This is a genomic window from Pseudomonas sp. S07E 245 (genome assembly GCF_019599025.1).
GTDB lineage: Bacteria > Pseudomonadota > Gammaproteobacteria > Pseudomonadales > Pseudomonadaceae > Aquipseudomonas > Aquipseudomonas shirazensis.
The window spans coordinates 2,947,601-3,003,665 of record NZ_CP080625.1; the positions used below are offsets into that span (position 1 = coordinate 2,947,601).

The following is a 56,065-nucleotide window of genomic DNA, read 5'->3' on the forward strand; positions in this document are numbered from 1 at the left end:
GCACGGCGACCAGCGCCGCGACGCTGCAGATAAAACCGTCGACCAGAACTGCAACACCCTGCTGGGCACAGCCCAGATAAGCCCCCACCAGCGCGGCAATTTCAAAGCCACCGACACAGGCCAGCGCCCGCAGCGGGTCATCTGCCTGCAGGCCATGCAGCTTCAGCGCGCGCTCGATCACGGCGGCCTTGTGTTGCACACCGACACTGTCCAGGCCAGTGCCCGGGCCACTCAGTTCACGCGCTGGGCAAGCCAGCAGCACGCTGGCCAGGGCCGCCGCAGCGGTGGTGTTGCCGATGCCCATCTCACCGCCAATAAACAGTTGAGTACCCTGCTCGGCAGCACGCTGGGCGCTGTCGCGGCCGGCCTGCAGGGCAGCCTGCAATTGCGCGTCGGTCATCGCTGGCTGCTGAGCGAAGTTGGCGGTACCGGTCCCCAGTTGCAGGTGGCGTACACCTGGCAGCTGCAGGCTTGGCTCGATGGTACCGAGGTCGACCACCTCAAGGCTCGCACCCAATTGCCGCGCCAGCACGCTGATCGCCGCACCACCGCCGACAAAGTTACGCAGCATCTGCCCGGTCACGGCCTGCGGGTAGGCCGAGATGCCCTCCGCGACCACGCCATGGTCTCCGGCGAAAATGCTGATGGCGACCTGCTCCAGGCTTGGCCGCTCGCGGCCCTGCAGGCCGGCCAGGGTCAGCGTAAGGGTTTCCAGCTGACCGAGTGAGCCGGCCGGTTTGGTCAATTGCTGCTGACGCGCACAGGCCCGTTCGATGGCAGCGTGATCAACAGCTTGGCAGGCATCACGCCACCAGAAAGGGTTCATAGAGCAGGTCCTTTAAGCATGAGAGGGAGGCCGGCGACCGTCAGCACCACGCGCTGGCAGCGCTCGGCCACCGCCTGGTGCAACAGGCCGGCCAGGTCGACGTAGCGGCGGGTCAGTTCGCCCATGGGCACCACGCCCAGGCCGCTTTCGTTGCTGACCAGAATCAGCGTGCCCGGCAACCCCGGCAGGCACTCGAGCAGCGCATCGCGTTCAGTAGCGAGGCGCTCGGGGTCGTCGAGCATGAGCAGGTTGGTCAGCCACAGGGTCAGGCAGTCGACCAGCAGGCAGCGGCCTTCAGCGGCTTCGGCGCGCAGCACAGCGGCGAGCTGCACGGGCTCTTCGATCAGGCCCCAATGTGCCGGACGGCGCTGGCGATGCAACTGCACGCGCTCGTTCATTTCGCCATCGAGAGGCTGGCTGGTGGCGATGTAAGTCACCGGCAGTCCGCAGCTGTCTGCCAGTTGCTCGGCCAGGCGGCTCTTGCCCGAGCGGGCACCACCCAGAATCAGACTATGCATGGCCGGCGACTCCACACAGTTGGCGCAATTGGTCAGTGTCCAGGTGCTTTTCGATCAGGTCAGCCAGGCGCTCGATATCGCGCTCGCGCAGTGCTTCATAGTCGATGCTCTGCACGGCTTCCAGGCCCGCCCAGCGCAGCAGCGCCGCGCAGGACTGGCTGCCTTCTAACAGGCCGTGCAGATAGGTCGCGAGGATCTGCCCGTCAGCGCTGATCGCGCCGTCGCAGCGGCCGTCGGCCAAGACCACCGCAGGCCGCTCCAGCGCCGCGCCCTGGGTGACGCCAGCGTGGATCTCGTAGCCGGCCACCGGTGACTGCTCCAGCAGCAGGCTGCCGGCAACATTGCGCAGTTGTTTGTCGGCTGCAAGTTCGGTGACGTAGTCGAGCAGGCCCAGACCCGGGCTGGTGCCTGCGGGGCCCTCCAGCCCGAGCGGATCGCGCACTTCATGGCCGAGCATCTGCAAACCGCCACAAATGCCGATCAGCTTGCCGCCGTAGCGCAGGTGACGCTCGATGGCCGTGGCCCAGCCACGCTCGCGCAATTGCGCGAGGTCGGCGCGCACGCTCTTGGAGCCGGGCAGGATGATCAGGTCGGCCGGCGGGATCGGCTGGCCGGGCCCGATGAACTGCAGATCGACCTGCGGATGCAGGCGCAGCGGGTCGAAATCGGTGTGGTTGCTGATCCGCGGCAGCACCGGCACGATCACCTTGAGCACCCGCTCGGCCTTGGCCGGCTGGCGCGCATCGATGGCGTCCTCGGCCTCCAGGTGCAGATCGGTAACGTACGGCAGCACGCCCAGCACCGGTTTGCCGGTGCGCTGCTCCAGCCAGTCGAGGCCCGGCTGGAGCAAAGCGATGTCGCCACGAAAACGATTGATGACAAAACCCTTGACCCGCGCCTGCTCGCTGGCCGAGAGCAGCTCGAGGGTGCCGACCAGATGGGCGAACACGCCACCACGATTGATATCAGCCACCAGAATCACCGGGCAGTCGACCGCCTCGGCAAAGCCCATGTTGGCAATGTCGCCAGCACGCAGGTTGATCTCGGCCGGCGAGCCGGCGCCTTCGACCATCACCACCGGATATGCCGCTTGCAGGCGTTGGTGCGAGGCCAGCACGGCCTGCATGGCGATGGCCTTATAGTCGTGATAGGCGACCGCATTCATGCTGGTCACGGCGCGGCCATGGATGATCACCTGGGCACCGGTGTCACTGTTGGGCTTGAGCAGCACCGGGTTCATGTCGGTGTGCGGTGCCAGCCGGCACGCTTGCGCCTGCACAGCCTGGGCGCGACCGATTTCGCCGCCGTCGGCAGTGACGGCACTGTTGAGCGCCATGTTCTGCGGTTTGAATGGCACCACGGCAACGCCCTGGCGCAGCAGCCAACGGCACAAGGCAGTCACCAGGGTGCTCTTGCCGGCGTCGGAGGTGGTGCCTTGCACCATGAGCGTGGTCATGCCGATTCCTTTTCATAGTCAGCCAGCGCCTGGGCCAGGCGCTGCTCTTCTGCCGCGCAGGCGGGCAGGCCGAAGCGCAGCGCTGCGGGGTGCTCGAACAGGCGCACGAGGATGCCGCGGCGGGCGAGAAATGCATGCAGATGACGGGCTTGTTCAAAACGCAGGTACTGGAACAGCTCGCAGCCGCCGGTCGGCGCCAGGCCTGCGTCGTCCAGCAAAGCCGCCAGGCGCTGGCTGGCCTGCGCGCAGCGCACGGTCTGGGCCAATTGCGCAGCGCTGTCGTTGAGGCAGGCCTGACCCAGCACGCGGGTCGGCCCCGGCACGGCCCACGGCCCGAGCAGTTCGGCCAGGCGGGCCAACAGGCTTGGTTCGGCCATGGCAAACCCCAGCCGCACACCGGCCAGGCCAAAGAATTTGCCGAACGAACGCAGCACGATCAGCCCCGCTCGCTCGGCACAGTCGACCACGCTTTGGGCTGGGCTGGTATCGATGAACGCCTCATCGATCACCAGCCAAGCACCACGCCGAGCCAGCCGTGCATGCCAGGCAAGCAACTGCTCGCGCGTGAACAGCCGGCCGCTGGGGTTGTTGGGGTTGACCACAACAAGCACGTCGAGGCTATCCAGCACCTGCTCGACATCATCCTCGGCCAGCTCGATCAGTTGATGCCCGGCACGCTGCCAGGCGTAGGGATGTTCGGCATAGCACGGCGTCAGCACCCCTACCCGGCCCGCCGCGCGCAGGTGTGGCAAGGCTTGAATGGCGGCCTGCGAGCCTGCCACGGGCAGCAGCTGCGTGGCGCCGTAGTAGTGACGCGCAGCTTGCTCCAGACCATCTTCGCTCTCCGGCAAGCGCGCCCAGGCAGCCTGCGCAATCGCCGGGATTGCAAAGGGCCATGGGGCAATACCGCTGGACAGGTCCAGCCACTGCTCGCGGGCAATCCCGTACTCACGCACTGCGCGTTGCAGGCGGCCGCCATGTTCAAGCATTCAGATACGCTCCCAGACAGATCAGCAGCAGCCACAACCAGACGCCGCGTTGCACCAGGCTCCAGCCGCGCTCGATGGCGTCGGCATCGGCCGGTGGCCCCTCGCCCAGCTGCGGCCGCTCGTGCAGCTCGCCGTGATAAACCGCAGGCCCACCCAGCTCGACGCCGAGCGCACCGGCACCGCTGGCCATCACCGGGCCTGCGTTGGGGCTGTCCCACAGTGGCGCCTGACGCCGCCAGCAGGTCAGCGCCAGGCGGGTCTTGCCGAGCAGCGCGTAAGTCAGGGCGACCAGCCTTGCAGGAATGTAGTTGAGGACGTCGTCGATACGCGCCGCCGCCCAGCCGAAGCGCTCGAAGCGTTCGTTGCGATAGCCCCACATGGCATCGAGCGTATTGCTCAGCCGGTACAGCACCACCCCGGGCGCACCGGCGATGATGAACCAGAACAAAGCAGCAAACACTGCATCGCTGCCGTTCTCCAGGACTGATTCGCTGGCAGCGCGGGCGACGGCAGTTTCGTCCAGTTCAGCGGTCTCGCGGCTGACCAGGTAGCCGACCCGACGCCGGGCTTCGGCCAGATCACCGCGGCGCAGTGCGTCAGCCACCGGCATTACGTGCTCACCGAGGCTACGCAGCCCCAACGCACAGTACAGCGCCAGCACATCGACCAGCCAGCCGATCAGCGGCAGCCAGGACAGCAACAGTGCCAGCAAGGTCAACGGCACCACGGCCAGAAACCAGGCGCTGACGCCATGGCTGCGCCAGCCGCGACCACCCGCATTCAGGCGCTGCTCCAGGCGTGCGGCAAAATTGCCGAAAGCAACCAGCGGGTGGCGCCGTTTCGGCTCACCCAGCAGCGCGTCGAGGGCAACACCGGCGACGGTCAGCAAGGCCACGCTCATGCGCGTTCTCCCCATTGGTTTTCGTAGAGCATGGCGCTCAGTGGCTGTTGTTCGGCCCAGTTTTCCAGGGCCAGCATCGGTGCTGGGTAAAACGCCTCGACCGGGCCCAGGCAGAGCACCGCCACCGGCTTGGCATCGGCTGGCATGGCCAGCAGCTCGGCCAGTGCCTGCGGGTCGAACAACGATACCCAGCCCATGCCCAGGCCTTCGGCGCGCGCGGCCAGCCAGAGGTTCTGGATTGCGCAGGCGAGCGAGGCCAGGTCCATTTCCGGCAAGGTGCGGCGGCCGAAAATGTGCGCTTCGCGCTTGTCCATCAGCGCTGCCACCCAGAGCTCGGCGCAGTCGTTGATGCCTTCGACCTTGAGCTGCATGAATTCGTCGGAGCGCTCGCCAAGGGCTTCGGCGGTGCGCACCCGCTCCTGCTCGACCAGGGTCTGGATGCGTCCGCGCAAGTCGCGCTGGCTGATGCGGATGAACCGCCACGGTTGCATCAAGCCAACACTGGGGGCCTGATGCGCGGCCACCAGCAGGCGTGTGAGCACCTGCGGCGCTACTTCGCCACCGGCAAAGTGGCGCATGTCGCGGCGCTCGCCGATCGCTCGGTACACCGCAGCGCGTTCGGCATCGGAGAAGGCATGCTCGCTCATGGTCGCAACAGCGCCGCCGCCGCGTGGGGGTCAGAGGGGAAATAGAAGTGCACGTATGAGGCCGTCAGCCGGCCCAGGCGGTACACCGCCTCGTTGCCGCGGCCGCCGTTGGGGCTGAGGCCACGGGCGATTGGCTCCAGCTCGCTGGTGGTCAGCGAGTGGTGATAGGTGTGCCCGCGCAGAGTGCCTTCGGGCAGTTCCACCGCTTGCAGGGCCAGTGCTGCCAGGCGCTTCTGCATCACCGCCTCGCCAGTCAACAAACCAACCAGCGCGGCGCGCTCACCGGCAACATCGGTCAGGTTTTCAAGCAGGTAGAGCATGCCGCCGCACTCGGCCAAAAGCGGCTTGCCTGCACTGTGATGAGCGCGAATCGCGTCCAGCATCGGCGTATTGGCGGCCAGCGCATGGTGGTGCAATTCGGGGTAGCCGCCTGGCAGATAGAGGCTGTCGACCTGCGGCAGCTCGCTGTCGTGCAGCGGCGAGAAAAATTCCAGCTGCGCGCCCATGGCCCGCAGCAGGTCGAGGTTGGCGCCATAGATGAAGGCAAACGCTTCGTCGTGCGCTACGCCAATGCGCACCCCAGCCAGCGAGGGCAACGGTGCTGGCAAAGCGGGGCCATCGAAGCTCACCGCTGGCGGCAACGCGGCATCGCAGCTGCCAGCCAGGGCCTCGGCGGCGGCGTCGAGGCGCTGGTCAAGGTCGTTCAGTTCGCTGGCTTGCACCAGGCCCAGGTGGCGACTGGGCAGCTCGATGCCGCGCTCGCGCGACAGCCCGCCGTACCAGCGCAGGCCTTCGGTCAGGCTGCCTTCAAGTAGTTGCGCGTGGCGCAGGCTGCCAACCCGGTTGGCCAGCACCCCGGCGAACGGCAGATCGGCCTGGTAGCGTGCCAGGCCCAGGGCCAGCGCACCAAAGGTCTGGGCCATGGCGGTACCGTCGATCACCGCCAGTACCGGCACGCCGAAATGGCGCGCCAGATCAGCGCTGGACGGAGTGCCATCGAACAAGCCCATGACCCCTTCGATGAGGATCAGGTCGGCCTCGGCGGCAGCTTCCCAGAGCAGTCGCCGGCTCTCTTGCGCGCCGATCATCCACAGATCGAGCTGGTACACCGGCGCGCCGCTGGCCCGCTCCAGAATCATTGGGTCGAGAAAGTCCGGACCGCACTTGAACACCCGCACCTTGCGCCCGAGGTTGCGGTGCAGGCGCGCCAGGGCTGCGGTCACGGTGGTCTTGCCCTGCCCGGAAGCGGGCGCTGCGATCAGCACCGCCGGGCACTGGCGCGGGTCACTCATAGTTCCACGCCCTTCTGCGCGCGGATACCGGCCTGGAAGGCGTGCTTGAGCATGCCCATCTCGGTGACGGTGTCGGCCAGTTCGACCATTTCCGGTTTGGCGCCGCGGCCGGTGACGATCACGTGCTGCATTGGCGGACGAGCCTGAATGTCAGTGAGCACCTGGTCCAGGTCGAGATAACCATGCTTGAGGGCGATGTTCAGCTCATCCAGCACAACGAAATGAATCGACGGGTCCTGCAGCATTTGCCGCGATACCGCCCAGGCGGCTTCTGCCGCGGCGATGTCGCGCTGGCGGTCCTGGGTTTCCCAGGTAAAGCCCTCGCCCATCACGTGGTAGCGCACCTGCTCGGGGAAACGGCGGAAGAACAGCTCTTCGCCGGTGCTGTTGCGACCCTTGATGAACTGCACCACACCGCACTGCATGTCATGGCCCAGCGCGCGGGCGAGCATGCCGAAAGCCGAGCTGCTTTTGCCCTTGCCATTACCGGTCAGCACCAGCAGCAGGCCGCATTGATTGGGAGAGTTGGCGATGCGCTCGTCGATGATCGCCTTTTTGCGCTGCATGCGCGCCAGGTGGCGTTCGTCGCGTTCGGGGTTGTCGCTCATAAGGTTCTCCGCAAGTGCCTGCGCGCGCACCGGGCGGCGACAGATCGAAAGGCAGGCAAACGGAGAACGCGCAGGCGCCGTGGCGCAAACCACAGTGAACTGTGCATCACCCTCCGTGATGCCGTTGGCAGTAACAGGCCGGTCTCCGGGCTCGTGAGCGCTACGTACGCGGCTCACCTACCGTTGCGGGGGCAGCGCCGGACTGGTACCGGCTTCCCAGTTTCACCCCGCCAGACCGCAGTCCGCAGGGCACCTGAAACACGCCGCGAAGGTTAGAGGGTTGCACCGGGAGCGTCAATGAAACAAGGCCGGTTTGGCCTGGATCAATGGCCGATTCGACAGTACAGCGCAGACTGCTAGCATTGATATCATATCGCCATCACTGTAGCTGACCGCGATAATCACAATAAGGAGTGCGCAGCATGCAAGGTCTGATCATCAACAACCCGCGCCTGGAGTTTTTGCGTCCTGCCCTGGAGCGCTGGGTCGACTGCATCGATCGCTTCGCCGAACTCAACCATGCCAGCGACGCGCCTTACTGGCATGGCGCAGCGGCCAACGTCGGCCTGCTGGCTGCGGCTGCCTGGCAAGCCGAGCTGGTCGCCCTGACCCAGTTTGCCAGCAGCAAGCAACGCGAAGAAAGCGAGCGCGAAGGCCGTTGTGACCTGGCCATCAGCACCGCCGAGGAGTCGATCCACCTGCACGCCAGCCAGCGCTGGCCGCGCATCGCCCGGCTCGACCTGACCGCCGCCCTGCAAGAAACCACCAGCGCCGCCAAGCCGATTGCCTATGCCAGCCAGCTCAAAGCCGGGGCGCTGTTCGTCAGCCCGTGGAAAGCCGGCCAGCACGCCAGCCCGGAAGAACTCCAGGATCTGGTCGATGACCTGCAAAAGCACACCACCTGCGCCGTGGCCTGGTACTTCCCGTACGCCTATCGCAAGCTGCACAACGAGCACGGCCAGTATTTCCCAGGTGTTGCATTGCTGTTCAAGCAAGCGTGAAGCAGCCCTGCGCCGCGCCCGGTTGAACCTCGTCCGGCGCCTATGGTTCTGTATGCCATAGCCCTTGTCGAGAGCCCGCCCATGGACAGAATGCGCAGTGCCGTTGTGCTCGCCTTGCTCGCAGGCCTCGGCGGCTGCGGCGAGACCGCCAGCCTCAGAGTCAACGATGGCATCGGCCCCACACCGCAGTTACCGGCGCCAAACAAAACCCTGTTGCCAACCGTCAACGTCGCGCCGGCGGTCGGCTGGCCGCAGGGTGGCAAACCAGTTGCAGCGGCCGGCACTCAGGTTGCGCTATTTGCCGACCATCTCGACCATCCGCGCTGGCTGTATGTGCTGCCCAATGGCGACGTGCTGGTCGCCGAAACCAACGCACCGGCCAAGCCGGACGACGGCAAAGGCCTGCGCGGCTGGTTCATGAAACGAGCCATGTCCAAGGCCGGTGCCGGCGTCCCCACCGCCAACCGCATCACCCTGCTGCGCGACCGCGACCATGACGGCGTCGCCGAAACCCGCAGCCGCTTTATCGAAGGGCTCAACTCGCCCTTCGGCATGGTGCTGGTAGGCAAGGACCTGTACATCGCCGACACCGACAAGCTGCTGCGCTTCGATTACGTGACCGATGCGTTGCAGATCGACGGCCGCGGGCAGAAGGTCACCGACCTGCCGGGTGGCACCCTCAATCACCACTGGACCAAGAACGTGATCGCCAGCCCCGACGGGCGCAAGCTGTACGTCACGGTAGGCTCCAACAGCAACGTGGCAGAGAACGGCATGCAGCAAGAGCAAGGCCGCGCGGCGATCTGGGAAGTGGACCGCGCAACCGGCAGCCACCGCATCTTCGCCTCCGGGCTGCGCAACCCGAATGGATTGGCCTGGCAGCCGCAATCGGGGGCGCTATGGACGGCGGTCAATGAGCGCGACGAGATCGGCAGCGACCTGGTCCCGGACTACATCACCTCGGTCAAGGATGGCGGTTTCTACGGCTGGCCGTACAGCTACTACGGGCAGCACGTGGACGTGCGGGTACAACCACAAGACCCAGCCAAAGTCGCCCAGGCGCTGGTACCGGATTACGCCGTGGGGCCACATACCGCTTCGCTTGGCCTGGCGTTTATCGAGCCAGGTTTGTTGCCCGCACCGTTTGGCCGTGGCGCGCTGATTGGTCAACACGGCTCGTGGAACCGCAAGCCACACAGTGGTTACAAAGTGATCTTTGTGCCGTTCGATGCGGACGGCAAGCCAGCAGGCCAGGCGCTGGACCTACTGAGCGGTTTCTTGAGTGAACAAGGTGAGGCAATGGGCCGACCGGTTGGCGTGGTCAGCGATCAGCGCGAGGGCGTGCTGGTAGCGGATGATGTGGGCAATGTGATTTGGCGTGTGAGCGCAGCAAAGCAATGAGAGCGCTGAGCAGCCCCGGCTTTTGACTTTCGCTCTTGATCTGCGCCAGCGAAGCGAGGCGTGCTCTTGATCTGCTTTTGATCTTGATCCACCGGCGACTCAGGAGGCCGAGCGCAGGTCTTGCGAAGGGAGGTGCCGGCCATGGATGGCCGGCAAGCGCTGCGGGCCAGGATGGCCCGTACAGCGCGGCCCTCCCGGGAGCAAGACCGGAGCGAGGGAACCCCGCAGCGCAGCGAAGGGGCCGGATGTGGAGCCCAGCATTTTTTTGGTTACTTTTTTGGGGCGTTTGCCAAAAAAGTGACTCGCCGTAAGGGCGAAAGGGGCCCGCAAGGCCACCACAGAGAATGGATAAGCACGCAGCACCAGTGAACGACCAGAGATCACCGGGGCCGCTACGCAGCCCTTCGCGGCTAACGGCCGCTCCCACAGGGACCGCGTAGGTCGCTAATTCAGGGATTCTGCGCCAAATGCCCAGCCGGCAATACTCGCTTGGCCTGCAAATACGCTTTGGCCCAATAGCTATTACTCAGGTAATCCAACCGCACAGTCCCGCCAGTACGCGGCGCATGCACAAAGCGCCCTTCCCCGACATAGATCCCGGCATGGCTAACCTGCGAGCCGCCCCCGGTAGCAAAGAACACCAAATCCCCCGACTGCAGCGAATTGACATCAATGCTAGGCGCCCGCATCACAATCATCTCGCGAGTCGACCGCGGCAAGCTGATACCAGCAGCATCCCGGTACACATAGCCAATCAGCCCACTGCAATCAAACCCCGAATCCGGCGTATTGCCGCCCCAGCGATAAGGCGTGCCAACCAACCCGATAGCCCGGAACAACACATCCGCCGCAACCGGCGAAGAGCTGGGTTGTTGATTGAAGGTGATTTGTGGCTGAACCACAGGTGCCGGTGCCGGAGCACGGCTGGAGCAGGCAGCGAGCATCGCCACCAGCGAAAGAAATGCGAAGCGCGCCACTGTCACCATGGCTGAAACTTCCTGTAAGAGGCCGATCGACCGCAGTCGAAAAGAGTTGAGAAATTAGATTAGACGCTTTCTGTAAATGCGCACGGCGGCGAGCTTTTTAAGCATCGCCGCCGTGCGAATATAGCAACTGGCTATCAGTTACGCGAGATCATCGTTGGCGCCATGGCCAGGGCGCGCTTGGCCTCGATGAAGGTCTTGCTCCAGTAACGATCCTGGAGATTATCGATACGCACACCACCGCTGCGACGGCTGCTCGAGTGGATGAACTGATTGTCACCCAGGTAGATGCCGGCATGGCTTACGCGACCGCGGCCGTTAGTGCTGAAGAACAGCAGGTCGCCTGGCTTGAGCTTGTTGCGGGCTACTTTCGGTGCATCGACGTTGATCATCTCGCGGGTCGAGCGTGGCAGGTTCATGCCAGCCTCTTCGCGGAACAGATAACCGATGAAACCGCTGCAATCGAAACCGGACTTCTCCGAAGTGCCGCCAAAGCGATAGCGGGTGCCGATCAAGGCCATGCCGCGCTCCAGGATGCTGTCGGCAAGGACTGGCAACTGGTAAGGTTTGCTGCTGGAGAATGCCTCGAGGTCTTCGTCGGTAGCCATTGGCTCTTCGCCGAAGACCGAAGAAGCGGAAGGTTTGATCAGGTCCGCAGAATGTGCGGCAACCTGTGGGTGATCCTGGGGCTGGGAAACCGGGCTATGCGCCGCGCAGCCAAAAAGCAGGGTCACAAGTGCGAGTGGCACGAGGGGTGCGAAGTGCTTGAGCATGTGCACGACCGTGTCTTTAGTTCTAAAGGAGGCTGCGACTATGCCTTCTATCAGGGTCATTTGCAAATTTTATCGAAAAAAATGTGACTTTTCCGTTTTCCGCTGTAGCCCGCTGGTTTCAGAGGTTTACCAGCCCAGCGTTTCTTTCAGAAAAGGGATGGTCAGCTTGCGCTGAGCCTGCAGCGAGGCCTGATCAAGCCGCTCGAGCAGATCGAACAGCGCACTCATACTGCGCGCGCCGCGGGTGAGGATGAAATGGCCGACCTCGTCGGTCAGGTGCAAACCGCGGCGCGAGGCACGCAGTTGCAGGGCGCGCAGCTTGTCTTCATCGGACAGCCCGCGCATCTGGAAGATCAGCGCCAGGGTCAGGCGCGACTTGAGGTCGGGAAGCTTGATCGGCAATTCGCGCGGCGAACTGGATGCGGCCAGCAGCAAGCGTCGGCCGCTGTCGCGCAGGCGGTTGAACAGATGGAACATGGCCTCTTCCCAGTCGGCTTTACCAGCGATCACATGCAGATCGTCGATGCACACCAGCTCGTACTGTTCGAGGTGATCGAGCAGCTCGATACCGCGATCGAGCAACTGCGCCAGGGGCAGGTAGACCGCCAGCTCTCCGCGCTGCTGGAAACGCTGGGTGGCAGCCTGCAACAGGTGGGTGCGACCCACACCCTGCTTGCCCCATAGGTAGATGAGGCTCTCGGTCCAGCCGGCGTCGGCTTCGCACAAGCGCTCGACATAGCCCAGTGCTGCGGCATTGGCGCCCGGATAGTAGTTGATGAAGGTTGCGTCATCTCGCAGACGCACACCCAGGGGCAACTGGATCGGTTTCATGCTGGGCTGACGGTCACGAGGACCACGGGGCCTTGGAGGAAAGTCTGCAAAGTCTATACCTGCAGCGCGGGCGGCACAATCAGGGCCGGCGAGAGGGCAAGTAAAATCAAGGGCTTGCACCGAAGCGGGGCTGTACTCGCAGCCCCCTCCCCCGCGTTAAAGCTGAGGGTCTTCTTCGCCGCCGTACAGGTCCGACTCCTTGTACATCTCGTGGGCATGGCGCAGCAGCACCATGATCACCGCGGCTACCGGCAAGGCCAGCAGGACACCGGTGAAGCCAAACAGCTCACCGCCGGCGAGGATGGCAAAGATCACCGCCACCGGGTGCAGGCCAATCCGGTCGCCTACCAGCAGCGGAGTCAGGACCATGCCCTCAAGCGCTTGGCCGATCATGAACACCGCAACGATACCCAGCATCGGATAGAGATCACCGCCGAACTGGAACAGCCCGGCAATCAACGCCGCGCCAATGCCGATGATGAAGCCCATATAAGGCACGATCGCAGCAAGGCCGGCCAGCAGGCCGATCAACAAGCCAAGCTCCAGGCCGACCAGCATCAGTCCACTGGCATAGATCACCCCCAGCGCCAGCATCACCAGCAACTGCCCACGAACAAATGCACCAAGCACTTCGTGGCATTCACCTGCCAGCTCGACGATCTGTTCCTCGCGCTGACGCGGCAGCAGGCTGCGCACTTTGGCCATCATCAGGTCCCAGTCACGCAGCAGGTAAAAGCCCACTACCGGGATCAGCACCAGGTTCGCCAGCCATGCAAGAAGGGCCAGGCTCGACGCCGTGGCCTGACTCAATACCGCACTGACAATGTCGGTGGTCTGGCCCATATGCTCGCTGATGGCGGCCTTGATCTTGTCGAACTTCCAGAAACCATCGGCCAGGCCCAGGCGGCTTTGCACCCACGGCAGTGCCACATGCTGCAGCCAGTCGAGCATCTGCGGCGTCAGCTCGTACAGGCGTACCAGCTGCTTGGCCAGCATCGGGATCAGCACTAGCAGCAAGGCCATGAAGATCAGCGTGAACAAGGCGAAAACCACCACTACGCCCCAGGTGCGAGACAGACCCGCCCGCTCCAGGCGGTCGACCAACGGGTCAGCCAGATACGCCAGAAGGATGCCGACCAGAAACGGCGACAAGATGTTGTGCAGGCTATACAGCAGTACCGCCACTACCAGGGCCACGCCCAGCCATACCCAGCGACGCTGATCAGTCATCATGTTCATGTTTTCTCTTACCAGGCAAAGCGCAAGCCATCGAAAGGTTTCGCTGCCGGAGCTTGCGCAGCCCCGGCTGGTTCATTTGTAACAGGGGCTGCAGGTGCGGCGGCGGCCGGTTCGGCTGGCAGTTCACGGAGTTTGGCCAGGCCCAGCTGGGCGCGCAGTTGCTCGCGGTTGCCGCTGACCTGATAGGTCAGCTTGTCGCCATCGGCCAGTTGCAGGCGCGGACCGTAGGGTTCGAGCACGCGGCTGAGCTCTGCATAACGTTTGAGGTTCATGCCTTGTACCTGCACCAGCAGCTCGCTGCTGGCACCCGGTCGAGTGACATAGCGCGGCGCCAGACGAGTACTCACCGCCAGCATCACCGCGTCGGCCAAGGCAGCCTGATCAGCGCCTTCGGCATCGCCTTGCTCACGTTGGTCACCCAGCCACAGCTGCCATTTGCCCTGCCACTTGCCGTCGGCTTCACGAGCGTGCACGGCCAACAGCGCATCGGCAGCGTAACGCTCGGAAGCTTCGCGCAGCGCGCTCGGATCCTTGCCTTCCAGCTGCTTGGCATTGGCGACCAGTTGCTCCTGCAGGTCGGCCAACGGCAAGCGCAGCGGCAGGCCGCGATGTTGCGCAGCGCGGCGTAGCGGCTCAGCGGCGCTCTGGCCATCGCCGACCAGGCTGCTGCCGTCGACGCTGTCGTTCAACCACCAGCTGAGGATCGACGGCCGATTGCTGCCCCACAAGGCCAGGCCAGCCTGACGCAAGGCACGCTCGGTACTGCCTGCGTCAAACTCGACCAGCACGCTCTCGGGCGGGCCGGCCTCGTTGCCGACCTGATTGATGATCTGTTGCGGGTCCTTGCGCAGCGCGGCCAGGGCTGGCGACTGCGGCGCCTTCGGATCGCCGGTCAGACGCAGGATCAACGTGTCGAGCGCACGTGCTGTGGCCTGGGAGCGCGCCTCGGTGCCCTGGCCGTCGACCGTTTCACGTACTTGATAAAGCCCGGCAACACTTTCGGCTTGGGCCGCACTGGCCAGCAAGGCGAGGCAACCGGCAGCCAGGTAATTGAGAAGACGCATGGAGGATTCCTGTCCAGATGAACGAGGGCGCGGAGCCTGTACCTGCTGGCTGTGACCGCAGCGCCTGTCGATCGCTCCGTCCGCCGGCAATTTTGTCCCCGCGCCATACCTATACCTTATACAGCGACCGGTCAGGCAACCAGTCGCGGCCCATGAAAGGATGTTTTTAAACATTTACCGCCCTGCCCGTCGGCCTGAGGATGGCCGCTGCCCGGCAACCCTGATAAAATCGCGCGCCTTCGCAGACCAGTGACGAACAGGCAGCCGCCGCTGCAACAGCCGGCCTTGGCCGTCGCGGTCGTTTTTCCGTATCCCTACCTCTAAAGGCCTGGATCAATGAGCAAGCAACCCTCCCTGAGCTACAAAGACGCCGGTGTAGACATCGACGCCGGCGAAGCACTGGTCGAACGCATCAAGGGCGTGGCCAAGCGCACCGCACGCCCTGAGGTCATGGGTGGCCTGGGCGGCTTTGGCGCCCTCTGCGAGATCCCGGCCGGCTACAAACAGCCGGTGCTGGTCTCCGGCACCGACGGCGTCGGCACCAAGCTGCGCCTGGCACTGAACCTGAACCGCCACGACAGCATCGGCCAGGACCTGGTCGCCATGTGCGTCAACGACCTGATCGTCTGCGGCGCCGAGCCGCTGTTCTTCCTCGACTACTACGCCACCGGCAAGCTCAACGTTGACGTTGCAGCGACCGTGGTAACGGGTATTGGTGCCGGTTGCGAGCTGGCTGGCTGCTCGCTGGTCGGTGGTGAAACCGCCGAGATGCCTGGCATGTACGAAGGTGAAGACTACGATCTGGCCGGCTTCTGCGTCGGTGTGGTCGAAAAAGCCGAGATCATCGATGGCTCGAAAGTCGCCAGCGGTGACGCCTTGATCGCCCTGCCTTCGTCCGGCCCGCACTCCAACGGCTACTCGCTGATCCGCAAGATCCTCGAAGTCTCCGCGACCGACATCGAGAGCACCCAGCTCGACGGCAAGCCGCTGGCTGACCTGCTGATGGCGCCAACGCGCATCTACGTCAAGCCGCTGCTCAAGCTGATCAAGGACACTGGCGCCGTCAAGGCCATGGCCCACATCACCGGTGGTGGCCTGCTCGACAACATCCCGCGCGTCCTGCCGAAAAACGCCCAGGCGATCATCGACGTGGCCAGCTGGCAGCGTCCGGTAGTGTTCGATTTCCTCCAGGAAAAAGGCAACGTCGACGAGCACGAAATGCACCGCGTCCTGAACTGCGGCGTGGGCATGGTCATCTGCGTTGGCCAGGACCAGGTCGAAAACGCCCTCAACGTGTTGCGTGCAGCCGGTGAGCAGCCATGGGTGATCGGTCAGATCGCCGATGCCGCCGAAGGCGCACCTCAGGTCGACCTGCAGAACCTCAAGGCGCACTGATGCCGGGCAAGACCTGTAATGTTGTGGTGTTGCTGTCGGGTTCCGGCAGCAACCTGCAGGCGCTGCTCGACAGCTGTAAGCCAGACGGTCCGGTGCGCATCTGCGCAGTGATCTCCAACCGCGCCGATGCCTATGGCCTGGAACGGGCCAAAGCGGCCGGCATCGCGACTGCGGTGCTGGAGCATCAGGGTTTCACCGGTCGTGAGGCATTCGATACAGCGCTGATGGCGCTGATCGACGGCTTCACCCCGGACCTGGTGGTGCTCGCCGGTTTCATGCGCATCCTCAGCGGCGGTTTCGTGCGTCACTATCAAGGCCGCCTGCTGAATATCCACCCTTCGTTGCTGCCCAAGTACAAAGGCCTCCATACCCACCAGCGCGCCCTGGAAGCGGGTGATGGCGAGCACGGTTGCAGCGTGCACTTTGTCACCGAGGAACTCGATGGCGGGCCTCTGGTCGTACAGGCAGTGGTTGCGGTGGCAGCAGATGACACCGTGCAAAGCCTGGCAGCCCGGGTTCACCACCAGGAACACCAGATCTACCCGCTGGCGGTGCGCTGGTTCGCCGAAGGACGCTTGCGTCTGGGCGAGCACGGTGCGTTACTGGATGGCCAGCCGCTGGCGGCCAGCGGTCACTTGATTCGTCCCTAGGAGATTTTATGCGTCGCGCCCTGCTGATGGCTCTCGCCGTGCTTGCCCTGCCTCTTCAGGCAGCTGATCTGAAGCCCTTCTCGGCCAGCTACACCGCCGACTGGAAGCAGCTGCCCATGAGCGGCACCGCCGAGCGTAGCCTGGTGAAAAATGCCAACGGGACCTGGAGCCTGAACTTCAAGGCTTCGATGATGATTGCCAGCTTGACCGAGCAAAGCACCGTACGGGTGGACAAGGATGCGTTGTTGCCGCAGACCTACCACTTCGAACGCGGTGGCCTGGGCAAGGCAAAGAAAGTCGATCTGGACTTTGACTGGGCGAGCAAGAAAGTCACCGGTAGCGACCGTGGTGATGCGGTGAGTCTGCCGTTGAATCGTGGCGTGCTGGACAAGTCTTCGTATCAGCTGGCACTGCAGCATGACGTGGCGGCGGGCAAGAAGAGTGTGTCGTATCAGGTGGTCGATGGCGATGAGATCGATACCTATGACTTCCGGGTTTTGGGCACTGAGAAGGTGACTACCAAGACTGGGCAGGTCGATGCGATCAAGGTCGAGCGCGTGCGTGATCCTAGCCAGAGCAAGCGGATTACCGAGCTTTGGTTCGCCAAGGATTGGGATTATCTGCTGGTGCAGTTGCGTCAGGTTGAGACTGATGGCAAGGAATACGTGATCGTGCTGCAGGATGGTACGGTTGATGGGCGGTCGGTGAAAGGCAATTGATTCTGTCTTGAGCTGAATCCGCTGTGAAAGGACCCCACTTTGATGTGGGGTTTTTTATGGCTTGAATATGAGTGCGTTTGCGCTGGACCTGGGGGGCTCACCGAGAGTGTCCATCAGAACAATGGAGCTCATCGATGAAAGACTCCTCAGCTGTGATGCATCGGTTGTCGGCTTTCGCTGGCCTACGGGCAACGCGTGGTTTTCTCGCCGGCCGCTGGCCCGGGCGGATGGCCCAAAGATGGGCGTTCTCACGCAGGCGCTCCTGGATATGAGGCGGCCTGTCGGCCAAGGTGGTCAGCGGCGGGATGGGTTTTCCGGGTAGCCCTGCTTCGCGGATGATTTTTGGCCAGCGCGGTTTCCAGCACAGTAGCAGGCTTAGCCAGTGGCTTAGGCCGAGGATGAGGAAGGCGGGCGAGATAAGAACAAGGCCTAACTTGATGATCCGCGAAGAATGACGAAAGATTGCGGCAGGCGCTCGCGCAAGCCGGAGTTGCCGCCGACGGCGGCGTAGCGCAGCGGCAGAATGGTGAAGCTGCGGGTGCAGCTGACTGCAGGGCCTGCGGCTAACGGTACGCTGAGGGCCTCGCAGGCAGCCCGATTAATAGCGAAGAGCTTGTCCATGCTGATCATGGTGGCGTCCTTTTCAGCGTCTGCAAGCGTCGCCGATAGGGTCGATGAGTTGCCGACGGGGCGGGGGGCGGGCCGCGTTTTTTCACGGCTTTTGTTGCCTGCCAACCATACCGAGCTGACGCTTTTCAGGGGCCTGGACGGTTTCTGATAAGGGTGTAGGAAAGTTCGCTACCCAAGGCAAAGGGCTGCCCAGCCGGACGCCTGATCCCGCCGCACAAGAACCAAAGCCAGCGCTGCCCACAGCAACAGTGAGCAGTTCAGAAATAGCCAAGGGCGCTGCGTAGCCGCTTCCGTCCGGCCCTGCGCCCGGCAAGGCTGCTCAGAAAGCGCACGATCCTAGGTCGATGAAAAATCCTTCATGCCGAGTTTATTTACTTAGCCTGCTAATAAACCCTATAACTAAGTCCTGCGACACTCTGCCGCAGCCAACTCAAAGTGGAGTTTTCAACGATGACAGTCCAAGTAACCGAACGCGACGAATCGAAAATGTCCCATGAAGGCCTGGCCGCCGGTGTGCGGATCTGGGACGTCCACCAGCAAGGCGAACTGGTGGGCATGTTCCACCAGGAACACGAAGCCCAGCAATACCGCGCCGAACTCGAAACCCTCGAGAACCAGCGCCAGCAATAACCCCTGTCTCGATCAACGCGCCTGGCAGTTTCCCCACCAGGCGCCGCATGAAAAAGGGCTGCCAAGCAGCCCTTTGTAACTCAAGACACCACCCGCGGCGGGCGTTACCACATCAAATCATCAGGAATCTTGTAAGCCGCATACGGATCATCCTCATCGGCCTCCTCGACATGCGTGTTGAGCAACAGAATCCGCCCAGGATCACGCTCCTGAATCTTCACCGCCGCCTCCCGCGGAATCACCTCGTAACCCCCACCCAACGCCACTACAGCCAACGAGCCATTGCTCAGTTTGCTGCGCATCAGCGCGTTCACCGCAATCCGCTTGACCTTCTTGTCGTCAACGAAATTGTAGTAATCCTCGGTGGTCAACTTGGGCAGGCGGGTCGCCTCGATCAATTGTTTGACCTGCGCCGCCCGGGCCTTTTGCTCGGCCTTCTCCTGCTGCTGGCGATTCAGTTCCTGGTCACGCTTGGCTTTTTCCGCCATGGCCTCTTTGGCCAGACGCTGCTGGGTGTCGTCCACCTCGACCTGGCCTTTTTGTTCCAGGCGCTTCTGTTTCTTTTCTGCTTTGTTGGTCTGCTGGACCTGCTTCTGGTTAACCAGACCGGCCTTGAGCAATTGGTCGCGAAGGGAAAGGCTCATGGATGTTCACTCACTTATGCAACAGCTCAGCCGCAGCTGGGCAGGTTCTTTTCTTGGCGTTTGGCTTCACCCCAAAGGGCGTCCAATTCATCAAGGTTACAGGATTCGATAGGCTTGCCGCTGTCGCGCAAGGCCTGTTCGATGAAGCGAAAACGCCGCTCGAACTTGCGATTGGCGCGACGCAGGGCGTTTTCCGGGTCTTGCTTGAGATGGCGGGCGAGGTTGACCGTGGCAAACAGCAGGTCACCGATCTCGTCTTCCAATGCATCGGCGTCATTATCCGCCATGGCCTGCAACACTTCATCCAGCTCTTCACGGACCTTGTCCAGCACCGGCAGCGGGTCGGGCCAGTCGAAGCCGACCGTGGCCGTGCGCTTTTGCAGCTTGGCGGCGCGTGACAAGGCCGGCAAGGCTGCGGGAACGTCGTCAAGCAATGACAACTGCTCGGGCACGCTGTGTTCGGCGCGCTCCTGGGCCTTGATCTCTTCCCAGCGCGACTTGACCTGGGCTTCGCTCAGGCTCGGCGTGTCCAGCGGCGCGTACAGCTCGCCGGTGGGGAACACATGCGGGTGGCGGCGGATCAGCTTGCGGGTGATGCCGTCGACCACGCCGGCAAACTCGAAACGGCCTTCTTCGCGGGCCAGCTGGCTGTAGTAAACCACCTGGAACAGCAGGTCGCCGAGTTCACCTTGCAGGTGGGCGAAATCGCCCCGCTCGATGGTGTCGGCCACCTCGTAGGCTTCTTCGATGGTGTGTTGGACGATGCTTGCGTAGTCCTGCTTCAAGTCCCATGGGCAGCCATGCTGCGGGTCACGCAGACGGGCCATGAGGTGCAGCAGGTCTTCAAGGGTGTAAGTCATGGCAGGTCCTTCGGTTGCGCTCTTTTCGCGGCGGTCCGGCGTCCCGGTAAACCCACTCCCAGGGGCCCTGATCGACCTGTGGGAGCGGGATCACCGGGACGCCGGACCGCCGCGAAAGAGTCCCCGCGGTTCTAAGGAGTACGGTTACGCCGCGTCTCGATGATGTTGGGCAACTGCGAAATCCGCCCGAGCAGACGCCCGAGGGCATCCAGACCGGGGATTTCGATGGTCAGCGACATCAAGGCGGTGTTGTCTTCCTTGTTCGAGCGGGTGTTGACCGCCAGCACGTTGATCTTCTCGTTGAGCAGCACCTGCGACACATCACGCAGCAGGCCTGGGCGGTCGTAGGCGCGGATGATGATGTCGACCGGGTAGGTCAGCACCGGCACCGGGCCCCAACTGACCTGGATGATCCGCTCCGGCTCACGCCCGCTCAGTTGCAGCACCGAGGCGCAGTCCTGGCGGTGAATGGTCACGCCGCGGCCCTGGGTGATATAGCCAACGATCGCCTCGCCGGGCAGCGGCTGGCAGCAGCCGGCCATCTGCGTCAACAGGTTGCCGACACCCTGGATCTGGATATCGGCACGCTTGCCGTTACGCACGCCAGACGGCTTGCGCGGGGTCAGCTCGATCTGCTCGATCCGTTCCGGCTCAAGCAACTGCTGGGCTGCGTTGACCAGATGCGCCAGGCGCAAGTCGCCGGCACCCAGGGCAGCAAACAGGTCTTCGGCGGTTTTCACGTTGGCTTTTTCGGCCAACCGATCGAAATCGACCTGAGGCAGGCCAAGCCTGCTCAGTTCGCGCTCGATCAGGGTCTTGCCGGCGGCGACGTTCTGATCGCGCGCCTGCAGCTTGAACCAATGGACAATCTTCGCCCGTGCACGCGAGGTGGTGACGTAGCCAAGGTTCGAGTTCAGCCAGTCGCGGCTTGGGCTGCCGTGCTTGCTGGTGATGATCTCGACCTGCTCACCGGTCTGCAGGCTGTAGTTGAGCGGCACGATGCGGCCGTTGATCTTGGCGCCACGGCAGTTGTGGCCGATCTCGGTGTGCACGCGGTAGGCGAAGTCAAGCGGTGTCGAGCCCTTGGGCAGGTCGATAGCGTGGCCGTCGGGGGTAAAGATATACACCCGGTCAGGCTCGATATCGACACGCAGCTGCTCGGCCAGGCCGCCGATGTCGCCCAGCTCTTCGTGCCACTCCAGCACCTGGCGCAGCCAAGAGATCTTTTCTTCGTAGTGGTTGGAACTGGCCTTGACGTCGGTGCCCTTGTAACGCCAATGCGCGCAGACGCCGAGCTCGGCTTCTTCGTGCATGCCGTGGGTGCGGATCTGCACCTCGAGCACCTTGCCCTCCGGGCCGATCACTGCGGTGTGCAGGGAGCGGTAGCCGTTTTCCTTGGGGTTGGCGATGTAGTCGTCGAATTCCTTGGGAATGTGCCGCCAGAGGGTGTGGACGATGCCCAGGGCGGTGTAGCAGTCGCGGATCTCCGGGACCAGCACGCGCACGGCGCGCACGTCGTAGATCTGGCTGAACTCCAGGCCTTTGCGCTGCATCTTGCGCCAGATCGAATAGATATGTTTCGCCCGGCCACTGATATCGGCGTTGACGCCGGTGGCCAGCAACTCGTTCTGCAGCTGGTTCATCACATCGTTGATGAAGCGCTCGCGGTCCAGCCGGCGTTCGTGCAGGAGCTTGGCGATCTGTTTGTACTGGTCAGGCTCAAGATAGCGGAAGGACAGGTCCTCCAGCTCCCACTTGATATGCCCGATACCCAGCCGGTGCGCCAGTGGCGCATAGATGTCGAACACCTCGCGGGCCACGCGCAGGCGTTTTTCTTCATCGGCGGCTTTCACCGCACGAATCGCGCAGGTGCGCTCGGCCAGTTTGATCAGGGCGACGCGCACGTCGTCGACCATGGCCACGAGCATCTTGCGCAGGTTTTCGACCTGCGCCTGCGAGCCGAGCACCAGCGACTGGCGCGGGCTCAGGCTGGCACTGATGGCGGCCATGCGCAGCACGCCGTCGATCAGCTTCGACACTACCGGGCCAAAGCGTTGACCGACCTCGGCCAAGGTGACCTTGCCTTCACGTACTGCGCGGTAGATCACCGCCGCGACCAGCGAATCCTGGTCAAGTTTGAGATCGGCGAGGATCTCGGCGATCTCCAGGCCGGCCTGGAAACTGGACGTACCGTCCGCCCACGAATGCTTGGCCGGGTTGCCCTTCTTCTCGACTTCCTGGGCGAACTCGCAGGCTTCTTTCAGGTTCACCCGGTCCAGCGCCGAATCGACGCTCACCACATGATCCAGCCACGCTTCGAGATTGATACTGCCGTCGCTGTTGACCGGCTGGTGCACTCTCACCTGTACCATCTTTGCTTTACCTTTCCATACAGCGCAGCCCACGGCCGCACTGACAATCACCGTGCGCCTACCATTCCCTGGAAGCCGCACCAAGAGGGCCAGCTTTGGCTAGCCCACTTCGAATAACGCCATGGCTTCGACATGCGCCGTCTGAGGAAACATGTCGAGAATCCCGGCCCTTGTTAACCGGTACCCTTGGGCGACCAGCACCTGCGCGTCACGCGCCAGCGTCGCCGGGTTACACGAGACATACACCAGCCGCTTGGCCTTGAGGCGGGCGATGCCTTGCACCACCTCGTAAGCACCGTCGCGCGGTGGGTCCAAGAGTACCGCAGAAAAACCCTCGGCGGCCCATTCGGCACCTGCCAGAGGTTGAGATAAATCGGCCTGAAAAAACGCCGCGTTATGCACATTGTTGTCACGGGCATTGGCTGCCGCCCGCTCGACCATCACCTGCACACCTTCCACTGCCACCACTTCGCGGGCCTGCCTGGCCAGCGGCAGGGCAAAGTTGCCCAGGCCGCAGAACAGGTCCAGCACACGCTCGTCAGGCTGCGGTGCGAGCCAGGCCAGGGCCTGCTCGATCATGGCCGTATTGACCTGGGCGTTGACCTGAACAAAATCGCCCGGGCGCCACGCTAGCTGCATCTGCCACGGCTGCAAAGTGAAACCGAGGGTCTGCCCGGCCTCGACCGGCGCAGGCTCGCCCTCCCCTTGCAACCATAGCTGGGCGCCTGCCTCTTTGCAGAAGGCCTGCAGCCGTGCCAGGTCGTCCTCTGGCAGCGGCGCCACGTGGCGCAGCAGGACGGCCTCGGCGCTGCCGCTGAACAACTCGACATGGCCCAGCGCCTGCGGTTTGTTCAGGCTGCGCAACACCGTCGGCAAATGCCGCAGGATCGTTTGCAAGGGCTGTACCAGCACCGGACATTCGTCGATGGCGATGATCGCCTGGCTGGCCTCGGCACGGAAACCGACTTCCAGCTGACGGTTCTTGACGTCCCAGCGCACGGCAATCCGCGCGCGTCGGCGGTAGCCGAATTCAGGCCCGGACAACGGCGCTGCCCATTGCTCTGGCTGGATCCCGGCCACCCGCTGCAATTGCTCGGCGAGCATGCGCTGCTTGAGCGCCAGCTGCTCGGCGTGCGGCAGGTGCTGCAGGTTGCAACCGCCACACCGATCATAGTGCCGGCACGGCGCCGGGCGCCGCTCGGGGCTGGCTTGCAGGACCCGCTCTAGGCGCGCATCGACGATCTTGCCACGGGCACCAAGCACCCGCGCTTCCACCGCTTCGCCGGCCAGGGCGCCGCTGACGAACCAGGTCCGCCCTTCATGAAAACTGATGCCGCGGCCATCACCGGCCAGGCGCTCGATGTCCAGGCGCTGCTTCTTGCCTACGGGAACTTGCGCAGCACGATCGCCGCCGGCCGGCTGGAAACGCAGGCCGCCTTTACTTTTCTTGGTCATCAGGTCGCGTCGAACAGGCCAGTGGAAAGATAGCGATCACCGCGGTCGCAGACGATCGCAACCATCACGGCGTTCTCCACCTGCTGCGACAGGCGCAACATACCGGCCACCGCACCACCAGAGGACACACCGCAGAAAATGCCCTCTTCCCGGGCAAGGCGGCGGGTGACGTGTTCAGCTTCAGCCTGGGACATGTCGATCACCTGATCAACTCGAGTGGCGTCGAATATCTTTGGCAGATATTCCTCAGGCCAGCGCCGGATGCCGGGAATCGACGAGCCGTCCATGGGCTGCAGACCAACGATCTGCACCGCCGGGTTCTGCTCCTTGAGGTACTGCGAGCAGCCCATGATGGTGCCGGTAGTGCCCATCGAACTGATGAAATGAGTGACGCTGCCCTGGGTCTGCTGCCAGATCTCCGGGCCGGTGCTGGTGTAGTGGGCCAACGGGTTGTCGCCGTTGGCGAACTGATCGAGGATCAACCCGCGGCCTTCGGCCTGAAGCTTTTCGGCCAGATCGCGGGCGCCCTCCATGCCCTCTTCCTTGCTCACCAGGATCAACTCGGCGCCATAGGCGGTCATCGCTGCCTTGCGTTCGGCAGTGGAGTTGTCGGGCATGATCAGGATCATCTTGTAGCCCTTGATCGCCGCAGCCATGGCCAGGGCGATGCCGGTATTACCGGAGGTCGCTTCGATCAGGGTGTCGCCGGGCTTGATCTGGTTGCGCAGTTCGGCGCGGGTGATCATCGACAGTGCCGGGCGGTCCTTGACCGAGCCGGCCGGGTTGTTGCCTTCGAGCTTGAGCAACAAGGTATTGCTGGTCGCACCTGCGAGGCGCTGCAGGCGAACCAGAGGCGTATTGCCGACGCAATCGGCGATGGTTGGGTACTGCAGGGTCATGGTGTCTTTCGCAATCAAAACGACAGGGGCGCCTATCATACCGGCATTCCCTTGCCGGCCATATCACGCAATCTGTGGTCGATATAGCTGTCAGCTATATAGCAGCTGTGCCGGCGCCGATTCGCTCGCTTCGACGTGCGCTGGCAGGCGCATGCACAGGCGCAGGCCGCGTTTGCCGTTCTCGGCCCAAAGCGTCCCGCCCTGGCGTTGAATGGCGCCGCGGGCGATGCTCAGGCCGAGGCCAAAGCCGCCGTCGCCGGGGCGCGAACCGTCCAGCCGCGAAAACGGCGCGAAGATACGCTCCAGATCGTCCTCGGCCACACCGCCGCCCTGGTCTTCCAGCCAGATCCGCCAGTAACTACCCTCACGCCGACCGCCGAGGGTGATCACGCCGTCGCCAGGCGAATGACGAATGGCATTACGCAACAGGTTTTCCACGGCCTGGGCCAAATGGTTGAGGTTGCCCTGCACCCAGCAGGTGGCTGGCAATTCACAGCGCAGACGTGCAGGCTGCCAGGCGCTTTCGTAGCAGGCGTCCTCGGCGAGCATGTCCCACAGCGCCTGCAGCTGGATCGGTTCGAGGTTCATCGGCGCCCGTTCGGCGTCCTGCCAGGCCAGTTGCAGGGTGTCTTCGACCAATTGCTGCATGCAATCGACCTCCCGCGTGACGCGCTCGCGCAGGCGCCCAAGGTCAGCCTCGCCATCGCCGGCCACCCGCAAGCGGCTCAGCGGCGTGCGCATTTCGTGGGACAGGTCGCGCAGCAGTTGTTGCTGCAAGGCCACGGTGCCTTGAAGGCGCTCGGCCATCTGGTCGAAGGCACGCGCCAGCTCACCCAGCTCGTCATGCCGGCCCATGGTAGTCGCGTCCAGCCGCGCCGAGAGCTGATCGGCGCGCCAGGCATTGGCCTGCTCGCGCAGCTGGTTCAACGGCACAATCAGCATGCGGTACAGACCCACGCACAGCAGCAAGGTGAACAGGCCGGGAATCACCCCGTTGATCAGGATCCGCCACAGCCACAGGTACTGGCCCGGATTGAGCCGCGTGGGCAATTCGATGACCAGCATGGCCTGCGCGGCGGGGTCGGCGAACGGCAAGCGCAGCCACGGTTGATCGACACTGCGTCGGCTCATCGGCCAGTCGACCTGGCGCAGGCGGGTCAGGCGTTGGGTCTGCTCGGCCGTCAGCGGGGTACTGCTCAAGCTGTGCAGGTGGCTGTTGATGACGCCGACAAAGCCCTGCTCACGCGCCCGCATGCCTTGCAACCATTGATCGATGCCGGCCTGGCCGCCCTGGTGCCAGGCCTGCTCAGCCTCGACCGCGTAGGCCTGCAGCAGTTGCCGGGCGGGCTTGGAGAGAAATGCATTCTGGGTTTCCATGTAGCGACCCCAGCTGTAGCTCAGGCCAATCATCAACAGGCAAAAGCCCACCAGCAAAATCGCCAGGCGCCAGAACAACGAATGTCGATCGAGCATGGTTCAGCCCTCGCCGGCGCTGAGCACATAACCTTTGCCCCAAACGGTGACGATCTGCCGCTCGTGGTAACCGACCGCCTTGAGCTTGCGGCGGATCTGGCTGACGTGCATGTCCAGGCTGCGATCGTGGCGGGAGTAACCCCGCTGCAACACTTGCTGATACAGCAGGGGCTTGCTCAGCACCTCGTCCGGATTGCGGTAGAGGGTGTCCAGCAGGCGATATTCGCTGGGGGTCAGGCCGGCCCAGTTGGAGCCGAGGCAAACATCGCTGATAGCGTCATCAAAGCGCAGCTCGCCTGGCTCGACAGGTTGCGGTGCCTGGCGCCGGCGCTCCAGCTCAACCCGGCGCAGGATCGCCTCGATGCGCACCTGCAACTCGGCCATGCTGAAGGGCTTGGGCAGATAGTCATCGGCGCCGCGCTGAAAGCCGGTGATACGGTCCGCTTCAGCGCCCAGGGCCGACATCAGGATCACTGGCGTGGCGCTTTTGCGCCGCAGCTGCGCAAGTGCATCGAGGCCGTTCAGCCCCGGCAGGAGGATATCCATCAGGACCACATCGAACACCTGCCGGCCTGCTGTTTCCAGACCGTCAAGGCCGTTGCGGCACCAGGTCACCTGAAACCCACCGCGCTGCAATTCTTCGTGCAGGTAAGCGCCGAGGACCGGGTCGTCTTCGATGGCGAGAATGTTCGAGTGATGAATGGCTACGGGATTCATTGGCTTCTGGCATTGATTCTCAATTGCGCGATTATTGGCCAGTAACTCAAGGCTAGGCAACTGGATTACGACCAAACCATTAGCGCCTCCGGCTGCAAGCGCAGCCTGCCAGCCCGCCTGGGGCGCTGAAATGATCGCTTTACGCCCGCAGCCGGAGTAACGTTCGGCAACTATTCCGTCCCGCTCGGCGACGGCCATCAGGCACATCACAGGAGGCGAGTGTGCTCGATCGTTTGGGAATCAGAAGCCGGGTCATGCTGCTGGCGCTGCTGCCGGCTACCTTGATGGCACTGGTGCTGGGCATCTATTTCACCTGGCTGCAACAAAACGAGCTGCGTACCCAGTTGCTCCAGCGCGGCAAGATGATTGCCGAACAACTGGCGCCGCTGGCGGCGCCCGCCCTCGCCCGCCATGCCACTGACCAGCTGGAAAGGATTGCCGGCCAGGCGCTGGAGCAAAGCGACGTGCGCGCGGTGGTGTTCCTGACCCCACAGCGCACCCAGCTGGCCCATGCCGGGCCGAGCATGCTCAACCAGCCGCCCAGCGGCGGCAGCGGCACGCAATTGCTGCAACGCACTGGCAATGACGCCACCCGCTACCTGATGCCGGTGTTCGGCCATCACCGCGACCTGGCCGCTGACGCAGTGCCGGCCGAAGCCGAGCGCCTGCTCGGCTGGGTGGAAATCGAGCTGTCGCATGATGGCACCCTGCTGCGCGGTTACCGCAACCTGTTCACCAGCGTGCTGCTGATTCTCGCCTGCCTAACCGTGACCGCACTGGTCGCCCTGCGCATGAGCCGCACCATCAACGACCCGATCAGGCGGATCAAGGAGGCGGTCACTCAGCTCAAGGACGGCAACCTCGAAGCGCGCTTGCCGGCCATGGGCAGCCATGAGCTGGACGAGCTGGCGGCCGGCATCAACCGCATGGCCGAGACCCTGCACAGCGCCCATGAAGAACTGCAGCACAGCATCGATCAGGCCACCGAAGACGTGCGCCAGAATCTGGAAACCATCGAAATCCAGAACATCGAGCTGGACATGGCACGCAAGGAAGCCCTCGAGGCCAGCCGGATCAAGTCCGAGTTCCTCGCCAACATGAGCCACGAGATCCGCACCCCGCTCAACGGCATCCTCGGCTTTACCCATCTGCTGCAGAAGAGCGAACTGGCGCCGCGTCAGCTGGATTATCTCGGCACCATCGAACAGTCTGCCGACAACCTGCTGGGGATCATCAACGAGATCCTCGATTTCTCCAAGATCGAGGCCGGCAAGCTGGTGCTCGACAGCATCCCGTTCAACCTGCGCGACCTGATCCAGGACACCTTGACCATTCTCGCCCCAGCCGCCCACGCCAAACAGCTCGAGCTGCTCAGCCTGGTCTACCGGGATACGCCGCTGTCGCTGGTCGGTGACCCGCTGCGCTTGAAGCAGATCCTCACCAACCTGGTCAGCAACGCGATCAAGTTCACCCGCGAAGGCACGATCGTCGTGCGGGCGATGCTCGAAGACGAACAGGGTGACCATGTGCAGTTGCGCATCAGCGTGCAGGACAGCGGTATCGGCCTTACCCCGCAGGACGTGCGCACGCTGTTCCAGGCTTTCAGCCAGGCCGACAACTCCTTGTCGCGCCAGCCCGGCGGTACCGGCCTTGGGCTAGTCATCTCCAAGCGCCTGATCGAGCAGATGGGCGGCGAAATCGGCGTCGACAGCGCGCCCGGCGAGGGCTCGCAGTTCTGGATCAGTCTAAATCTGCCCAGGGCCCACGACGATGGCTCGGAACTGCCGCTACAAGCGCTGCTGGGTCGCCGTGCGGCCATCGTCGACGGCCATGAGCTGGCCCGCCAGGCGCTGGAGCACCAGCTGCAGGACTGCGGCTTGAGCGTCAGCGTGTTCGCCTCGTTCGAGCAACTGGTGCAAGGCGTGCAAGCCGCCCATCAGGCCGGGCAACCGTTTGAATTTGCTGTGCTCGGCGCCAACCTGAACAACCTCTCGCCCGAGCTGCTCGGCCAGTACAACCAGCAGCTGGAACGCCTGCAGTGCCTGTGCGTGGTGCTCTGCCCGACCACCGAGCAGGGCTTGTATCATCCCAGCTTGCCCAACCCGCACGGCCAGTTGCTGTCCAAGCCCACCTGCACGCGCAAGCTGCGCCGGCTGCTGCTTGAGCTGATCCAGCCGCGCCGGCAGCTGAGCGAAGTGCGTATGCCGGGCAGCCAGCGCATGCCGAAGATCCTCTGCGTCGACGACAACCCAGCCAACCTGCTGCTGGTACAGACCCTGCTCGAGGGCCTCGGCGCCGAAGTGCTGGCGGTCGACAACGGCTATGCGGCGGTCGAGGCGGTGCAGGACGAAGCGTTCGATCTGGTGCTGATGGACGTGCAGATGCCGGGCATGGACGGCCGTGCTTGCACCGAGCAGATCCGCCAGTGGGAAAGCGGCCAGACCGGCAACCCGCTGCCCATCGTCGCCCTTACCGCGCATGCCATGGCCAACGAAAAACGTGCCCTGCTGCACAGCGGCATGGATGACTACCTGACCAAGCCGATCAGCGAGCGCCAGCTGGCCCAGGTGGTGATGAAATGGACCGGCCTCAACCTGGCCCCACCGCAGCAGGAGCAGCCGCTGGAGCGGTTGCCGGAAAGCAGCGAGCTGAAGGTGCTCGACCCCGAAGAAGGCTTGCGCCTGGCAGCCGGCAAGGCTGATCTGGCAGCAGACATGCTGCGCATGTTGCTCGATTCGCTGGAGGCAGATCGCGTAGCCATTCAGGTGGCGCGGGTGGCGGGTGATCGCGAGGCGATGATCGAGCGCGTGCACCGCCTCAATGGCGCCTCGCGCTACTGCGGCGTGCCGCAGTTGCGTGCGGCCTGCCAGCGCAGTGAAACCCTGCTCAAGCAGGACAGCCCGCAGGCCATGCAGGCGCTGGATGAACTCGATCAGGCTATCGAACGGTTAGCCGAGCAGGCTCAGCTGAGCGTGTGACCCGCGCCAGCTACGCTGGCTTGGGTCAATACGCTCCACACCAGGCTGGCTACACTGCCCTGCTCAGCCGCAAAGGACCTCTGCCATGCGCATTCTCTTGTTCAGCAGCCAGCACTACGACCAGGAAAGCTTCAGCCAGGTATGCCGCGACAGCGACCTGGACCTGCACTATCAGTCTGCCCGGCTGACCGTCGACACCGCGCCCTTGGCCGATGGCTACGAGGTGGTCTGCGCGTTCATCAACGACGAGCTGCACAGCGACGTGCTGGAGCGCCTGGCAGCCGGCGGCACGCGTCTGATCGCGCTGCGTTCGGCCGGCTACAACCATGTCGACCTGGCCGCAGCCGCGCGCCTGGGCCTGGCTGTGGTGCGGGTCCCGGCTTACTCACCGCACGCGGTGGCCGAGCACGCCGTAGCGCTGATCATGGCCCTCAACCGGCGCCTGCACCGGGCCTACAACCGCACCCGCGAAGGCGACTTCACCCTGCATGGCCTGACCGGCTTCGACCTGCACGGCAAGACCGTCGGGGTGATCGGTACCGGCCAGATCGGCCTGGCCTTCGCCCGGATCATGGCCGGCTTCGGCTGCCAGTTGCTGGCGTATGACCCCTACCCCAACCCGGACATGCTCGCCCTTGGCGCGCGTTATCTGGATCTGCCCGAGCTGCTGGCCCAGGCGCGCATCGTCAGCCTGCACTGCCCGCTGACCGAGCACACCCGGCACCTGATCAATGCCCAGAGCCTGGCGGCGCTGCACCCAGGCGCCATGCTGATCAATACCGGCCGCGGCGCGCTGGTCGACACTCCGGCCCTGATCGATGCGCTCAAGAGTGGCCAGCTGGGTTATCTGGGCCTGGACGTCTACGAAGAAGAAGCCCAGCTGTTTTTCGAGGACCGCTCCGACCAGCCGCTGCAGGATGACGTACTGGCGCGGCTGCTGACCTTCCCCAATGTGATCATCACCGCCCACCAGGCTTTCCTCACCCATGAGGCGCTGCAGGCGATCGCCAAAACCACCCTGGACAACATCATCTGCTGGGCGGCAGGCAAGCCGCAGAATCTGCTCCCAAGTTGATGCTAGGATACGCGGCATTTCTGGAGGACCCATGGTCGAGCACGATTTCCGCTACACCCTATTCAACCCGCAACACACCCTGATCGAATGCCGCGCGCTGGTGCCGGGGCGCTACCAGGTGACCGGTAACGGTGGTTCGATCCAGAAGGACGATGTCCTGCTGGTGACGCTCAAGGGCAGCAAAGACCTGAGCATGCGCCTGACCGTCGAAAGCGTGCGCCACCTGATCAACCCGAGCGGCCAGTGGGTTGCCGTGGCCAGCGGCCCGGCGTTCAAGGAGCTGGCGATTCTCAACTGGCAGATCAAGTGCGACAGCTGTGAAGCCGTGCTCGACTTCGAATTCGCCGTGGACGCCAAGCTCGGCAGCAAAGGCCACAAGCCAGCCGCCAGCGAGCGCGTAGCGGCATTGGGCTGGGCCAGCAAGGGCGACAAGCATGTGTGCCCACGCTGCCAGGAGAGCGCCCAGTGAAAAACCTGCTGAGCGCGCTGTTGATCGCCGGCAGCTTGCTGGGCTGCGCCTCGCAGCCGTCAGCGCTGCGCCAGGACCAAGGCTATGTGCTGGAGTGGATCGGTGAGCGCCCGCTGATGGATTACAGCAACCTGACCCTGACCTTGGGTGAAGACGGCCGCGCTTATGGCAATGCCGGCTGCAACCACTGGTTTGCGCCGTACACCCTCAAGGGTGACCAGCTCAGCTTCGGCAAGGTCGGCAAGACCCGCAAGCTCTGCGCGCCCGCGCTGATGGAACAGGAGCAGCGCTTCCTGCAGGCGCTGGAGACGGTGCAGCGCTGGGACGTGTCGGCAATCGAGCAGATCCGTTTCTGGCCGGCTGAAGGCAAGCCGCTGCGCTTCTGGCCTGAAGAAAGCTGAGTGTGCTGGCTTGGGGCGGGACCGCGCTGGCGGTCCCGCCTGATCGTCAGGCGCCGCCTTTGAGTGCCTTGATCTTGGCCTGCAGCCCATCCAGGGTCTGCTCGCCGAGCAGCTGTTCACGCACCTTGCCCTTGTCGTCGATGATGTAGGTCACCGGCAAGGCTTCGCTGCGCGGCAGCTCGTAGCGCTCGGCCGGGTCCTGGGCGAGCACGGTGAAGTCGATGCCCAGGGTTTGCGAGGCTTGCTTGAGATCGTCGCCCTGCAACCCGTCGTAATTGACCCCGATCACTTTGATGCCATCAGCCTGCCACTGCTTGGCGGCGGCATTCAGTTCGGGGATTTCGGTACGGCATGGGCCACACCACTCTGCCCAGTAATTGAGCACCAGCCACTGCCCCTCGATCTGCTCGGCCTTTACCGTATTGCCGTGCTGGTCCACGCCATAATCGGCACCGCAACCGCCGAGCAACAGGCTTGCAGTGATGGCCAGTGCCGCCGCCAAACGCTTTGCCATGGGTCAATCCTTCTCGAAGTATTTCAAACCTGTAATTCAGCCGCAGCGGTTAGAATAGCCGCCACACCCAGCTGGATGCGACCCGTCATGACTGATCTGACTCTCTATCATAACCCGCGCTGCTCGAAATCCCGCGGCGCCCTCGAGCTGCTCGAAGCACGCGGCCTTGCTCCACACATCGTGCGCTACCTGGAGACGCCACCGGATGCCGCTACCCTGACGGCGCTGCTGGGCAAGCTCGGCATCAGCGCGCGGCAACTGCTGCGCAGCGGTGAAGACGAATACAAAGCCCTTGAGCTGGCCAATCCGGCATTGACCGAAGCACAGCTGATCGCGGCAATGGTTGCCCATCCCAAACTGATCGAACGGCCGATTCTTGTGGCCGGTGACAAGGCTGTGATTGGCCGCCCACCGGAAAAACTGCTGGAGATCCTGCCGTGAGCGAGCCCTATATCCTGGTGTTGTATTACAGCCGGCACGGCTCCACCAGCGAGATGGCCCGGCACATTGCCCGCGGCGTCGAGATGGCTGGCCTGGAAGCGCGCCTGCGGACCGTGCCGGCGATTTCCACCGAGTGCGAAGCAGTCGCCCCCGATATCCCTGCCAGCGGTGCGCTGTACGCCAGCCTGGATGACCTGCGCCACTGCGCCGGGATTGCCCTCGGCAGCCCGACCCGCTTCGGCAACATGGCGGCGCCGCTGAAGTACTTCCTCGACGGCACCAGCAGCCTGTGGCTGGGTGGTGAACTGGTCGGCAAGCCGGCTGGAGTATTCACTTCCACCGCCAGCCTGCACGGCGGTCAGGAAACTACCCTGCTGTCGATGATGCTGCCGCTGCTGCACCACGGCATGCTCATCACCGGCCTGCCCTACAGTGAGTCGGCACTGCTGGAAACCCGCGGTGGTGGTACCCCGTACGGCGCCAGTCATCATGCCGGCGCCGACGGCAAGCGCGAGCTGGACAGCCACGAAATAGCCCTGTGCCGAGCACTCGGGCAACGCCTGGCGAGCACGGCCAAGGCTTTGGGTGGCGCGCGTGGCTAAACGTGCCAAGCCACTGCCAGCGCTGGCCTGGCTGGCACCGCGGCTGCGCCTTACCCGCGCGCTGAGCCTGGCTTGCCTGGTCGGCCTGATCGCCCTGCTTCTGGTCAATAACCTGTGGTTTGCCAACCTGCATGGGGCGCGGGTCGAGGTGATCCTTGCGGTCGAGTTGATCCCGCTGCTGCTGGTGCTGCCAGGCATGCTGATGGGCAGCGCACGGGCCCATGCGTGGACCTGCTTCGTGGTCAATATCTACTTCATCAAAGGCGTGCTAGCGGCGTTCGACCCAGCACGGGCGCTGTTTGGCTGGATGGAGACCCTGGTGAGCCTGGGCCTGTTCGTCAGCGCACTGCTATACGTGCGCTGGAAGTTTCAGCACGAACGGCGCCTTGTCGGCGAATGCTGATCCGTTTTTTGTAGGAGCGGCCTTGCCGGGGCGCCGGACCGGTCGCGAAAGGCGTGCGCAGCGCGCCCGGCGATTTTGCGGTGCTGCACAAATCCCGGGGCCGCTACGCAGCCCTTTCGCGACCGGTCCGGCGCCCCGGCAAGGCCGCTCCTACAGGGACCGTGTAACGACTGGCTCAATGGTTGACGGTGTGCGCCAGCATCACCGAGAGCTGACAAAGTGGCCGGCCGCTTTCGGCATGCCACTGATTGAACACCTCCTGCACCAGCGCACGATCACGCTGGCTGGTCGGCGCCTTGTCGATCACGCCTTGGGCGATCAGCGCGGCTGACATGTCGTCGGTGGGGATAAAGGTATCCTTGCCGACCATGCGCAGAAAGCGCGGTGCCGACAGCCCGCCGAGCTGATTGCCATGCTTGGCCAGGTACTTCCACAGGCCGACGATATCGGTCACCGGCCAGTCGGCGATAAAGCTGGCAAAGCTGCCGTGCTGTTTTTCGATGTCGAGGATCATCTGTGCGTTGCGTGGCACGCTTTTGAGCTTGCCCAAGTGGCGGATGATGCGCGTGTCCTGCATCAGCCGCTCAAGGTGCTCGGCGCCCATCAGCACCACCTTTTCCGGCTCGAAGCCAAAGAACACCTGCTCGAAGGCCGGCCACTTGGCATCTACCAGGCTGTGCTTGAGGCCTGCGCGAAATACCCGCAGCGCCAGCGTCGACAGGTAGCGGTCGTCGCTGATGTCACGCAACTGCGCCGGGGTGCGCGGTTGCGGCAGGAACGCCTCGAGGGCCTTGGCCGAGCCGAAGCGATTCAGGCAGAACTCATGCAGCCACTGATAATCGCGCATGGGTCAGATGTTCACCACATCGAGGAAGCGCGGCGCCGCGGTTTCATCGATTTTCAGGCTGGTGAAATCGAACAGGTTGCGGTCGGCCAGTTGTGACGGCGCCACGTTCTGCATCGCGCGGAAGATGCTCTCGGTGCGGCCTGGGTGCTTGCGCTCCCAGTCGATGAGCATTTCCTTGACCACCTGACGTTGCAGGTTTTCCTGCGAGCCACACAGGTTGCACGGGATGATCGGGAATTCGCGCATGTCCGAGTAGGCCTGGATGTCCTTCTCGCTGCAGTAGGCCAGCGGCCGTATCACTACGTTGCGGCCATCATCGGCACGCAACTTGGGCGGCATGCCCTTGAGCGAGCCGTTGAAGAACATGTTCAGGAAGAAGGTTTCGACCATGTCGTCGCGGTGGTGACCAAGAGCCATCTTGGTCGCGCCGATTTCATCGGCAAAGGTGTACAGCGTGCCGCGGCGCAGGCGCGAGCACAGCGAGCAGGTGGTCTTGCCTTCCGGGATCAGTTCCTTGACCACCGAATAGGTGTCTTTCTCGACGATGTGGTACTCGACGCCCAGGGTCTTCAGGTAGGCCGGCAGAACATGCTCGGGGAAGCCTGGCTGCTTCTGGTCCATGTTCACCGCGACGATCTCGAACTGGATCGGCGCCACCTTCTGCAGGTGCAGCAGAACATCGAGCATGGTGTAGCTGTCCTTGCCGCCGGACAGGCAGACCATGACCTTGTCGCCATCTTCGATCATGTTGTAGTCGGTGATGGCTTCGCCGGCGAGACGACGCAGGCGTTTTTGCAGTTTGTTCTGGTTGACCGAGAGGGTGCCCATAGCGCTTGGAATCCGCGAGGTGTGACAAAAGCCGAACATTTTACGCATAAAGCCGGCGCGGGCGAAGGCTTTCGCGACAATTAACCGCGCCAGGCCGACCAAAGACTGCAACGGAATCAACAACTGCGGCGACAGCGCGATTTGCTCTAAAAAGCGCCTATTGCGCAGGGATGTGCTTCCTATACTGCGACTTAAGGCCATATTACCGCTTGCTTCGGTGCCTGGCCGCGGGCCGCATGTGCTCCATCTGGGGTGCGTCAGGCAACGACCATAGGAGTGACCGGTATGATCCATCACGTTCTTGGGCTGTTTACCCATCCCGACCAAGAGTGGCAGGAGATTCGTGGCGAGGAAGAATCGATCAGCCACATGTACTTGACCCATACCCTGATTCTGGCGGCCATCCCCGTCGTTTCAGCGTTTATCGGCACCACCCAGGTCGGCTGGGTGATCGGTGACCGACCGGCGGTCATGCTGACCGTTGAAAGCGCGTTCTGGATGAGCGTGATGTCGTACCTGGCGATGCTGATCGGGGTCGCGGTAATGGGCGCTTTCATCCACTGGATGGCGCGTACCTATGACGCCACGCCATCGATGGCACGCTGCATCGCGTTTGCCACCTACACCGCTACACCATTGTTCGTCGCCGGGCTGGCGGCGCTTTACCCACACCTGTGGCTGGGCATGGTGATCGGCACGGCGGCCATCAGTTACACGGTGTTCCTGCTGTATGTGGGCTTGCCGACCTTCATGAACATTCCGGCGGATGAAGGCTTTCTGTTCTCAAGCTCCGTGCTGGCGGTAGGCCTGGTGGTGCTGGTGGCGATCATGGCGGCCACGGTGGTCATCTGGGGCCTGGGCGTGGGGCCTGTGTATACCAACTAGATCCAAACCAACACTGGGGCATCAAGTCACCGGCCGCCGCAAGGCGGCCTTTGACTGTGTGCTGACCGATGGCTCGGCAGCCTCTGGGGGGTTGCGGCATAATGCGCGGCTGAGGAGAACCTAGATCGCCATGCCCGAGTTGCTCGAATCCCGCGTTGAAGCCTGCTATCAGCAAGCCGAAGCGTTCTTCAAACGGAGCTTCATCCGCCCACAGGTGAGCTTCAAGCTGCGCGGCCAGAAGGCCGGCGTTGCCCATCTGCATGAAAACCTGCTGCGCTTCAATCTGCAGTTGTACCGGGAAAACCACGAGGATTTTCTGCGCCAGACTGTGGCCCATGAAGTGGCGCATCTGGTCGCGCATCAGTTGTTCGGCGACAGTATCCAGGCCCATGGCGAAGAGTGGCAGTTGATCATGCGCGGGGTCTACGAGCTGCCGCCCAATCGCTGCCACAACTATGCGGTGCAACGGCGTACGGCGACGCGCTATATCTATCAGTGCCCGTGCCCGGAGAGTGACTTTGCCTTTACGGCGGTGCGGCACAAGCTGGTGCGCCAAGGGCGGCGGTATCTGTGCAAGCGCTGTCGGCAGGTGCTGGCGTATAGCGGGCAGACGCGGGTGGAGTGAAGCCGGAAGGGTTTTGCGGGATCTGGACGAACGTGGGGCCGCATATGCGGCCCCACGTTTGTTTCTGACTACTGGTTTCTGACTACTGAAGAGCGCGTTACGAGCGCGCTGGGCCTTCAGCTACACCGAGGTCGTCGGTTGGACGAGTGTCGGTCAGCGGCGAGCCGCCCGAAGCCAGTTCAGCGTGCAGCTTGTCTTCGTCCAGCTCCTTGACCCACTTGGCAACCACGATGGTCGCTACGCCGTTACCAATCAGGTTGGTCAGGGCGCGGGCTTCGGACATGAAGCGGTCGATACCAAGGATCAGCGCCAGGCCGGCGACCGGCAGGTGGCCGACAGCAGACAAGGTCGCGGCGAGGACGATGAAGCCCGAACCGGTGACGCCAGCAGCACCTTTGGAGGCAACCAGCAGCACCAGCAGCAAGGTGATCTGGTGGCTGATGTCCATCTGCGTGTCAGTCGCCTGGGCGATGAACACGGCAGCCATGGTCAGGTAGATCGAAGTACCGTCAAGGTTGAACGAGTAGCCAGTCGGGATTACCAGACCTACTACCGACTTCTTCGCGCCCAGACGCTCCATCTTGGCCAGCATGCGTGGCAGGGCCGATTCCGAGGACGAGGTGCCAAGTACGATCATCAGCTCTTCACGGATGTAGCGGATCAGCTTGAGTACGCTGAAGCCATGCGCGCGGCAGATACCACCGAGGACGATCAGGATGAACGCCAGGCAGGTGATGTAGAAGCAGGCCATCAGGTAGCCCAGCTGCACCAGCGAGCCGACGCCGTACTGGCCGATGGTGAAGGCCATGGCACCGAAGGCACCGATCGGGGCCAGCTTCATGATCATGTTGATGATGTTGAACATGACGTGAGCGAAGCGATCGATCATGTCCAGCAATGGCCGGCCGTAGCTACCCAGACGGTGCAAGGCGAAGCCGAAGATCACCGAGAACATCAGCACCTGGAGGATATCGCCGTTGGCGAAGGCACCGACCACGGTGTTCGGGATGATGTTGAGCAGGAAGCCGATAGTGGTCTGCTGCGCGCCGGCGGCGGCATAGGCAGCGACACTGCTGGCGTTCAAGGTGTTGACGTCAATGTGCATGCCAGCGCCTGGCTTGACCACGTTGACGACAACCAGGCCGATGATCAGCGCGATGGTCGAGACAATTTCAAAGTACAACAGCGCGTAGCCGCCGGTCTTGCCGACCGATTTCATGCTCTGCATGCCAGCGATACCGCTGACGACGGTACAGAAGATGATCGGGGCGATGACCATTTTGATCAGTTTGACGAAGCCGTCACCCAGGGGTTTGAGCGCAACGCCGGTTTCAGGGTAGAAGTGACCGAGCAGAATACCGATGGTGATGGCAACCAACACCTGGATATACAGCGATTTGTACAGCGGCTGACGAGTCGTCATGGCTTATTTCCTCGAGTGTGCCGGTTTCCACCCTTCCCAGGGCGGGGGCACCTAAAGCGCTAACCCTCCTGCACCCGGAGGGATTTGTCGTTGTGTTCGAGCTGCCTTTGCAGGCCTCTGCCAAGTGAATAGCAAGGGCGATGCCAAAGTGCTCGAATGAGGTGCAAAGCCTGATCTAGAGGGGGTGGCATGCCCAAGGACAGGGCAACCAGGTGGGCCTGAGCTGGCGGATTTCCGCCCGTTGGCGGGAAATGAACGGGCGGGTTGGCGGGAATCCGCCCGGGCGCGGGGTCAGCCGCGCGTGAACACAATCCTGAAGGCAGCACCGCCCAGCGGCGAATCGTCCAAGCTCAGGTGGGCGTCGTAGCTGTCGATGATGTCCTTGACCACGGCCAGGCCGATGCCCTGCCCCGGGTGCTGGCGGTCCAGCCGCTCGCCGCGCTGCAGGATGCGCTCGCGCTGATCGGTCGGCACGCCCGGGCCATCGTCTTCGATGCACAGGAGCAGGCTGTCCGGGGTTTCGCTCAAGCTCACCCGCACCTGACCCAAACATAGCCGGTAGGCGTTCTCCAGCAGGTTGCCCAGTAGCTCCAGCGCGGCGCCCTGCTCCATGGGTATTTCCGCCTGCGCAGGGACGACCAGGGTGATCGCCACGTGCTTGTCGCGGTAGACCTTGGCCAAGGTATTGCACAGGCTGTCGAGCAGCGGCGCGAGCTGGACACGGTCGCGAACCAGTCCGCTCTTGCGCAGGCTGGCGCGCTGCAACTGGTAGTCGATCTGCTGGCTCATGCGCTCGATCTGGCTCTGCAGCACTCGCGCCTGCTCGCGCTCGCCACTGCCGTGGCCCATGCTTTCGCCCACGCCCTGGAGCACCGCCAGCGGCGTTTTCAGGCTGTGCGCTAGATCGTCCAGCGAGTCACGATAGCGCTGACGCTGTTCGCGCTCACTGTGCAGCAGGCGGTTGAGCGAGCCGGTCAGGCGCAACAACTCGCGGGGATGTTCGCCGCTCAAGCCCTGGCGAGCACCGCTCTCGACCTGGTCCAGCTCCACACTCAGCCGACGCAGCGAGCGCAGCCCCCAGGTCAAGCCGGCCCAAAGCAGCACCAGCAAGGCCAGCAAGGCAGCGCCGAAGCCCAGGTAGAGTTTTTCCTGCAGGCCCTCGAGGGTGTCCTGATACTCGCGTACCGGTTGCAGGGCAACGATGCTGTAGGCGGCGCTCTTGCCGCCGAGCAGTTTTACTTCCACGTCGTAGACGAAGAACTCTTCACCGTTGTCCTGGCGAATGCGGGCAAACTCGTTGCCGCGGCCGTCATAACGCGGCTGGTAGTTGATGTCGCGGTCGGCGGTAGCCCGCGAACGCCAGACCAGCTTGCCGTCGCGGTCGAAGATGTAGCCGATCAACCCGGTGTAAGGCAGGTTGTAGCGCTCATCCGGGAGCTGATCAGGCATCTGCAGGCGGCCCTGCTCGATACGCGCGGCGGAGATCAGCGTGGTCGCATCGGATGCCAGGCGCTGTTCGATCGACTCCTGCAGGGCCAGGCTGAAGGCCTTCTGCAGGGCCGGTAGCAGCGCCAGCATGAACAACAGCGCCAGCAGCGCCGCCGCCAGCATCAGGCGCACGCGCAGCGAACGGATCATCGGCAGCGCTCGGTGAACAGGTAGCCCAGGCCGCGCACGGTATCGATCGGTTTGAAGCCGTGCTCGCCCTCGAGCTTGCGGCGCAGCCGGCCGACCAGCACTTCGATGACATTCGGGTCGCGCTCTTCATCGCCTGGGTACAGCTGTTCCATCAGGCGGTCCTTCGCCACCACCTGCTGGTGATGACGCATGAGATATTCAAGGATGCGGTATTCATACGCGGTCAGCGCCAGCGGCTGATCGTCGAGGCTGGCTTGCTTGCGATTGAGGTCGAGCACCAGTGGCCCGGCGGCAATGGTCGACTGGGTGAAGCCGCTGGAACGGCGCAGCAAGGCATTCAGGCGCGCTTCAAGCTCCTCGAACTGGAACGGCTTGACCACATAATCGTCGGCGCCGGCCGCCAGGCCCTCGACCTTGTCCTGCCAGTTGCCCCGTGCGGTGAGAATCAGGATCGGGAAGCTCTTGCCCTGGCTGCGCAGCTGGCGGATCAAGTCCAGGCCGCTCATGCCCGGCAGGCCGAGGTCAATGATGGCGAGGTCAAAGGCGAACTCCTCTGCCTGGTACAGGGCTTCTTCGCCGTTGCCGACCGCCTGGACCACATGGCCGGTTTCGCTCAGGCGTGTGTGCAGATGATGGCGCAGCAGCGCCTCGTCCTCGACCACCAGCAGTTTCATGCCTTTCTCCTTATAACCGTCACGACGCTGTCTTGCCTCTCTGGCGCAGGCACGGCGCAAGGCCGCTGGCGAGCCAGCAGCCTTGTGCGTTGCAAACGCCGATACAGAGTACCAGCACGCCTTAGAACTTGTAGTTTGCCGAGAGGTAGGTCTGGGCGCTGCTGGTCAGGCTCATGCTGCCGATTTTCGGCCCGCCGTGTTCGACCAGTTCGGTGCTGGCGTTGGTGCGCAGGTAGCGGTAGCCCAGTTCGACCGAGGCGTTGTCGGTGACTTCCTGGATAACGCCGGCTTGCAGGCCTGCAGCGTAGCCGTAATTGGTGTCGCGGCTGTAACCGGAGGATTCCTGGGTCAGCTTGGTCACGCCCAGGCTGGCGCCGCCAAATAGTTTGGTGGTGTCTCCCACGGGCAGGAACAGGTCGTAGCTACCGAGCAGGTTTTCCTGGCGCAGCTTGAGCCCGCTGTGGTCACCGGAGACGTTGTCATAGGTCATGTAGTAGCGACCTTCGTTGTTCATCTTGCCCAGACGCACACCCCAGGTGCCGTCCTTGGCGATCACGCCATCGGTGTTGAGGTTGTCGGTGCTGCGCGAGAGCAGCCCGGACTTGCGCACTTTGTCGCTGGTCTGGCCGTAGGTCAGGCTGGCGAAGGTGTCGTCGGCGTTGGCCTGAACGCTGAAGCCGGCGGCACATACGGCCATTGCTGCAAGCAGGGTATTGACTGTTTTCATGGGTTCTTACTCCAGTTGGATGCGCTGTTTCGGTCTGGAAGCTAGAGTAAGCAAGGCGCCCTGAACCGCGGCTGAACCCTGCCTGAACCGCCGCTGAACAGCCTGCGCTTCCCTCGCCTAAAGGAGTTGCGACCATGCGTTATCTGTTTGCCCTGGCTTTGTTGAGCTGCGCCAGCCTTACTCAAGCGGCGGTACAGACCCGCCAGATCGATTATCAGGATGACGACGGCAAGCGCCTGGTTGGCTATTACGCCTATGACGATGCTATCGACGGCAAACGGCCGGGCGTCGTGGTAGTGCACGAGTGGTGGGGGCTCAATGACTATGCCAAGCGCCGCGCCCGTGACCTGGCAGCGCTGGGTTACAGCGCGCTGGCGATCGACATGTATGGCGATGGCAAGCACACCGAGCACCCGGCCGATGCGATGGCGTTCATGAAGGCGGCGCTGGAGAACCCGGAAGCAGCTGCCAAGCGCTTCGATGCGGGCCTTGAGCTGCTAAAGATTCAACCAAAAACCGACCCCGACAAGCTCGCTGCGATTGGCTACTGCTTTGGCGGCAAGGTCGTGCTCGACGCGGCCCGGCGTGGCGAGGAGCTGGCCGGTGTGGTGAGTTTCCACGGCGCCTTGGTCACGCAGACTCCAGCCAGCCCCGGCAGCGTCAAGGCCAAGGTGCTGGTCGAGCACGGCGCGGCAGACAGCATGGTCACCCCGGAGCAGGTCGCGGCCTTCAAGGAAGAGATGGACAAGGCCAAGGCCGACTATCAGTTTGTCAGCATCGCCGGCGCCAAGCATGGTTTCAGCAACCCCGATGCCGACCGTCTCAGTCATGGCGAGCATGGCGGGCCTGATATCGGCTATGACCAAGCGGCCGACAAAAGCTCATGGGCAGACATGCAGGCGTTTCTGGACAAGCTGTTCAAGTGACCGCTGCGCTGGCAATGGCCAGCTCTGGCACAATAGCGCCATGAACCGACTGCCGACCTGCTGCGCCCCCTTGCAACACCACTGGCCACTACCGCGCCCGATCCCTGGCGCGGTGCTGGTCAGTTGTGCGTTCGACCCGACCAGGCTTGCTGCCGACGACTTCCAGCGCGCGGGCATCGAGCCCAGCGCCAGCCTCCAGCGCTCCGTAGCCAAGCGCCAGGCCGAGTACCTGGCCGGCCGAGTCTGCGCGCGCGCCGCTCTGCAGCAACTGGACGGTCGTGACTATGTGCCCGCGACCCATGCCGACCGCTCACCGATCTGGCCGGCAGGTATCCGCGGCTCGATCACCCACGGCAAAGGCTGGGCCGCCGCCGTGGTGGCCGATGCTGCCAGCTGCCGAGGCATCGGCCTGGATCAGGAAACACTGCTGGATGAAGCCCGCGCCGAACGCCTCGCCGAAGAGATCCTCACCCCGGCCGAGCTGCAACGGCTCGACCGCAGCCAGCTGGCACTTAGCGTGACGCTGACCTTTTCGCTCAAGGAAAGCCTGTTCAAGACGCTCTATCCACTGACCCTGCAGCGCTTTTACTTCGAGCATGCAGAGCTGCTGGAGTGGTCTGCAGACGGCCTGGCGCGGCTGCGCTTGCTGACTGACCTGTCGCCTGAATGGCGCCACGGCGCCGAGCTGAATGGCCAATTCTGCGTCAACCACGGGCAGCTGTTGAGCCTGGTCAGCGTCTAGTCTTCAGCTTCCTGCTGGCGCGGCCAGCTCAGGCTGAAGCACGCCCCACCCAAGCCTTCACTGCGCGCAACCACCGCCCGCCCGCCGTGCCAATAGATGATTCGACGCACGATCGACAAGCCCAGGCCGTGCCCACCCGAGGCCCGGGTGCGGCTGTCGTCCAGCCGGGTGAATGGGGTAAAGATACGCTCCCAGACGCTTTCCGGCACGCCCGGGCCGTCATCCTCGACATCGATGCGGCAGCGCTGCTGACCAAGGTGATAGCTAACGCGCACTTCGCCCTCGGCGTGGCGCATGGCGTTGGCGACCAGGTTCTGCAGCGCACGGTGCAGATAGCGTGGCTCGGCTTCGACCCAGGCGCCGTCCTCATCGGCGCCCTGGCACAGGCCACGCAGCACATTTATCTGCGGGCGCAGCGGCGCCAGCTCGGTGATGACCCGCGCCAGCAAGGCATCCAGGTCGACGGCCTGAAACTGCAAGGCCGGCGCGCCTTGTTCGAGACGCGCGTAGGTGAGCATTTCGTCGACTAGCTTGTCGAGGTCCTGGATATCGCCGTCCATCCCCGCCAGGTGCTTGGCCCGCGCCTGATCGGTGCTGGCGGTTTCGAGCATCTCCAGGCCAAAGCGCAGCCGTGCCACTGGCGTGCGCAGCTCGTGTGACACCGCCCGGACCAGCTCGCGCTGCATGTTCAGCGAGCGCTGCAAGTGCTCGGCCATACCATTGAATGCCGCCGCCAGACGCCCCACCGAATCGGCGCCGCCGGCCGGCACGCGGGTATCGAGGCTGCCCTGGGCAATCTGCGTGGCCGCCGCTTCCAGGCCGGACACGCGCCGCTCCAGCTGACGTACCAGCAGGTACACCACCAGGCCGATCAGGCACAAACCGAGAAACGCGATCAGAATCAGCAATTGCGGCGGGTAGGGATTGAGCTGGTACAGCGGGCCGATTTCCAGTACCCAGGGTGAGCCGGGCACGCCGGAGAACACCCGCACCGAATCACCGTCCTTGCCCAGCGCCATCACCGTATCGCCCTCCTCGACCCGGTGGCGCTGGTCGTCATCCAGTGCCGCCCGCTCCAACCGTTGCAGGCCGATATCGAAACCGAAGCCTTTGCTCTGGCGCAGTTGCGCCAGGCGCTGCGGTTGTTCGCTGACCGGATAACGCACCAGCTCATCAGCCAGCAGGTACACCGTGGCCCGCGCCAGCTGCTCGCTGATCTGCTTGACCTCGGCCACCAGCAGCTGGTCTTCGCGGCCGATCCGGCGCAATACCCGTGCGGCATGCGGGCCGGTCTTGTCGACCACCACCAGGTCGCGGTACAGCCGCGCGCGCTGGCCGCCGTCGAGGGTCAGCGCGGCCATTGGCCGGACATCCAGCGGCACGCCGAGCAGGCGCTCCCACATCAACAGCGAGCGCTGGCGCTCGACCGGGTTCTGCGGCGCGAGGTTGTCGGCCATCAGGCTGAACGTGCCTTGCGCCAGGCGCTCGCGGTGCTGCTCGGCGCGCACCAGGTTGACCAGGTGCAGGCTGACCACGCCGAGCACCGCCACCAGCACCAATACCGCCAGCATGCCGCCATAAATACGCAGGAAAATCGACTTCATCAGGCCGGCGCCGCCTCAGCCACGAACAGATAGCCCTTGCTGCGCAAGGTCTTGATCAGCCGCGGATGAATGGGATCGTCACCGATCTTGGGGCGAATCCTGGAGATACGCACATCAATCGAACGGTCCTGGCCGTCGTAGCCGACGCCGCGCAGGGCGGTAAATATCTGCTCGCGCGACAGCACCCGGCCGGCATGGCTGGCCAGCAGCCAGAGCAGGTCGAATTCGGCGCCGGTGAGGTCGATCGGCTGCTCATCGAGCCAGGCCTCGCGCAAGCTGTTGTTGATCTGCAGCGGGCCAAAGCGCAGCGCCTGCACTTTGCTGTCGGGGCTGTCGCTGCGCCGCAGCAAGGCATTGATACGCGCCAGCAGCAGCCGCGGCCGCACCGGCTTGCAGACATAGTCGTCGGCGCCCAGGTCAAGGCCCTGAACCTGATCGAGCTCATCGCTGCGCGCAGTCAGCATGAGAATCACGCCTTGGTACTGGCCACGTACCCGCCGACAGATGCTCAGGCCGTCTTCACCGGGCAGCATCAGGTCCAGCACCACCAGGTCCGGCTGGCTGTCGAGAATGCGCCGCACCGCGCGCGCGCCGTCTGCCTCGACCGCAACCTCGAAGCCATTGGCCTGCAGGTACTCGGCGGTCAGTTCGGCGAGACGCTGATCGTCCTCGACGATGAGGATGCGGTTGCTGGGTTGGTCCATGCCTGGCCTCTGTTGTTATGGATGGGCTGCCGCTGGTCACCTGAATGTAGCCTTGTTCGCGGATACTACGTCGCACATCTGCGCCTGCCAATCGGCTCTGTCGGCACCGCTGGTCCGAGACAGGCCAGGACGAATTAGCGTGATGCGCCGCACAGCAGTAACATTCTGCAACGGGTCATTACGGTGCGGAAAAAAAGTGAAAAGCCGTGAGGACAAGGCCTACAGCCGATACCCACGAATCACACACAATCTGTACACACGTTATCCACAGGCGGTCGCCTTGCAAACACCCTCAGACCGCATTATCTTGTATCCCCATCGCGGCGAACCACTAGATGTTGGGGTTGGGCCGAAATCGAGAACACAAGTCAGCGGCGAAATTCAAGCGTTTTTTCGACCTGAACTTATGGCAATACAAGCAGCCAAAGCGCTCCTGCGCAGGCAGACCGAGGCAAGCCTTGCACAGGGCTTGTTCGGGTACGGGTGTTGCAGGCACAGCCTGGCGACCCCGACAGCAACAGATTTTGCGTTGTAACGCAGAACCTTTGACTTCGGCCAGGGAGCGGCAAGCTATTGCCCCTTATTCCTGAGTCTGTCCCGAAGTCGGCACGCCCGAGCTGGCGGATCCACGTGCGCGTGGGCTCCCCGCTCGGGCAAGCCAACTGGCGGATGGAACGGTGGGCGTGGATGACACGCCCGAACACTATTGAAACTGTGGAGACACCCACCGATGCAAACCGACACAACTCGCGAGAACCCGCAGGCCCAAGCGCCGCAGGCCGCTGATTCGAACCAGGATCTGGCTGCCACTGCGCCTGGCCAACTGCGTGTGATCAAGCGTAACGGCACTGTCGTCGCCTATACCGACGACAAGATCACCGTGGCCATCACCAAGGCGTTCCTTGCAGTTGAGGGCGGCACTGCCGCCGCTTCGTCGCGCATCCACGACACCGTTGCGCGCCTGACCGAGCAGGTCACTGCAACCTTCAAGCGTCGCATGCCGTCGGGTGGCACCATCCACATCGAAGAAATCCAGGACCAGGTCGAACTGGCCCTGATGCGCGCCGGCGAGCAGAAAGTGGCTCGTGACTACGTGATCTACCGCGACCAGCGCGCCAAAGAGCGTGCTACCCGCGCCAACAACGATGCCGTGGTCGAGCCGCACCCGTCGATCCGCATCAGCCTGGCCGACGGCAGCAAGGCGCCGCTGGACATGGCCCGCCTCAACACCATCATCAGCGAAGCCTGCGAAGGCCTGGCTGAAGTCGACGGCGAGCTGATCCAGCGCGAAACCCTGAAGAACCTGTACGACGGCGTTGCCCTGAAGGACGTCAACACCGCCCTGGTGATGACCGCCCGTACTCTGGTCGAGCGTGAGCCGAACTACTCGTTCGTCACCGCCCGCCTGCTGATGGACACCCTGCGTGCCGAAGGCCTGAGCTTCCTCAACGTAGCCGACAGCGCCACCCACCACGAGATGGCCGAGCTGTACGCCAAGGCCCTGCCTGCCTACGTTGCCAAAGGCATCGAGTTCGAGCTGCTGAACCCGGCCCTGGCCGACTTCGACCTCGAGCGTCTGGGCCAGGCGATCAACCACGAGCGCGACCAGCAGTTCACCTACCTCGGCCTGCAGACCCTGTACGACCGCTACTTCATCCACAAGGATGGCGTGCGCTTCGAGCTGCCGCAGGTGTTCTTCATGCGCGTGGCCATGGGCCTGGCGCTGGAAGAGAAAGACAAGGAAGCCCGTGCGATCGAGTTCTACAACCTGTTGTCGTCGTTCGACTACATGGCCTCGACCCCGACTCTGTTCAACGCCGGTACCCTGCGTCCACAGCTGTCGAGCTGCTACCTGACCACCGTGCCGGATGACCTCTCGGGCATCTACCACGCGATCCACGACAACGCCATGCTGTCGAAATTTGCCGGCGGCCTGGGCAACGACTGGACGCCAGTGCGCGCGCTGGGCTCGTACATCAAGGGCACCAACGGCAAATCCCAGGGCGTCGTGCCGTTCCTCAAAGTGGTCAACGACACCGCCGTTGCGGTCAACCAGGGCGGCAAGCGCAAGGGCGCGGTCTGCGCCTACCTGGAAACCTGGCACCTGGACATCGAAGAATTCATCGAACTGCGCAAGAACACCGGTGATGATCGTCGTCGTACCCACGACATGAACACCGCCAACTGGATCCCTGACCTGTTCATGAAGCGTGTCTTCGACGACGGCCAGTGGACTCTGTTCTCGCCGAACGAAGTACCTGATCTGCACGATTTGACCGGCAAGGCCTTCGAAGAGCGTTACGAGTACTACGAAGCCATGACCGAGTACAACAAGATCAAGGTATTCAAGACCATTCAGGCCAAAGACCTGTGGCGCAAGATGCTGTCGATGCTGTTCGAGACCGGCCACCCATGGTTGACCTTCAAGGACCCATGCAACCTGCGCTCGCCGCAGCAACACGTCGGCGTGGTCCACAGCTCGAACCTGTGCACCGAGATCACCTTGAACACCAACAAGGACGAGATCGCAGTCTGCAACCTGGGCTCGATCAACCTGCCGAACCACATCGTTGACGGCAAGCTCGAGACCGCCAAGCTGCAACGCACCGTCAACACTGCCGTGCGCATGCTCGATAACGTGATCGACATCAACTACTACTCGGTACCGCAGGCACGTAACTCGAACCTCAAGCACCGTCCAGTCGGCCTGGGCATCATGGGCTTCCAGGACGCACTGTACCTGCAGCACATCGCCTACGGCTCCGACGCTGCCGTCGAGTTCGCCGACAAGTCGATGGAAGCGGTCAGCTACTTCGCCATCCAGGCCTCGTGTGACCTGGCTGACGAGCGCGGCGCCTACGAGACCTTCCAGGGTTCGCTGTGGTCCAAAGGCATCCTGCCACTGGACTCGCAACAGATCCTGATCGAAGCCCGTGGCCAGAAGTACATCGACGTCGACCTCAACGAGAGCCTCGACTGGGCACCGGTACGTGCTCGCGTACAGAAAGGTATTCGTAACTCGAACATCATGGCCATCGCGCCAACCGCGACCATCGCCAACATCACTGGCGTATCGCAGTCGATCGAGCCGACCTACCAGAACCTGTACGTGAAATCGAACCTGTCCGGCGAGTTCACCGTGATCAACCCGTACCTGGTGCGCGACCTCAAGGCCCGCGGCCTGTGGGACTCGGTCATGATCAACGACCTGAAGTACTACGATGGTTCGGTGCAGCAGATCGAGCGTATCCCGCAAGAGCTGAAAGACCTCTACGCCACCGCGTTCGAAGTCGACACCAAGTGGATCGTCGATGCCGCCAGCCGTCGCCAGAAGTGGATCGACCAGGCGCAGTCGCTGAACCTGTACATTGCCGGCGCTTCGGGCAAAAAGCTCGACGTGACCTACCGCATGGCTTGGTACCGTGGCCTGAAAACCACCTACTACCTCCGTGCCCTGGCCGCGACCAGCACCGAGAAGTCGACCATCAACACCGGCAAGCTCAACGCCGTTTCCAGCGGCGGCGACAGCGCCCCGGTCCAGGCCGCAGGTCCAGCACCTGTGCCGAAGGCCTGCGCGATCGACGAGCCGGATTGCGAAGCTTGCCAATAAGGCCGGCGCAGCGCTGAGCTGACACCACCGCAGCCATTGCCCACACGGTAATGGCTGCGGTTTTTTTTGCCTGGACGGCAGCGCTTGAGTCAGGCTTGGCGAGGCCCTTGCGACACCCGCTCGCGCCCTGTCGTCAGGCGCTTACAGGCAATCCTTCTGTTTGACCCTGATCAAGATAAAACACCATATGCAGTGTGCGGCAAAATAAAGCAGCACAAGATGTAGGAACAAATCGTATTTAGCGCTAGACTCACATCCCGTAACAAGCAGCTGGAATCGAGTGAACACAGGCGTGCTCTGCGGGTCAAAAAATTACCATCCGTAGCGGCCGAGGGGCCCCCGATCCAGCCTCGTTTCCGGTATACTTCGCGCCCCCCGAAAGGGCGAGCTGACGACAAGATTTCCAGCGCCCTGGCCCCTCGTTCGAGGACAGGCCAGGCGCTGAGCCAGACACCTTTAAATGTGACGAGAGCACGCTCTCAGCGCCCGCCGTAACGCCTTGTGGGCATTGCGCTGTACAGGCATCACTTGAAAATCCAACCGGTTGCCGCGCGCAACCCTCTAGCAGGAGCCATGACATGCTGAGCTGGGACGAATTCGACAAAGAAGACGACGAACTTGCCGTAAAAAGCAGCACCCCGGCGCAGGCCAAAGCCGCCGCCACCCTCGACAAGCTCGACAGCGCCGGTGGCGCCGCCGCCCTTGAAGCGCGTGCTGCCACGGCTGCCGACTCGGACGCGGTCAAGCGTGCCAAGGCTGCCCTGGACGACCTCGACATCGCCGAAGGCCTGGCTGAACTGGAAGGCTCTGCGGCCCGCGTTGCGGTCGACGAGAAGCGCATGATCAACTGCCGTGCCGACCTCAACCAGCTGGTACCGTTCAAGTACGACTGGGCCTGGCAGAAGTACCTCGACGGCTGCGCCAACCACTGGATGCCGCAAGAGGTCAACATGACCGCCGACATCGCCCTGTGGAAAGACCAGGACGGCCTGACCGAAGACGAACGCCGTATCGTCATGCGCAACCTAGGCTTCTTCTCCACTGCCGACTCGCTGGTTGCCAACAACCTGGCCTTGGCCGTGTACCGCCTGATCACCAACCCCGAGTGCCGCCAGTACATCCTGCGCCAGGCCTTCGAAGAGGCGATCCACACCCACGCCTATCAGTACTGCATCGAGTCGCTGGGCATGGATGAAGGCGAGATCTTCAACATGTACCACGAGATCCCGTCGGTCGCGAAGAAGGCTGCCTGGGGCTTGAAGTACACTCGCGCCATCTCCGACCCGGAATTCAACACCGGCACCCCAGAGACCGACAAAGAACTGCTGCGCAACCTGATCGCCTACTACTGCGTTCTGGAAGGCATCTTCTTCTACTGCGGCTTCACCCAGATCCTGTCGATGGGCCGTCGCAACAAGATGACCGGCGTTGCCGAGCAGTTCCAGTACATCCTGCGTGACGAGTCGATGCACCTGAACTTCGGTATCGACGTGATCAACCAGATCAAGATCGAGAACCCGCACCTGTGGGATGCGGCGATGAAGGAAGAAGCCACCCAGATGATCCTGCAAGGGACCCAGCTGGAGATCGAATACGCTCGCGACACCATGCCGCGCGGCGTGCTGGGCATGAACGCAGCGATGATGGAGGACTACCTCAAGTTCATCGCCAACCGTCGTTTGACTCAGATCGGCTTGAAGGAAGAGTACCCAGGCACCACCAACCCGTTCCCGTGGATGAGCGAGATCATGGACTTGAAGAAAGAGAAGAACTTCTTTGAGACGCGGGTGATCGAGTATCAGACCGGTGGGGCGTTGAGCTGGGATTGATCTTGGTGAAGCCCTGAAACGGGCTGTCAGCTGGATTATTGGGGCCGCTTTGCGGCCCCTTTGCTTAATCTGTCATACGATGTCTTTAGCAACCCCAAACACCCCGCACCAGAGCCCTCGGGCGCGTATCATCCCCTACCCCGCCGCTGAATCCCGCCTAACACCCCATTGACAAGCTTTTTCCCCGCCGTTAATAATCCGCAAAGTCGTACGACAACACACAACAAAAACAACAATTCAGTGAAGCCCCTATGACGATCTCAGCCCTCCTCCACGCTGTTCGCCTCCGCCGTCCTCTTCAGCCCAGCACTGCCCGCGGCAGCTAGCCTTCGCGCGCAGGCTCGAAACCGTTTGGCCTGACCGGCCTCGCCTACACCCCGCCACTGCCGCTGGCCACTTGCACGCGCCTGGCATACGGAAAGCTTTACCCTCAGGGAGCACAACAATAATGAAAATCCGCCAACATCTTCCCCTCGCGCTGTTCAGCGCAACCGCCCTCGGTGCATTGCCGCAGGTGAGCTTTGCCGCAGGTTTCATGGAGGACGCCAAGGCCACGCTGGGCCTGCGCAACTTCTACATCAACCGCAACTTCGTCGACCCGGCCAACCCGCAGAGCAAGGCCGAGGAATGGACCCAGAGCTTTATCCTCGATGCGCGCTCGGGCTTCACCGAGGGGCCGATTGGCTTTGGTGTGGATGTGCTGGGGATGTGGTCGGTCAAGCTCGATGGCGGTGGCGGTACCTACGGCACCGGGCTGCTGCCGCGGCATGATGATGGCCGGCCGGCAGATGACTATGGCCGCCTTGCAGTGGCGGGCAAGGCGCGGATCTCCAAGACTGAGTTGAAGATCGGCGAGTGGATGCCGGTGCTGCCGATCCTGCGCTCGGACGACGGTCGTTCGCTGCCGCAGACGTTCCGCGGCGGTCAGGTGACGTCCAACGAGATCGCCGGGCTGACCCTGTACGGCGGTCAGTTCCGGGGCAACAGCCCGCGTAACGACGCGAGCATGGACGACATGATCTACGGCGGCGCTGCCTCGGACCGCTTCAACTTCGTTGGTGGTGAGTACAAGTTCAACCAGGACCGCACCTTGTTCGGGCTGTGGAACGCGGTACTCAAGGACGTCTATCAGCAGCAATACCTGCAGGTCAGCCACAGCCAGCCGGTCGGCAGCTGGACTCTGGGCGCCAACCTCGGTTACTTCCAGGGTGAAGACGACGGCGCCAAGCGCGCGGGCGAGCTGGACAACAAGACCTACTCAGGGATGTTCTCGGCCAAGGTCGGCGGCAACATCTTCTATGTCGGCCTGCAGAAGGTCAGCGGCGATACCTGGATGCGGGTCAACGGCACCAGTGGCGGCACACTGGCCAACGATAGCTACAACGCCAGCTTCGATAACGCCAACGAGCGTTCGTGGCAGGCGCGGCATGACTTCAACTTCACCACTGTCGGCGTCCCTGGGCTGACCCTGATGAACCGCTACATCAGTGGCCGCGAGGTGCACAGTGGCGCAGTCACCGATGGCAAGGAGTGGGTGCGTGAGTCGGAGCTGGCCTATGTGATCCAGAGCGGTACGTTCAAGGACTTGAGCATCAAGTGGCGCAACTCGACCATTCGCCGCGACTTCAGCAGCAACGAGTTCGACGAGAACCGGTTGATCTTCAACTATCCGTTGTCTCTGCTGTAACAGCGGTTTATGGGGTGTCAGTGCTGGCCTCTTCGCGGGTGAACCCGCTCCCACAGGGGTCGCTGGGAGCCTGTGGCAGTGACAAAAACAGACACGGCAAGCATTGACAACCTTGCGAATCACTACCGATAATCCAGCACAGTCATACGACAACCTACAACAACTCAAAACAAACGAGCTTGCCATGACTATCACACCGTTCAAGCGCCTGCTGCTCACCGGAGCCGCAGGCGGCCTCGGCCAAGTGCTTCGCGAGCGCCTCAAGGGCTACGCCGAAGTACTGCGCCTCTCCGACATTGCAGCAATGGCGCCCGCCACCAGTGCTCAGGAAGAAATCGTCGAATGCGACCTGGCCGATAAGGCCGCCGTGCACCAGTTGGTCGAAGGCGTCGATGCCATCTGCCACTTTGGCGGTGTTTCGGTCGAGCGGCCTTTCGAAGAAATCCTCGGCCCAAATATCTGCGGCGTGTTCCACCTCTACGAGGCGGCGCGCAAGCATGGGGTCAAGCGGATCATCTTCGCCAGCTCCAACCACACCATTGGCTTCTACCAGCAGGACCAGCAGATCGACGCCCACGCTCTGCGCCGCCCGGACGGCTACTACGGGTTGTCCAAGTGCTACGGCGAGGACGTTGCCAGCTTCTATTTCGATCGCTACGGCATCGAGACCGTCAGCATCCGCATCGGCTCGTCGTTCCCCGAGCCGCAGAACCGGCGGATGCTCAGCACCTGGCTGAGCTATGACGACCTGACCCAACTGATCGAGCGCGGCCTGTTTACCGAGAAAGTCGGCCACACCGTGGTCTACGGCGCCTCGGCCAACCGTGACGTGTGGTGGGACAACCGCCATGCCGCGCACCTGGGCTACCAGCCGAAGGACTCCTCCGAGGTGTTCCGCGCCAAGGTCGAAGCGCAACCAGCGCCAGCCGCCGATGACCCGGCGATGGTGTATCAAGGTGGCGCGTTTGTCGCTGCCGGGCCATTCGACTGATTCACCACGCGCAAGGAGGCTGTCTACCGTGAACTACGAACTGATCGTGGATGCGCGCAATGCCACCGGCGAAAGCCCGGTGTGGGATGTTGCCGAGCAGGCGCTGTACTGGGTCGATATCCCTGCCGGCCAGCTGCACCGCTGGACGGCCGCAGATGGCGCTCATCAAAGCTGGCAAGCGCCGCAGATGCTCGCCTGCATCGCTCGCTCGGCCAACGGCAGCTGGATTGCCGGCATGGAGGATGGCGTTTATGCGCTGACTGCCAATGCCCAGGGCAAGCTCGACAGCCGCCTGCTGAGCGCGGTTGAACATGGCGCCGAAGGCATGCGCTTCAATGATGGCCGCTGCGACCGCCAGGGTCGCTTCTGGGCCGGCAGCATGCTGATGAACATGCAGCAGGCGGCGCCGCTGGGTGCCCTGTATCGGTACGACGGCGAGGGCCGGCCGCTGCACCTGCAGCTGGACCAGATGATCGTGCCCAACGGCCTGGCGTTCAGCCCGGACGGCACGCGCATGTACCTGTCCGACTCCCACCCCGACGTGCAGCGCATCTGGCAGTTCGACTACGACATCGACACCGGTACCCCGCACAACCAGCGCCTGTTCGTTGATATGCGCGGCTTCCCGGGCCGGCCTGACGGCGCTGCCGTGGATGCCGACGGCTGCTACTGGATCTGCGGCAACGATGCAGGCCAGGTGCACCGCTTCACTCCCGATGGACGACTGGACCGCTCACTCAATGTGCCGGTGAAAAAGCCGGCGATGTGCGCCTTTGGCGGGCGCAACCTGGACACCTTGTTCGTGACCTCGATCCGCCCCGGCGGCGACCTGCACGATCAGCCGTTGGCCGGTGGCGTGTTCGCCCTGGACGCGGGCGTGCAGGGCCTGCCAGAAACAGCCTGGCGCGGCTGAACCGAATCCCGCTGCACCCGTGCGATACCCAAATAATAACAACACTGGAGCGTCACCATGGTCTTCAAACGCAAGCTGCTTCTGGCCGTACTCCCGTTGGCGATCAGCCTCTCCGGCACCGCCTCGGCGCTGGATATCAAGTTCGCCGAGATCCATCCGGCCGGCTACCCGACCGTAGTTGCCGAGCAGAACATGGGTAAAAAACTCGAAGCCGCCAGCAATGGCGAGATCACCTTCAAGATGTTCGCCGGTGGCGTGCTCGGCTCGGAGAAGGAAGTCATCGAACAGGCGCAGATCGGCGCGGTGCAGATGACCCGGGTCAGCCTCGGTATCGTCGGCCCGGTGGTGCCGGATGTAAACGTGTTCAACATGCCGTTCGTGTTCCGCGATCACGAGCACATGCGCAAGATCATCGATGGCGAGATCGGCCAGGAGATCCTCGACAAGATCACCAATTCCGAATTCAACCTGGTCGCACTGGCCTGGATGGATGGCGGCACGCGCAGCATCTACACGAAAAAACCAGTGCGCAAGATCGAAGACCTCAAGGGCATGAAGATCCGTGTGCAGGGTAACCCGCTGTTCATCGACATGATGAACGCAATGGGCGGCAACGGCATTGCCATGGACACCGGCGAGATCTTCAGCGCCTTGCAGACCGGGGTGATCGACGGCGCGGAAAACAACCCGCCGACCCTGCTCGAGCACAACCACTACCAGAGCGCCAAGTACTTCACCCTGACCGGCCACCTGATCCTGCCTGAGCCGGTGGTGATGTCCAAGACCACCTGGGAAAAGCTCACCCCTGAGCAGCAGACCCTGGTGAAGAAAGTCGCCCGCGAAGCGCAGATGGAAGAGCGTGCGTTGTGGGACGCCAAGTCGGCCGCCAGTGAAGAGAAGCTCAAGGCTGCCGGGGTGGAGTTCATCGTGGTCGACAAGAAGCCGTTCTTCGACGCCACTGCGCCAGTGCGGGAAAAGTACGGCGCGCAATACGCCGATCTGATGAAGCGTATCGCCGAAGTCCAGTAACCTGCGGCTCCCTCCCCAGCTAGATGCGGCTGCACGGCTACGTGCAGCCTCGGTGGTGCTTTATGAAAACACTTGTGTTGCGTGTCAACGATACCTTGTACAGCGGTTGCATCTGGGTGGCGGGGCTATCGATCCTGACCATGACGCTGATCATTCCTTGGGGCATTTTCGCCCGTTACGTGCTCGGCAGCGGCTCGAGCTGGCCGGAGCCGGTGGCGATCCTGCTGATGGTGGTGTTCGCCTTCATCGGCGCGGCCGCCAGCTATCGGGCCGGTGCGCACATGGCGGTGACCACGGTTACCGACCGCCTGCCACCGGCACGCCGCAAGGCTGTAGCACTGCTGGTGCAGGTGTTGATGCTGCTGGTCTGCGCGTTCATGACCTTCTATGGCATCAAGCTGTGCGTGACTACCTGGAACCAGTTTCTCGCCACCCTGCCGTCGATTCGTGTGGGCATGACCTACGCGCCGATCCCGGTCGGCGGGGCGATCACCCTGCTGTTCGTGCTGGAAAAACTCTTCTATGGC

54 protein-coding genes and 1 riboswitch (2 of these 55 cut by a window edge) are annotated in these 56,065 nt (G+C 63.1%); of the genes, 24 read left to right on the forward strand and 30 right to left on the reverse strand.

From position 1 onward, the window contains the following. The 8 genes in view from cobT to cobO are tightly spaced (each overlapping or abutting the next) and all read right to left on the reverse strand, a layout consistent with a single transcriptional unit that may run on beyond the window. A protein-coding gene (gene cobT / locus K3F44_RS13585) for a nicotinate-nucleotide--dimethylbenzimidazole phosphoribosyltransferase (protein WP_220632420.1) crosses the window boundary here: on the reverse strand, positions 1–826 show its 5' portion. Its footprint begins 230 nt before the window's first position; only the first 826 of its 1,056 coding nucleotides appear in the window; its start codon is at positions 824–826; its stop codon lies beyond the left edge, outside the window. After that, positions 823–1,344: a bifunctional adenosylcobinamide kinase/adenosylcobinamide-phosphate guanylyltransferase gene (gene cobU, locus K3F44_RS13590; protein WP_150570932.1), complete on the reverse strand. Its 522-nt coding sequence runs from the start codon at positions 1,342–1,344 to the stop codon at positions 823–825. The genes cobT and cobU overlap by 4 nt, the downstream gene beginning before the upstream one ends. Next, the gene (locus K3F44_RS13595; RefSeq protein WP_220632421.1) at positions 1,337–2,800 is read right to left on the reverse strand and encodes a cobyric acid synthase; all 1,464 of its coding nucleotides are present in this window, start codon (positions 2,798–2,800) and stop codon (positions 1,337–1,339) included. Before K3F44_RS13595 ends, cobU begins: the two co-directional genes overlap by 8 nt. After that, a complete protein-coding gene (cobD, locus tag K3F44_RS13600) occupies positions 2,797–3,789 on the reverse strand; it encodes a threonine-phosphate decarboxylase CobD (RefSeq protein ID WP_220632422.1) in 993 nt (330 codons plus the stop codon). The genes K3F44_RS13595 and cobD overlap by 4 nt, the downstream gene beginning before the upstream one ends. Further along, entirely contained in the window at positions 3,782–4,690 is a 909-nt protein-coding gene (gene cbiB, locus K3F44_RS13605; RefSeq protein WP_101321732.1) for an adenosylcobinamide-phosphate synthase CbiB, read from the reverse strand. Before cbiB ends, cobD begins: the two co-directional genes overlap by 8 nt. Beyond that, positions 4,687–5,337 carry a 5,6-dimethylbenzimidazole synthase gene (gene bluB / locus K3F44_RS13610; protein ID WP_220632423.1) on the reverse strand — a complete coding sequence of 217 codons (651 nt, stop codon included), beginning with the start codon at positions 5,335–5,337 and terminating at the stop codon, positions 4,687–4,689. The genes cbiB and bluB overlap by 4 nt, the downstream gene beginning before the upstream one ends. After that, on the reverse strand, positions 5,334–6,629 hold the full coding sequence (locus K3F44_RS13615; RefSeq protein ID WP_220632424.1) for a cobyrinate a,c-diamide synthase: 1,296 nt from the start codon (positions 6,627–6,629) through the stop codon (positions 5,334–5,336). The genes bluB and K3F44_RS13615 overlap by 4 nt, the downstream gene beginning before the upstream one ends. Then, positions 6,626–7,237, reverse strand: a complete 612-nt coding sequence (gene cobO, locus K3F44_RS13620; RefSeq protein WP_150572521.1) for a cob(I)yrinic acid a,c-diamide adenosyltransferase — start codon at positions 7,235–7,237, stop codon at positions 6,626–6,628. Before cobO ends, K3F44_RS13615 begins: the two co-directional genes overlap by 4 nt. Positions 7,238–7,355: 118 nt before the next feature. Continuing rightward, positions 7,356–7,509: riboswitch (cobalamin riboswitch) on the reverse strand. 150 nt (positions 7,510–7,659) lie between these two features. Here cobO and K3F44_RS13625 point away from each other — a divergent pair. Next, positions 7,660–8,238 (forward strand): hypothetical protein, encoded by a 579-nt coding sequence (locus tag K3F44_RS13625; protein WP_220632425.1) that lies wholly within the window; start codon positions 7,660–7,662, stop codon positions 8,236–8,238. A gap of 81 nt (positions 8,239–8,319) precedes the next feature. After that, a complete protein-coding gene (locus K3F44_RS13630; protein WP_101321737.1) occupies positions 8,320–9,639 on the forward strand; it encodes a sorbosone dehydrogenase family protein in 1,320 nt (439 codons plus the stop codon). A gap of 449 nt (positions 9,640–10,088) precedes the next feature. On the opposite strand, the gene K3F44_RS13635 is transcribed toward K3F44_RS13630, so the two are convergent. From K3F44_RS13635 to K3F44_RS13655, 5 genes are all read right to left on the reverse strand, one after another. Then, a complete protein-coding gene (locus K3F44_RS13635) occupies positions 10,089–10,625 on the reverse strand; it encodes a C40 family peptidase (RefSeq protein WP_181108265.1) in 537 nt (178 codons plus the stop codon). 134 nt (positions 10,626–10,759) lie between these two features. Next, the gene (locus tag K3F44_RS13640; protein WP_101321739.1) at positions 10,760–11,395 is read right to left on the reverse strand and encodes a C40 family peptidase; all 636 of its coding nucleotides are present in this window, start codon (positions 11,393–11,395) and stop codon (positions 10,760–10,762) included. A 126-nt stretch (positions 11,396–11,521) separates the two neighbouring features. Continuing rightward, positions 11,522–12,226, reverse strand: coding sequence for a DnaA regulatory inactivator Hda (gene hda / locus K3F44_RS13645; protein WP_220632426.1), 705 nt, complete (start codon positions 12,224–12,226; stop codon positions 11,522–11,524). Between the two features lie 156 nt (positions 12,227–12,382). After that, positions 12,383–13,456: an AI-2E family transporter gene (locus K3F44_RS13650; protein WP_150570963.1), complete on the reverse strand. Its 1,074-nt coding sequence runs from the start codon at positions 13,454–13,456 to the stop codon at positions 12,383–12,385. 17 nt (positions 13,457–13,473) lie between these two features. Further along, positions 13,474–14,529 (reverse strand): DUF2066 domain-containing protein, encoded by a 1,056-nt coding sequence (locus tag K3F44_RS13655; RefSeq protein ID WP_220632427.1) that lies wholly within the window; start codon positions 14,527–14,529, stop codon positions 13,474–13,476. 336 nt (positions 14,530–14,865) lie between these two features. On the opposite strand from K3F44_RS13655, the gene purM reads away from it, so the two are divergent. Genes purM through K3F44_RS13670 form a run of 3 tightly spaced genes read left to right on the forward strand, consistent with a single transcriptional unit; the run spans position 14,866 to position 17,293 of the window. After that, positions 14,866–15,924, forward strand: coding sequence for a phosphoribosylformylglycinamidine cyclo-ligase (gene purM / locus K3F44_RS13660; RefSeq protein ID WP_101321742.1), 1,059 nt, complete (start codon positions 14,866–14,868; stop codon positions 15,922–15,924). Beyond that, a complete protein-coding gene (gene purN, locus K3F44_RS13665) occupies positions 15,924–16,574 on the forward strand; it encodes a phosphoribosylglycinamide formyltransferase (protein WP_101321743.1) in 651 nt (216 codons plus the stop codon). The genes purM and purN overlap by 1 nt, the downstream gene beginning before the upstream one ends. Before the next feature lie 8 nt (positions 16,575–16,582). After that, positions 16,583–17,293, forward strand: coding sequence for a DUF3108 domain-containing protein (locus tag K3F44_RS13670; RefSeq protein WP_101321744.1), 711 nt, complete (start codon positions 16,583–16,585; stop codon positions 17,291–17,293). A 429-nt stretch (positions 17,294–17,722) separates the two neighbouring features. Here K3F44_RS13670 and K3F44_RS13675 read toward each other — a convergent pair whose 3' ends face one another. Next, positions 17,723–17,923, reverse strand: a complete 201-nt coding sequence (locus tag K3F44_RS13675) for a hypothetical protein (protein WP_220632428.1) — start codon at positions 17,921–17,923, stop codon at positions 17,723–17,725. A gap of 450 nt (positions 17,924–18,373) precedes the next feature. Between K3F44_RS13675 and K3F44_RS13680 the strand changes: the two genes are divergently transcribed. Beyond that, positions 18,374–18,553, forward strand: a complete 180-nt coding sequence (locus tag K3F44_RS13680) for a hypothetical protein (RefSeq protein WP_101321746.1) — start codon at positions 18,374–18,376, stop codon at positions 18,551–18,553. A 104-nt stretch (positions 18,554–18,657) separates the two neighbouring features. Here K3F44_RS13680 and K3F44_RS13685 read toward each other — a convergent pair whose 3' ends face one another. From K3F44_RS13685 to K3F44_RS13715, 7 genes are all read right to left on the reverse strand, one after another. After that, on the reverse strand, positions 18,658–19,197 hold the full coding sequence (locus K3F44_RS13685; protein ID WP_101321747.1) for a DUF2058 domain-containing protein: 540 nt from the start codon (positions 19,195–19,197) through the stop codon (positions 18,658–18,660). A gap of 26 nt (positions 19,198–19,223) precedes the next feature. Next, on the reverse strand, positions 19,224–20,057 hold the full coding sequence (mazG, locus tag K3F44_RS13690) for a nucleoside triphosphate pyrophosphohydrolase (RefSeq protein ID WP_101321748.1): 834 nt from the start codon (positions 20,055–20,057) through the stop codon (positions 19,224–19,226). A gap of 131 nt (positions 20,058–20,188) precedes the next feature. After that, positions 20,189–22,429: a GTP diphosphokinase gene (relA, locus tag K3F44_RS13695; protein WP_101321749.1), complete on the reverse strand. Its 2,241-nt coding sequence runs from the start codon at positions 22,427–22,429 to the stop codon at positions 20,189–20,191. Between the two features lie 99 nt (positions 22,430–22,528). After that, positions 22,529–23,884 (reverse strand): 23S rRNA (uracil(1939)-C(5))-methyltransferase RlmD, encoded by a 1,356-nt coding sequence (gene rlmD, locus K3F44_RS13700; protein ID WP_150573747.1) that lies wholly within the window; start codon positions 23,882–23,884, stop codon positions 22,529–22,531. Next, positions 23,884–24,783 carry a cysteine synthase CysM gene (gene cysM, locus K3F44_RS13705; protein WP_150573746.1) on the reverse strand — a complete coding sequence of 300 codons (900 nt, stop codon included), beginning with the start codon at positions 24,781–24,783 and terminating at the stop codon, positions 23,884–23,886. The genes rlmD and cysM overlap by 1 nt, the downstream gene beginning before the upstream one ends. Positions 24,784–24,873: 90 nt before the next feature. Then, on the reverse strand, positions 24,874–26,256 hold the full coding sequence (locus K3F44_RS13710; RefSeq protein ID WP_220632429.1) for a sensor histidine kinase: 1,383 nt from the start codon (positions 26,254–26,256) through the stop codon (positions 24,874–24,876). A 3-nt stretch (positions 26,257–26,259) separates the two neighbouring features. Next, the gene (locus K3F44_RS13715) at positions 26,260–26,973 is read right to left on the reverse strand and encodes a response regulator transcription factor (RefSeq protein ID WP_220632430.1); all 714 of its coding nucleotides are present in this window, start codon (positions 26,971–26,973) and stop codon (positions 26,260–26,262) included. Positions 26,974–27,194: 221 nt separating this feature from the next. Here K3F44_RS13715 and K3F44_RS13720 point away from each other — a divergent pair, with 221 nt between their 5' ends. The 4 genes from K3F44_RS13720 to K3F44_RS13735 all read left to right on the forward strand — a co-directional run bounded on the left by K3F44_RS13720 (position 27,195) and on the right by K3F44_RS13735 (position 31,896). After that, positions 27,195–29,951 (forward strand): response regulator, encoded by a 2,757-nt coding sequence (locus K3F44_RS13720; RefSeq protein ID WP_101321753.1) that lies wholly within the window; start codon positions 27,195–27,197, stop codon positions 29,949–29,951. 85 nt (positions 29,952–30,036) lie between these two features. Beyond that, positions 30,037–31,026 (forward strand): 2-hydroxyacid dehydrogenase, encoded by a 990-nt coding sequence (locus tag K3F44_RS13725; protein WP_220632431.1) that lies wholly within the window; start codon positions 30,037–30,039, stop codon positions 31,024–31,026. A gap of 31 nt (positions 31,027–31,057) precedes the next feature. Continuing rightward, positions 31,058–31,495: a hypothetical protein gene (locus K3F44_RS13730; RefSeq protein ID WP_101321755.1), complete on the forward strand. Its 438-nt coding sequence runs from the start codon at positions 31,058–31,060 to the stop codon at positions 31,493–31,495. Next, entirely contained in the window at positions 31,492–31,896 is a 405-nt protein-coding gene (locus K3F44_RS13735; protein ID WP_220632432.1) for an META domain-containing protein, read from the forward strand. Before K3F44_RS13730 ends, K3F44_RS13735 begins: the two co-directional genes overlap by 4 nt. Positions 31,897–31,942: 46 nt before the next feature. Here K3F44_RS13735 and K3F44_RS13740 read toward each other — a convergent pair whose 3' ends face one another. After that, positions 31,943–32,410, reverse strand: a complete 468-nt coding sequence (locus K3F44_RS13740) for a TlpA disulfide reductase family protein (RefSeq protein WP_101321757.1) — start codon at positions 32,408–32,410, stop codon at positions 31,943–31,945. Between the two features lie 87 nt (positions 32,411–32,497). Here K3F44_RS13740 and arsC point away from each other — a divergent pair, with 87 nt between their 5' ends. The 3 genes from arsC to K3F44_RS13755 are packed head-to-tail and all read left to right on the forward strand — an operon-like array spanning position 32,498 to position 33,856. Beyond that, positions 32,498–32,851 carry an arsenate reductase (glutaredoxin) gene (gene arsC, locus K3F44_RS13745; protein ID WP_220632433.1) on the forward strand — a complete coding sequence of 118 codons (354 nt, stop codon included), beginning with the start codon at positions 32,498–32,500 and terminating at the stop codon, positions 32,849–32,851. Continuing rightward, a complete protein-coding gene (gene wrbA / locus K3F44_RS13750) occupies positions 32,848–33,453 on the forward strand; it encodes an NAD(P)H:quinone oxidoreductase (protein ID WP_101321759.1) in 606 nt (201 codons plus the stop codon). Before arsC ends, wrbA begins: the two co-directional genes overlap by 4 nt. Further along, on the forward strand, positions 33,446–33,856 hold the full coding sequence (locus tag K3F44_RS13755) for a DUF2069 domain-containing protein (protein ID WP_150570944.1): 411 nt from the start codon (positions 33,446–33,448) through the stop codon (positions 33,854–33,856). Before wrbA ends, K3F44_RS13755 begins: the two co-directional genes overlap by 8 nt. A gap of 175 nt (positions 33,857–34,031) precedes the next feature. On the opposite strand, the gene K3F44_RS13760 is transcribed toward K3F44_RS13755, so the two are convergent. Beyond that, positions 34,032–34,703, reverse strand: a complete 672-nt coding sequence (locus K3F44_RS13760) for a DNA-3-methyladenine glycosylase I (protein ID WP_101321760.1) — start codon at positions 34,701–34,703, stop codon at positions 34,032–34,034. Between the two features lie 3 nt (positions 34,704–34,706). Next, complete coding sequence (ttcA, locus tag K3F44_RS13765) at positions 34,707–35,531, reverse strand: tRNA 2-thiocytidine(32) synthetase TtcA (protein ID WP_101321761.1); 825 nt, start codon at positions 35,529–35,531, stop codon at positions 34,707–34,709. A gap of 285 nt (positions 35,532–35,816) precedes the next feature. Between ttcA and K3F44_RS13770 the strand changes: the two genes are divergently transcribed. Next, positions 35,817–36,416, forward strand: coding sequence for a Yip1 family protein (locus K3F44_RS13770; protein ID WP_101321762.1), 600 nt, complete (start codon positions 35,817–35,819; stop codon positions 36,414–36,416). A gap of 130 nt (positions 36,417–36,546) precedes the next feature. After that, entirely contained in the window at positions 36,547–37,041 is a 495-nt protein-coding gene (locus tag K3F44_RS13775) for a SprT family zinc-dependent metalloprotease (protein WP_150570945.1), read from the forward strand. 97 nt (positions 37,042–37,138) lie between these two features. Here the strand turns inward: K3F44_RS13775 and K3F44_RS13780 are convergent, their stop codons facing one another. The 4 genes from K3F44_RS13780 to K3F44_RS13795 form a co-directional block, all read right to left on the reverse strand. Further along, positions 37,139–38,464, reverse strand: coding sequence for a dicarboxylate/amino acid:cation symporter (locus K3F44_RS13780; protein ID WP_101321764.1), 1,326 nt, complete (start codon positions 38,462–38,464; stop codon positions 37,139–37,141). Between the two features lie 291 nt (positions 38,465–38,755). Further along, positions 38,756–40,102, reverse strand: coding sequence for an ATP-binding protein (locus K3F44_RS13785; RefSeq protein WP_220632434.1), 1,347 nt, complete (start codon positions 40,100–40,102; stop codon positions 38,756–38,758). Next, the gene (locus K3F44_RS13790) at positions 40,099–40,776 is read right to left on the reverse strand and encodes a response regulator (RefSeq protein WP_101321766.1); all 678 of its coding nucleotides are present in this window, start codon (positions 40,774–40,776) and stop codon (positions 40,099–40,101) included. The genes K3F44_RS13785 and K3F44_RS13790 overlap by 4 nt, the downstream gene beginning before the upstream one ends. A 121-nt stretch (positions 40,777–40,897) precedes the next feature. Beyond that, positions 40,898–41,503, reverse strand: a complete 606-nt coding sequence (locus tag K3F44_RS13795) for an outer membrane protein (protein WP_101321767.1) — start codon at positions 41,501–41,503, stop codon at positions 40,898–40,900. 134 nt (positions 41,504–41,637) lie between these two features. On the opposite strand from K3F44_RS13795, the gene K3F44_RS13800 reads away from it, so the two are divergent. Then, positions 41,638–42,429: a dienelactone hydrolase family protein gene (locus tag K3F44_RS13800; protein WP_101321768.1), complete on the forward strand. Its 792-nt coding sequence runs from the start codon at positions 41,638–41,640 to the stop codon at positions 42,427–42,429. 40 nt (positions 42,430–42,469) lie between these two features. Beyond that, positions 42,470–43,171, forward strand: a complete 702-nt coding sequence (locus tag K3F44_RS13805) for a 4'-phosphopantetheinyl transferase (RefSeq protein WP_220632435.1) — start codon at positions 42,470–42,472, stop codon at positions 43,169–43,171. Here K3F44_RS13805 and K3F44_RS13810 read toward each other — a convergent pair. Together K3F44_RS13810 and K3F44_RS13815 are read right to left on the reverse strand one after the other, a co-directional pair. Next, entirely contained in the window at positions 43,168–44,778 is a 1,611-nt protein-coding gene (locus tag K3F44_RS13810) for an ATP-binding protein (RefSeq protein ID WP_181089960.1), read from the reverse strand. The two genes, K3F44_RS13805 and K3F44_RS13810, sit on opposite strands and share 4 nt — an antisense overlap. Then, on the reverse strand, positions 44,775–45,479 hold the full coding sequence (locus K3F44_RS13815) for a response regulator transcription factor (RefSeq protein ID WP_101321771.1): 705 nt from the start codon (positions 45,477–45,479) through the stop codon (positions 44,775–44,777). The genes K3F44_RS13810 and K3F44_RS13815 overlap by 4 nt, the downstream gene beginning before the upstream one ends. 730 nt (positions 45,480–46,209) lie before the next feature. Here K3F44_RS13815 and K3F44_RS13820 point away from each other — a divergent pair. The 7 genes from K3F44_RS13820 to K3F44_RS13850 all read left to right on the forward strand — a co-directional run. Next, positions 46,210–49,089 carry a ribonucleoside-diphosphate reductase subunit alpha gene (locus K3F44_RS13820; RefSeq protein ID WP_220632436.1) on the forward strand — a complete coding sequence of 960 codons (2,880 nt, stop codon included), beginning with the start codon at positions 46,210–46,212 and terminating at the stop codon, positions 49,087–49,089. A gap of 578 nt (positions 49,090–49,667) precedes the next feature. Continuing rightward, positions 49,668–50,918, forward strand: coding sequence for a ribonucleotide-diphosphate reductase subunit beta (locus K3F44_RS13825; protein ID WP_101321773.1), 1,251 nt, complete (start codon positions 49,668–49,670; stop codon positions 50,916–50,918). A gap of 448 nt (positions 50,919–51,366) precedes the next feature. Continuing rightward, positions 51,367–52,605, forward strand: coding sequence for an OprD family porin (locus K3F44_RS13830; protein WP_220632437.1), 1,239 nt, complete (start codon positions 51,367–51,369; stop codon positions 52,603–52,605). A 184-nt stretch (positions 52,606–52,789) separates the two neighbouring features. After that, positions 52,790–53,596, forward strand: a complete 807-nt coding sequence (locus K3F44_RS13835; RefSeq protein ID WP_220632438.1) for an NAD(P)-dependent oxidoreductase — start codon at positions 52,790–52,792, stop codon at positions 53,594–53,596. Positions 53,597–53,624: 28 nt separating this feature from the next. Beyond that, a complete protein-coding gene (locus tag K3F44_RS13840) occupies positions 53,625–54,509 on the forward strand; it encodes a glucurono-1,5-lactonase (protein WP_101321776.1) in 885 nt (294 codons plus the stop codon). A gap of 57 nt (positions 54,510–54,566) precedes the next feature. Beyond that, entirely contained in the window at positions 54,567–55,538 is a 972-nt protein-coding gene (locus K3F44_RS13845) for a TRAP transporter substrate-binding protein (protein WP_150570951.1), read from the forward strand. A 62-nt stretch (positions 55,539–55,600) separates the two neighbouring features. Then, positions 55,601–56,065 carry the 5' portion of a TRAP transporter small permease gene (locus tag K3F44_RS13850; protein WP_181089951.1) on the forward strand. It continues 63 nt past the right edge of the window, so the window shows 465 of its 528 coding nt (coding positions 1–465); it begins with the start codon at positions 55,601–55,603; its stop codon lies beyond the right edge, outside the window.

Coding starts and splice junctions, on each gene's coding strand:
- cobU (WP_150570932.1), bottom strand. CDS start 1,344: ATGCATAGTCTGATTCTGGGTGGTGCCCGCTCGGGCAAGAGCCGCCTG.
- K3F44_RS13725 (WP_220632431.1), top strand. CDS start 30,037: ATGCGCATTCTCTTGTTCAGCAGCCAGCACTACGACCAGGAAAGCTTC.
- cbiB (WP_101321732.1), bottom strand. CDS start 4,690: ATGAGCGTGGCCTTGCTGACCGTCGCCGGTGTTGCCCTCGACGCGCTG.
- K3F44_RS13805 (WP_220632435.1), top strand. CDS start 42,470: ATGAACCGACTGCCGACCTGCTGCGCCCCCTTGCAACACCACTGGCCA.
- K3F44_RS13675 (WP_220632428.1), bottom strand. CDS start 17,923: ATGATCAGCATGGACAAGCTCTTCGCTATTAATCGGGCTGCCTGCGAG.
- cobO (WP_150572521.1), bottom strand. CDS start 7,237: ATGAGCGACAACCCCGAACGCGACGAACGCCACCTGGCGCGCATGCAG.
- purM (WP_101321742.1), top strand. CDS start 14,866: ATGAGCAAGCAACCCTCCCTGAGCTACAAAGACGCCGGTGTAGACATC.
- K3F44_RS13830 (WP_220632437.1), top strand. CDS start 51,367: ATGAAAATCCGCCAACATCTTCCCCTCGCGCTGTTCAGCGCAACCGCC.
- K3F44_RS13835 (WP_220632438.1), top strand. CDS start 52,790: ATGACTATCACACCGTTCAAGCGCCTGCTGCTCACCGGAGCCGCAGGC.
- K3F44_RS13685 (WP_101321747.1), bottom strand. CDS start 19,197: ATGAGCCTTTCCCTTCGCGACCAATTGCTCAAGGCCGGTCTGGTTAAC.
- hda (WP_220632426.1), bottom strand. CDS start 12,226: ATGAAACCGATCCAGTTGCCCCTGGGTGTGCGTCTGCGAGATGACGCA.
- K3F44_RS13815 (WP_101321771.1), bottom strand. CDS start 45,479: ATGGACCAACCCAGCAACCGCATCCTCATCGTCGAGGACGATCAGCGT.
- K3F44_RS13825 (WP_101321773.1), top strand. CDS start 49,668: ATGCTGAGCTGGGACGAATTCGACAAAGAAGACGACGAACTTGCCGTA.
- K3F44_RS13715 (WP_220632430.1), bottom strand. CDS start 26,973: ATGAATCCCGTAGCCATTCATCACTCGAACATTCTCGCCATCGAAGAC.
- mazG (WP_101321748.1), bottom strand. CDS start 20,057: ATGACTTACACCCTTGAAGACCTGCTGCACCTCATGGCCCGTCTGCGT.
- K3F44_RS13775 (WP_150570945.1), top strand. CDS start 36,547: ATGCCCGAGTTGCTCGAATCCCGCGTTGAAGCCTGCTATCAGCAAGCC.
- K3F44_RS13650 (WP_150570963.1), bottom strand. CDS start 13,456: ATGACTGATCAGCGTCGCTGGGTATGGCTGGGCGTGGCCCTGGTAGTG.
- K3F44_RS13800 (WP_101321768.1), top strand. CDS start 41,638: ATGCGTTATCTGTTTGCCCTGGCTTTGTTGAGCTGCGCCAGCCTTACT.
- K3F44_RS13670 (WP_101321744.1), top strand. CDS start 16,583: ATGCGTCGCGCCCTGCTGATGGCTCTCGCCGTGCTTGCCCTGCCTCTT.
- K3F44_RS13770 (WP_101321762.1), top strand. CDS start 35,817: ATGATCCATCACGTTCTTGGGCTGTTTACCCATCCCGACCAAGAGTGG.
- bluB (WP_220632423.1), bottom strand. CDS start 5,337: ATGAGCGAGCATGCCTTCTCCGATGCCGAACGCGCTGCGGTGTACCGA.
- rlmD (WP_150573747.1), bottom strand. CDS start 23,884: ATGACCAAGAAAAGTAAAGGCGGCCTGCGTTTCCAGCCGGCCGGCGGC.
- cysM (WP_150573746.1), bottom strand. CDS start 24,783: ATGACCCTGCAGTACCCAACCATCGCCGATTGCGTCGGCAATACGCCT.
- K3F44_RS13730 (WP_101321755.1), top strand. CDS start 31,058: ATGGTCGAGCACGATTTCCGCTACACCCTATTCAACCCGCAACACACC.
- K3F44_RS13845 (WP_150570951.1), top strand. CDS start 54,567: ATGGTCTTCAAACGCAAGCTGCTTCTGGCCGTACTCCCGTTGGCGATC.
- K3F44_RS13820 (WP_220632436.1), top strand. CDS start 46,210: ATGCAAACCGACACAACTCGCGAGAACCCGCAGGCCCAAGCGCCGCAG.
- cobD (WP_220632422.1), bottom strand. CDS start 3,789: ATGCTTGAACATGGCGGCCGCCTGCAACGCGCAGTGCGTGAGTACGGG.
- purN (WP_101321743.1), top strand. CDS start 15,924: ATGCCGGGCAAGACCTGTAATGTTGTGGTGTTGCTGTCGGGTTCCGGC.
- relA (WP_101321749.1), bottom strand. CDS start 22,429: ATGGTACAGGTGAGAGTGCACCAGCCGGTCAACAGCGACGGCAGTATC.
- K3F44_RS13655 (WP_220632427.1), bottom strand. CDS start 14,529: ATGCGTCTTCTCAATTACCTGGCTGCCGGTTGCCTCGCCTTGCTGGCC.
- K3F44_RS13760 (WP_101321760.1), bottom strand. CDS start 34,703: ATGCGCGATTATCAGTGGCTGCATGAGTTCTGCCTGAATCGCTTCGGC.
- K3F44_RS13785 (WP_220632434.1), bottom strand. CDS start 40,102: ATGATCCGTTCGCTGCGCGTGCGCCTGATGCTGGCGGCGGCGCTGCTG.
- K3F44_RS13780 (WP_101321764.1), bottom strand. CDS start 38,464: ATGACGACTCGTCAGCCGCTGTACAAATCGCTGTATATCCAGGTGTTG.
- K3F44_RS13630 (WP_101321737.1), top strand. CDS start 8,320: ATGGACAGAATGCGCAGTGCCGTTGTGCTCGCCTTGCTCGCAGGCCTC.
- K3F44_RS13615 (WP_220632424.1), bottom strand. CDS start 6,629: ATGAGTGACCCGCGCCAGTGCCCGGCGGTGCTGATCGCAGCGCCCGCT.
- ttcA (WP_101321761.1), bottom strand. CDS start 35,531: ATGGGCACCCTCTCGGTCAACCAGAACAAACTGCAAAAACGCCTGCGT.
- arsC (WP_220632433.1), top strand. CDS start 32,498: ATGACTGATCTGACTCTCTATCATAACCCGCGCTGCTCGAAATCCCGC.
- K3F44_RS13790 (WP_101321766.1), bottom strand. CDS start 40,776: ATGAAACTGCTGGTGGTCGAGGACGAGGCGCTGCTGCGCCATCATCTG.
- K3F44_RS13710 (WP_220632429.1), bottom strand. CDS start 26,256: ATGCTCGATCGACATTCGTTGTTCTGGCGCCTGGCGATTTTGCTGGTG.
- K3F44_RS13625 (WP_220632425.1), top strand. CDS start 7,660: ATGCAAGGTCTGATCATCAACAACCCGCGCCTGGAGTTTTTGCGTCCT.
- K3F44_RS13635 (WP_181108265.1), bottom strand. CDS start 10,625: ATGGTGACAGTGGCGCGCTTCGCATTTCTTTCGCTGGTGGCGATGCTC.
- K3F44_RS13595 (WP_220632421.1), bottom strand. CDS start 2,800: ATGACCACGCTCATGGTGCAAGGCACCACCTCCGACGCCGGCAAGAGC.
- K3F44_RS13680 (WP_101321746.1), top strand. CDS start 18,374: ATGACAGTCCAAGTAACCGAACGCGACGAATCGAAAATGTCCCATGAA.
- K3F44_RS13795 (WP_101321767.1), bottom strand. CDS start 41,503: ATGAAAACAGTCAATACCCTGCTTGCAGCAATGGCCGTATGTGCCGCC.
- K3F44_RS13740 (WP_101321757.1), bottom strand. CDS start 32,410: ATGGCAAAGCGTTTGGCGGCGGCACTGGCCATCACTGCAAGCCTGTTG.
- K3F44_RS13640 (WP_101321739.1), bottom strand. CDS start 11,395: ATGCTCAAGCACTTCGCACCCCTCGTGCCACTCGCACTTGTGACCCTG.